Genomic DNA, 56669 nt, shown 5'->3' with positions numbered 1-56669 from the left:
CTGAACCCCGTTCCGCAGCAGCGTGGTCAGACCGGCCCGGTCGAGATCGGCCAGGCCGAGGTTCTCGAAAGTCCGCCCCTCGGCGTAGAAATCGCGGCCGGTGATGGCGGAACCGAGCGCGAGCAGGCCTTCCGCGACCGGCGTCGGGACCCCGGCCCACCGGCCCGCGGACACCAGCAGCGACAGCCCGAGCCGGGTGTCTTCCACCATGTAGCGGTGCGTGTGAAGGTCGATCTTCTCGCGCCAGTCGCCGCTGTCGGTCAGCCGCTCGTGCGCCGCGCGGCCGTACATCCACTCCTCGCCGTCGGTGGCGTAGTGGTCGGCCAGCGGGAAGTGCGGCGCGCCGTAGCCGAACGCTTCGCGCAGCGCGACCCGTTCGGCGTCGAGCGCGTCGGTGACCCGGCGGATCGACGGCTGCGTGCCCTCGTTGTGGATGTCCCAGGCGGCGAAATGCTCCAGCGGACCGGCGTTCATCGTGATCAACGGCGGATGGATGATCGGGCCCGCGTTCATCAGCGCCCCGCTGAGCCCGTCGCCCGCGTCCTCGACGCTCGGGTACGCCTCGCGCAGCGTCTTGAACGCGCTTTCGGCCAGCCGCAGCGGGAAAACCCCGGTCGGCAAGCGGGTCGCGTACCCGCTGATCACCACTTCCGCGTCGCCGTGCCGACGCGCCAGGTACGGCAGCGTCCCGGCTTCGGCGAAGGCGATCTCCGCGCTTCCGCCCGCCGCGGCGACGGCCTGGGCGAACACCAGCGAACCGAACGTGCCCGGCGGCAGGAACACCACCTGGCCCTCGGTCAGCAGCGGGGCGAGCCGGGGAGCCAGGTCGTCGTGGGTGGTCGAGGGCAGCGGGATCACGATCAGCGCCGTGTCGCGCACCGCTTCGGCGAGGTCGGCCACCGGGTTGATTTCCCCGGCGCCGTCGCCCAGCGGAACCGATCGGGTGCCCCGGTAGTCCCGGACGGCCACCGCCCCGGCCGCGCGAACCGCTTCCAGCGCCTCGGCGTTCCGCCGCCACCAGCGCACTTCGTGGCCGTGCTCGGCGAGTTCCGCCACCGTGGCCCAGGAACCGTGTCCGCCCCCGAGAACCGCGATCTTCACTTTCATGTGCTCCTGTCTCGTGCTGGTGTGCTGTCGCACTTTCTCACGGGTCGACCAGGTCGGTCTGCTCCCAAAGCCGATCTTGCTGCTCGCGCACGACCGCGCCGAACTCCGCGGGCACGATCGTCCGGTAGGACCCGGATCCGGCCGCCACCCGCGCGATCGTCTCGATCGCCGCCGACGGATCGCGCTGCATGGCGAGGAAATCCGAGAAGTCGTGGTCCGAGGCGGGAGCGTTCTCCACGAGTTTTTCGTTGAACCCGGTGGAAAACGGCCCGGGTTCGACGACCCGGACCTCGATCCCGTGCGGCCGCAATTCCTGCCGGACCGCCTGCGCCATGGCTTCGAGGGCGAACTTGCTGGCCCCGTACGCGCCCGCGCCGGGAGCGACGAACAACCCGGCCACCGACGTCACGAACACGATCCGCCCGCCGCGTCCGGCGGCGACGAGCCGGTCGGCGACCAGCCGCGTCAGCTCGAGCGTGCCGAAGACGTTGACCTCGAACGTCTTGCGAACCACTGCGGAATCCGTGCGCAACAACGGACCTTCGGCACCGAATCCGGCGTTGTTGAGCAGAACGGACGCGTCGAGCGCCGCGGCAGCCTCGCGATCAGCGGGGTCGAGCAGATCGAGCCGGGAAACCTCCGCGGCGAGCCCGCGCTCGGCGAACGCCGCCCGCGTCGGCTCGACCTGGTCGTCCCGTTCGACGGTGGCGAACACCCGGTGCCCCCGTGCCGCGAGCGTCAACCCCGCTCCCAGCCCGAGACCTGATCCGGCACCCGTGATCAAAACCGACTCGGTGTGTTTCTCGCTTGGCCGACCCACGCCCGCAGTGTGGCTTGCGCCGCCGCCCGGCCTCAATCAGACTTCCGCCACATGGAAGCCAGACCCACCGCGGCGGCGCGGCTGCTGTCGGTGCTGGACTGCTTCAGCGCACAGACGCCGGTCCTTTCCCTGACTGAAATCGCCCAGGCCGCGGACCTGCCATTGAGCACGGCGCACCGGCTGGTCGGCGAGCTGGCCGAATGGGGAGCGCTGACCCGCGACGAACACGGCGGCTATCACCTCGGCCTGAAACTGTGGGAACTGGGCTCGCTGTCGCTGGCCCGGGCGTCGATGCGCGAAATCGCCCTGCCGTACCTGGGCGATCTGTTCGACGCCACCGGCGAAAACGTGCACCTGGCCGTCCTGGACGGAACCGACGTGGTCTTCCTGGCCCGGCTGGCTGGACACCGCTCGGTCGGCATCCTGACCACGACCGGCAGCCGCCTGCCCGCGACCACCACCGCCACCGGCCGGGTGCTGCTCGCGCACGCCGCCGCTGACACCCGCGAATCCGCGTTGACCAGCCCGATCGCGGCGGAAACCCAGCACACGACGACCGACCCGGACACCCTGCGCGCCGAACTCGCCGACATCGCCCGCACCGGCTACTGCGTCGCCGACCGCCAGCTCGCCGACGACGCGGTCGCCGTCGCCGCTCCGATCCGCGACGCTTCCGCCCGCGTCACCGCAGCGGTCGCGGTCGTGGGCCGCCGGGAAACAACCTCGGTGGCCCACCTGGTGCCCGCGGTGGTCACGACGGCGACCGGCGTGGCGCGGTCGCTCGGCTATCGCCGCCCGGCTCGCCGCCGTTCCTGACGCGCGCGCGTAGGTCTAAACCTCACCTAGAGGTCTGAACCACCTGGCAAGCCTCAGGACGCCGTGCTGTGCAACGCCTTGCTCAGCGCCGCCGCGGTCAGCTCGACCTGCCACGGCCGCGCCCCGCCCGCGCGCAGCACATCCGCGACCGAATCCTCCGCGAGGTCGGCCGGCGGCCGCCAGCAGGTGCGCCGGACCAGGTCCGGCAGCAGCAGGTTCTCCACCGGCAGCTTGCGGTCCTCCGCGATCGCGGCCAACGCGGCACGCGCGGCGGCGAGCCGGGCGGCGGCGTCGGGGTCTTTGTCGGCCCAGCGGTTCACCGGCGGCGGACCGTCGGACGGCTGGCTCGGGCTGGGCAGTTCGCTCGCGGGCAGCGCTTTGGCCGCCTGCAGGTGCCGCAGCCAGCTCGCCGTGTATTTGCGCTGCACCCGCCCGCTGAACACCGGCAGTGCTTGCAGTTCCTCGACCGTCTTCGGGTCCGCGGTCACCGCGTTGACGATCGCGCTGTCCGGCAGGATCCGGCTCGGCGCCCGGTCGCGTTTGCGGGCCAGTTCGTCGCGGGCCTGCCACATCTCCCGGACCGCGGCGAGGCCGCGCGGGCTGCGGATCTTGTGCACGCCGGACGTCCGGCGCCACGGTTCCGCGCGCGGCGCGGGCGGGGGAGCGGTGCGGACGGCCTCGAACTCCTGCCGCGCCCACTCCAGCTTGCCCTGCGCCGCCAGCTCGGCCTCGAGCTTCGCGCGCAGCTCGTTGAGCAGTTCGACGTCGAGCGCGGCGTAGTTGAGCCAGTCGACCGGCAGCGGACGCTTCGACCAGTCCGCGGCGCTGTGCCCCTTTTCGAGGGTGTACCCGAGCAGCAGCTCCACGAGGGTGCCCAGCGCGACGCGCTCGTACCCGGCCAGCCTTCCGGCCAGCTCGGTGTCGAACAGCGACCGCGGGCGCAGGCCCAGTTCCGCCAGGCACGGCAGATCCTGGGACGCCGCGTGCAGCACCCATTCGGTGTCGTTGAGGACGTCCCGCAGCGGGGCGAGGTCGTCGGCGAGCGCGATCGGATCGATCAGCACCGTGCCGGAGCCTTCGCGGCGCAGCTGGACGAGATAGGCCTTGGGCCAGTACCGGTAGCCCGACGCCCGTTCGGTGTCGACAGCGACGGCGCCCGTGCCCGCGGCGAGCCGCGCGCACGCCTCGGCGAGCGCGGTCGGATCGGCCACCACCGGCGGGGTGCCCTCGGCGGGTTCGCGGAGCAGCACCGGCGTTCCGGAGGTCTCGGTGGTCTCGTCTCCGGTCCGTGCTCCGTCCGCCTGTGCAGTTCCCATGTCCGACGACCCTACGGGACGGGTGGACCGCGCCTGGTCCGCCCGCCCCGCAGGGACGTGGTTCGTCGTCGTCAGCGGATCACGCCGGCTCGCATCGCCAGCGCGACCATCTGCGCCCGGTCGCCCGTGCCGAGCTTGCGCCCGATGCGGGACAGGTGGGACTTGACGGTGAGCGCGGAGAGGGAAAGCTCCTCCCCGATCTCCTTGTTCGACTGCCCGTCCGCGACGAGCTGGAGCACCTCCACCTCGCGAGCCGACAGCTCGCGCGGGGTGTTGTCGGTGCCCGCCACTCGCGTGCCGGTCGCCAGGACCGGGGCCACGCTCGGGTCGGCGTAGACGCCGCCTTCGAGAACCCGGCGCACGCCGTCGGTGACCACCACCGGCGACGCCGACTTCAGCAGGTACGCCTGAGCTCCGGCCTGGAACGCGGAGCGCACCGCGTACGGGTCGTCGGAGGATGCCAGGACCACCACGCGCGGCCAGCCGTGGCTACGGAGTTCCGTAACCAGCTCGATGCCGCTGCCGTCCGGCAGTCCGAGATCGAGGATCGCCAGGTCGCACGGGCCGGTGGCCTGTGCTCGCGCCCTCGCCTCGGCCACCGTGGCGGCTTCGTGGACGGTGCCCGCACCCATCTGTGCGAGTCGTGCTGCGATTGCCTCCCTCAACAGCGGGTGGTCATCGACCACCAACACGGAAAAAAGCTCTTCCCGCGGGTGCGGAACCATGCTCGCCGGCAAAGCACCGGCTGGCGTGGATCGGACGGCCTGAGATAAGCCGACGGTAGCCACGTCACTACCTCCCTGGAGTCGGTCGTGCCCCCCGACCGGCACCGGGACCTTCGGCCGTTCAGCCGCGCCAGCTTTAGACCGAAAGTGGTGTCGTCCAAGGCACTGTAGCCGCCCGGACGCCGTCGCGGGGGGATCGAATGGGTATCTATCCGAAACAGTTCGTCACTCAGCGAGATCGTTGTAACACGATCGGACTAACGATTGGAGTTCTGTTAACGACTGGCGATCCGGCCGCGATGCACCTCAGTTACCGGCATCGAAACGAGCGTGCAGATGGCCCGTGCACCTGCGGGTGCTGCCGGAGCGGGGCCGCCGCCCCGGCGACCCGGGCGCGGAAATGCGCTCCGGCCGGGGCAAGATCATTTTCTTTCATGTTTCGCCGCGCGCTCCGCCCAGGCGCGCGGAGGGCGGCGCGGGCGGCGAAACGGGGCCGGGAACCGCGTCAGAGCTGGTGACCGGGGGTTCACTGGCTGTGATCACGCCCGGCCACGAACGTGCGGCATCCGGAGCAGCGGCCCCTGCGGTCCACAATGGACGGTCGGCCGAGGTCGGCCGGAAGCCCCGCCGAAGATCTTCGCGGAGCGCTCCGGGCGCGCGAAACCGCCCGCTAAGGCGCGTCCGTGCGCGTGCAAGCGCCGCCGAGACGCTGCCCGACCGGGTGAACTTGGGAAATCAGGAGCTCTGCCGCTGCTCGAACAGCGTGACGCCCACCGGCGGCAGCCCCACGACGCTCGCCATCACCTGGCAGAACGCGAGCCCGTGCGGGCCGAGCGCGGCGTCTGTCGGCGTCCAGGACGCCCGCAGTTCGAGGTCGTCGGTGCGGGCCGGGCCGGAGATGTCGCCGAACCGGGCCGAGGACGTCTCGGTGACGGTGCCGCCGAGCGCCTTCCACGAGGCGCCGGAGGCCTCCAGCGCGTCGGTGAGCCACGACCAGCCCACTGCGGGCAGGAACGGGTCCGTGGCCAGCTCGCGGTCGAGTTCGGCGCGCACGTACATGACCAGCCGCAGCACGCCGTCCCAGCCTTCCTGGCCGTCCGGATCGTGCAGCAGCACCAGCCTGCCGGACGCCAGCACGTCGGCAGGCCCGGAAACCTCGCAGCTCAACGCGTAGGACCATGGCGCGAGCCGCTGCGGCGCGCGCATGGTCTCCAGGCGGATCTCCGGACGCGGCCGGACGGCTTGCAGCGCCGCGACGGCTTCGCGGAAGAGATCGGGCACTGGCGTCATCGCGGTCACGCTCCGACTGTAGGGCGGCGGCGCCCGGTTCCGGACGCAGGCGCGCCGAGCGAGACCCAGCCGCGACCCGCGGAACCGCTCCGGCAGTCCTCCGCGTCGCCCGTCTCCTGCTGCTGAGTCTCCGGTGCGCGAGGGACAGCGGAGCCTGGGTCGGCTTCGAAGCCGCGTCGCGCGCCCCAAGGTCACGTTGGCTGGATTGCGCGCAACGAAAGCCGTGGACCGGGAGGTGCCAACCCGAGGCAGCTGAAATCCGCGTCAAGCACGCCGGAAGCAGCGAATACGGCAGTAGTACCGAGTGCTCGGTGCCGAATCCGGCGACGGAGGAGTGCGAAACGCCTCGCCAGCCGCGCCCGACGTGGCGGCATCCAGGCTCGTTGAGCCCGGGGCGGCCCGGGACTGTCGGACCCGCGTGGGACCATGGGGTTCGTGCCTCAGGTTTCGTCCGCGCCCGTCGGCGCCCCCTCCGCCTCGCCCCGTCGCGCTCTGCCCGGTTCGGCTTTCCTCGCCGCCGCGCGCGGGGAGCGGCCCGCGCACGTCCCGGTGTGGTTCATGCGCCAGGCCGGCCGTTCGCTGCCGGAGTACCGCGCGCTGCGCGAGGGCGTGCCGATGCTCGACGCGTGCTTCGACCCGGAGATGCTCGCCGAGATCACGATGCAGCCGGTCCGCAGGCTCGGCGTCGACGCGGCGATCTTGTTCAGCGACATCGTCGTCCCGCTCAAGGCGGCCGGTCTCGACATCGACATCGTGCCGGGCACCGGCCCTGTCGTGGCCTCGCCGGTGCGCGACGCAGAGGCGGTGCGTGCGCTGCCGAAGCTCGAACCGGAGCAGGTCGGGAAAGTCGCCGAGGGCGTCCGGCTGCTGGTGGAGCGGCTCGGCGAAACGCCGCTGATCGGGTTCGCCGGCGCACCGTTCACGCTGGCCAGCTACCTGATCGAGGGCGGCCCGAGCCGCAACCACGAGCACACCAAAGCCCTGATGCACTCGCAGCCAGAGGTCTGGCACGACCTCGCCGCGCGTCTCGCCGACATCGCCGCCACGTTCCTGCGCGCCCAGCTCGACGCGGGTGTCGACGCGGTGCAGCTGTTCGACTCGTGGGCCGGTGCGCTGTCCGAACGCGACTACCGCGAGTTCGTGCTGCCGCATTCGGCCCGGGTGCTGGCCGCGGCCGGGGAGTACGACGTGCCGCGGATCCACTTCGGCGTCGGCACCGGCGAGCTGCTCGGCGCGATGCGCGAGGCGGGCGCGGACGTGGTCGGCGTCGACTGGCGGATTCCGCTCGACGTCGCGGTCCACCGGCTCGGCGGCAAGGTGTCGGTGCAGGGAAACCTCGACCCGGCGCTGCTGTACGCCTCGTGGCCGGTCCTGGAAGCCGAGGTGCGCCGGATCGTCGAGGAGGGCCGCGCCGCGCGCGGGCACGTGTTCAACCTCGGCCACGGCGTGCTGCCGGGAGTGGACCCGGAGGTGCTCAAGCGCGTCGTCGACCTGGTGCACTCGCTGTGAAGCACGTCGCGGTCGTCGGCGGCGGGATCTCCGGGCTGGCCGCGGCGTACCGGCTGCGCCGGCTGCTCGGCGACCGGGCGACGATCACCGTTTTCGAGAGCACGGCGGCGATCGGCGGGAAGCTGCGCACGGCGGAGGTCGGCGGAGTCGGCTACGACGTCGGAGCCGAAGCGTTCCTCGCCCGGCGGCCCGAGATGCTTTCGCTGGTCGAGGAGGTCGGCCTCGGCGATCGGCTGGTGCATCCGACGAAGGCCCGCGCCACGATCCACGCCGGCGGTTCGGTGCAGAGCCTGCCGCCCGGCACGGTGATGGGAGTCCCGGCGTCCGCGGAATCGGTCGCGGGCGTGCTGTCCGAAGACGGGCGGCGCGCGGTCGAGAAGGAACGCTCGCTCGGCCCGGTCGACCTTGGCGAGGGCGACGTCCCGCTCGGGCCGTTGCTGCGCACGCGCTTCGGAGACGAGCTGGTGGACCGCCTGGTCGATCCGCTGCTGGGCGGCGTTTACGCGGGCGGAGCCGACGGCTTGGGCCTTCGCGCGACGATGCCCGGCCTGGCCAACGCGATCGAAGGCGGAGCGGGTTCGCTCACCGAGGCCGCTTCCTCGCTGCTGCCGAAAACACCAGGCACCGCACCGGTTTTCGGCAGTCTCACCGGCGGCTTTCGGGGATTGCTCGACCGGCTGCTGGAGCTGTCCGGTGCCGAGCTGCGCACCGCGTCGACCGTCCGTGCCCTGACCCGGACATCCACCGGCTGGCGGCTCGAATTCGGTGCTGCCGCGCCAGCGCACGCGCCTGCCGACAGTCCGGTGGACGCTGACGCAGTGCTGCTCGCGGTGCCCGCACCGGCCGCCCGGAAGCTGCTCGAAGGCGTGGCCCCGGCGGCTTCGACCGCGTTCGGCGAGGTCGAACTGGCGTCGATGGCAGTCGTCGCGTTCGCGTTCCCGCCGGGCACTGAGCTGCCCGACGCGTCCGGAATCCTCATCGGTGCGGGGGAGCGGGACGCGGAAGGCGTGCCGTACGCGTCCAAGGCGTTCACGTTCTCGTCGAACAAATGGGCGCACCTGGGCGGTTCCGGCCCGGTGCTGGTGCGCGGTTCGGTCGGCCGGTTCGGCGAACCCGGCGCGCTGAACGGCGACGACGATTCGCTGGTCGCGGCAGTCCGAGCGGACCTGGCCCAGCTCGCTGGTGTCACCGCGGAGCCGATCGACACCTTGGTGACGCGGTGGGGCGGCGGCCTTCCGCAATACGGCACTGGGCACCTGGAGCGAGTGACGCGGATCGAAACGGCCGTGGCGGACGTCCCGGGGCTGGCCGTGGCGGGCGCCACACTGCACGGCGTCGGACTGCCTGCCTGTGTGGCCACGGCCGATGCCGCCGCCCGGCGGATCGCGGAGCAGCTCTTCGGGTGACGGAAGCCCCGTGGCGATCGCTCGGCGGGCAGTGCCAGGATGGAGTCATGGCGCGGCTGAATTACAACGAACTCAACGACACGATCCGCTACACCATGTGGTCGGTCTTCCGGATCGAACCGGGGAAGTTGGGGGAGGACCGCGGCGCCGCGGGCCGCGAGACGGCCGAGTATCTCGACGGGCTCGAGGCCAAGGGCGTCGTCGTCCGGGGCGTGTACGACGTGTCCGGCCTCCGCGCCGACGCGGACTACATGATCTGGTGGCACGCCGAGGAGATCGAACAGGTCCAGGCCGCCTACACCGGGTTCCGGCACACGCCGCTGGGCCGCGCGTCCACGCCGGTCTGGAGCCAGACCGCGCTGCACCGGCCCGCCGAGTTCAACAAGAGCCACGTGCCCGCGTTCCTGGCCGGCGAGGAAGCGCGCAAGTACGTCTGCGTGTACCCGTTCGTCCGGTCCTACGACTGGTACCTGCTGCCCGACGAGGAACGCCGCAAGATGCTGGCCGACCACGGCAAGGAGGCGCGGGACTACCCGGACGTGCGCGCCAACACCGTCGCGTCGTTCGCGCTCGGCGACTACGAGTGGATCCTCGCCTTCGAGGCCGACGAACTGCACCGGATCGTCGACCTGATGCGCCACCTGCGCAACACCGAGGCCCGTCGCCACGTGCGCGTCGAGATCCCGTTCTACACCGGCACGAAGGTGCCGCCCGCCGAACTCGTCGCGGCTCTGCCGTAACCGCCGGTGCAGGACGTACTCGCCGGGGCCTGGCAGTCGCTCGCCGGGGAACCGCTGCCCGCCGTGTCCTTGACCGGCGACGAATCCGTGCTGCCCGGGCACTTCCGGGTCCCCGCGATGGCGACCGCGAGCATCGCCGCGGCCACCCTCTCCGCCGGTGAACTGCTGCGGCTGCGCGGCATCGAACCCGGCACGGTGTCGGTCGACACCCGGCACGCCGCCGCCGCGTTCCGCAGCGAGCATTTGCTGCGCATCGACGGCGAACCCGGGCCGAGCCCGTGGGGCCGCATCGCGGGCGACTACCGCGCCGCCGACGGCTGGATCAAGCTGCACTGCAACACCACCCGGCACGAGGCCGCGGTCTGCTGGGCGCTCGGCGTTCCGGCGACCCGCGAAGCGGTGACCAAGGCCGTGGCCGGGAAAACCACGGCGGAAGTCGAATCCGCCGTGGTGACCGCGGGCGGCGCGGCAGCGTTGATGCGCTCGCGCGAGGACTGGCTGGCGCATCCGCAAGGCCGGGCCGTCGCGGAACTGCCGCTGGTCGAGCTGAACCGGATCGGTGAAGCGCCCAAGCGCGCCCTGTTCGACTCGGACCGCCCGCTGGGCGGCGTCCGCGTGCTGGAACTGACGCACGTGCTCGCCGGACCGGTCGCGGGCCGCGTACTGGCCGCGCACGGCGCGAACGTGCTGCACGTCGGCGCCGCGCACCTGCCGCGGATTCCCGTGCTGACCATGGACACCGGCCAGGGCAAGCGCTCCGCGTTCATCGCACTCGACACCGAGGGCGGCCGCGCGAAGCTGAAGAAGCTCATCGCCCGCGCGGACGTCCTGCTCCAGACCTTCCGACCCGGCGCACTCGCCCGGATCGGCTTCGGCCCGGAACAACTCGCCGAACTACGCCCCGGCCTCGTAGTGGCGGACGTGTCGGCCTACGGCTGGACCGGCCCGTGGTCCCGCCGCCGCGGCTTCGACAGCCTCGTGCAGATGTCGTCCGGCATCGCCGAGGAGTACGCCACCGACGCCCCGGCTCCGCTGCCCGCGCAAGCGCTCGACCACGCCACCGGCTGGCTGACCGCCGCCGCCATCATGACGGCCCTGCGCCACACCGTCACCGACGGCGGCACCTGGCACGCCCGGCTCTCCCTGGCCGGTACCGGACGGTGGCTGGATTCCTTGGGCCGCAAGGATCCCGAACCGTCCGAAGTGGACTACACGGACCTCCTGGAAACGGTCGACAGCGACTTCGGCCGGATGACTCGCGTCCGGATGGCCGGAGAGCTGCCAGGCTCGCCGCCGCACTGGGACCACCCGTCACACCGGCCCGGCACGGACACCGCGGTGTGGTCCACGGTCGTGCCTCAGCCGGTCTCGTAAGCGCCGTCCGGGCTGGTGGCGTTCGCGAGTGCCGCGCTGATCGAGTCGGGACTCGCCGTGACGCACTTCGCGGGTGCCGCGCCAGTCTCGTGCGGGTGCCACCAGTCCCGTGAACGCTGCCGGTTTGTGCGCATGTCCGGCCGCAGGCACCGCAGTACTCCACCGGCCTCCGGAGTGCCGTGGGCCTCGCGAGCACCGTGAGGTTATCGTGCGGGCACCGACAGGCCTGCGAACGCAGCCGGTCGCTGCGCACCTCCGGCTTGCGGGTGGCGCACCAGTTCTCGCGAGCGCTGCCAGTCCCGGGCGTGCCGCGACGGCCTCGTGTGGATGCCGCCCCGCCGCCGCGAGCCTCGGGTCGGTCTCCTGCGTGTGCCGTCGGCTTCGCGAGCGCAACCGGCCCACGGGTGCGGGCTGGCGCACCAGCCTCGTGAGCGCTGCGTGCGTGCCGCGACGGCCTCGTGGAGCTGCCGCCCCGCCGTCGCGAGCCTCGCGTCGGTCTCCTGCGAGCGCCGCCAGCCCCGCAAACACCGCCGGATGCCGTGCCGAGTCACCCTCGTGAGCGCCACTCGCGACGCAGCGGCTAAATCGGCATAAGCCCTCCCGTGATCCGCTTGTCCGGATAAGCCACCAGCCCGCCCAGCGCGACGAGTTCAGCCGGGCCTGTCCCACCGCCGCCAGCGGCCTGCTGTCCGGCCTGGGCGAGCACTGTCGCCCCGGCAGTCGTCGGCGGCAGAGAGCTGACCTTCCGTTCGGCGAACTTCTTGGTGATCCGCTGACTGCCGACGAGACAGAGCCAGAACGTCAGCCCGGCCTCGGCGAAGGCGATCAGCACCATGGCGTTCAGATGACCCCGGCCGAGGTCGTAGACCAACCGGCCCACCCCGCCCGCCACGACGAGCACGCCGACCGCGACCAGCGTGTACCCGAGGCCCGTCAACGGTCGTCGCCGACTGACCAGTCGCCGCTGGACCAAATCGCTTTCGAGTGCCCGTATCGCGGGCTTGACCGCAGGCGAACGCGCGACCCACGACGCCAGGCGGCCGCGTCCGGCCGCCTGGTGCACGGCTTGCTCAAGCTGCGGCGACGCCGGCGGCGGACCGGCCGCGATGACCTCACCCCGCTCGCCGACCCGCAGCTGGCCCCGCGCGAGCAGCGCCGCGATCGCGGTCTCGACCACCCGAGGCCGCCCGTCGGCCAGGTACGCGACGTCGTACACATCGCGCGGCACGGCAGCGGACTCCGGCACGGACGCCTGCTTGGCCAGCTTGTCCTTGCCGGTGGCCAGAATGCTCACCATGCCCACGGCGGTGGCCGCGTAGACGAGATACATCGGGGCCAAGGCCGCCCAGAATCCGTTCACGACAGGTTCCCTCTCTCCCGGCTCGGCAGAGATCGGATAACACCGCCGTAACCAGACATGTCGCCAGCGTAGCCAGCACCACCGACAAAACCGGAACAGGCTCAGCGCCGAAACCACCTGCGGCGAGGTTTCGGCAGGTCACCGCGGGTGATGAGCCACTCCGCGAACGCGTCGGCGTACTCGCGCGCCCGGATCGAAGTCGTCTTAGGCCGCTCCGCGGCGTAGGCGTCGAACAACGGCCGATACCGCGCGCCCAGCGTCTCGGGCAGGTCCGGTCGCAGGTACGCCACCAGCCGTCGGCGCTTAGCCAGCAGGACGTCCGCCTCGACGCGCAACCGCGTGGCATCGAAGCCGGACGGCGCCTCGGCCCCGGTCAACAGGCTGTCCAACAGTGCAGCCTGCCGAGCAGCCAGTTCTTCACGGCTCACAGCATCACCGCGGTCCGCAGCGCGACCAGTTCGGCAGCGAGTTCGGAATCGGTGGGGTAGTCGTCGTCGCGCTCCAGGAGAACGCCCGGCGGATCCGTGCGTCGACGCAGTTCGGCCAGCAGCTCCAGCACCTCTGGCAGCACGGGATGCGCGTGCGTGTCGTGATAAACCCCGTCGCGCTCCACGCCGCCCGCCATATGCACGTAGGCGAGCCTTTCCCACGGAATCCCGTCCAGGAACGCCACCGGATCGGTGCCCACGTTGCGCGCGTTCGCGTACAGATTCGCGACGTCGATGATCAGCAGGCAGCCGGTCCGTTCGGTCAGCTCGGTGAGGAATTGTTCCTCGGTCAGCTCGCTTTCCGGCCACTCCAGCAACGCGGCGATGTTCTCCAGCGCCAACGGAACATCCACAATGGACTGCGCGAGCCGGACGTTGTCCACCAGCACGTCCAGCGCCTCGCGGGTGCGCGGCAGCGGCATCAGATGCCCGGAGTCGAGCCCGCCCGCGCGGACGAAACACACGTGGTCGCTGGCCAGCGGCGCGTCGAGGGCCCTCGCCAGCTCGGCGAGGTGCTCAACCCGTGCGGTGTCTAGCGGCTCAGCCCCGCCCAAGGACAGCGACACCGCGTGCGGCAGCACCGGCATCCCGCGGTCCTTCAACGCCAGCAAGCTTTCCGGCAGGTGCGGGGCGTGCAGGTTCTCCGCGACCACCTCGACCCAGTCGACGCCCGGCAGCCGCGCGACCGACAGGTCCAGTTCCGGCCGCCAGCCGATGCCGATCCCCAAGCGGTCAGCCACCGCACCCACCTCCGTCTCCGCCCGACGACGTTTCAACGCCAAGCTTGTCGCATAGTCCGCAGCTCGCCAGGCACTGCGGGCACGGCGTCTCCCACCTCGAACTGGACCGCGCCGCTATCCGCCGCAGCCGCCGCCCCCACCGCAACTGCTGCCTCCGCCGCACGAAGACCCGCTGCTGCACGAGGAACCACTGCTGCACGACGATCCGCCGCTCGAACCGCCGCCCCCGCCCCAGGTGCTCCCACCGCCGCTGATCAGGGCCGAACTCATCTCCTCGTCCGGATACAGCGCGATACCGCCGAGCGCGACCACCGCCGCGGCGCCGACGAGCATCGCTCCGCTGCCGCTCCGGTTCGGAGCGGCGAATTCCTCCGGCCGTTCCTCAGCGGCTTTCGCGTCCTCGCGGGCTCGCGCCACGATCGCGTGGCCCGCGTCGGTCGCATGGGTCGTCTTCGAGCCCTTTCGGACCACGTAAGCGATCAACGTCAAGGTCCCGGCGACGAAGAGCAGGCCGATCAGCCCGCCGATCGGCCTGCCCAGTTGCGCTCCGTTGACCGCGCGGACGATGCCGATCAGCAGCAGCACCGCGTACGCCGCCACGATGCCCAGGCGGAAGCCGCCCAGTCCGTCGCCGGCCGCGACCAGCCCGCGCCGTTCGAGGTCCTCGCGGATCTTCTCCACCTCCGGCTGGACCACCGGTGACCTGCGCACCATCGCCACGGTCGCCGTGCCGCTCTGCGCGACGTCGTGCACCGCGCGTTCCAGACCTTTCCGAGACGGTCGCTTGCCGATCGCGCTCAGCTTGCCCTTGCTGCTCACCCGCAGCAGTTCCTGTTCCAGCAAGGTCGCGATCGCGGTGTCGACCGTGCGGTCGGAGCCGCCGGCCAGGTAGGCGAGCTGGTAGACGTCCGGCCGCAGCGGCGCGTCGACGGTGGCGGGTGCGTTCCGCCGCCGGGACTGCGCGATCGCCGGCCAGCTCACCTGCACCAGCAGCACGACGGCCAGCGCCAGACCGAAGATCAGCAGGAATTGCGGGCCCGAAATGCCCCACGGTTCGTCCACGGTTTTCCCCCTCTTCTCAGCGTTGCCGGAACCCTAACCGGCCGATCGCCGGATGCTGTCGGCAGAACTGACGTGCCTGATGCACGATTCGTTCCCGATTCAGCTGTTCCCGCCGCCGCAGCCGCCTCCTCCGCACCCGCTGCCGCATCCGGAGCCGCACCCCGACCCGCAGCCGCCGCCGCAGCCCGCTCCGCCGCCGCATCCAGACCCGCAGCCCGCGCCGGCCGCCCAGTACCCCGCCGCCCCGGCGAACCCGCCTGCGGCACCGGCGCCCGCTATCGCCGCCCCGGTCCGCCGCGTCGCCGGAAGCCCGCGAAGCAGGGCGACCCGCAACTCGCGATCCGGATGATTCGCCAGCCCGCCCACCGCGACGCTGCCAGTCAGGCCGCTGAGCAGGCTCTCGTCCGGCCACGCCGCTTCGGCTGCCTGCCGGCCGGCGTCGGTCGGCCGGACCCTCCGAGCAGCCCGGCGGCGGGATACCGCGGCGAACGCGAACCATCCCGGCAGCAGAACCGAGAGCAGCGCGAAGCCGTTCAGCCAGCCGACGAACGCCGCCACCCCGGCCGCGGCCAGCACTGCTTCCCCGATCGCGGTCCACTTCCACGCATTCCGCAGCGCTTGGCCGTCCACGAGCAGGCCTCGCCTAGTCAGATCCTCGACCAGTTCGCGCACCGCTTCGCCCCAGACGAGGCCACGCAGCACGGTCGCGATCCCGATCCCCGTACCGGCCAGTTCGGCGGCCTCCCGGCTCAACGCGTCGGACGGTGCGGTCGGCGTGCGATACAGCCGTCCCACGGAATCCGCGCGAAGCTGCTCCCGCTCCAGCATCGAGGCGACCGTCGTCTCGGCTACCCGGATCGGACCGTTCGTCAGCAACGCGACCTGTGCCGCGGACGTCAGCCGGGTTTCGGGGTGTCTGCCCCGGTGCAATCGGGCCGCCGCCCGCCGTCCGAGCCACCAGCAGGCCAGCGCCAGCACCAGGATCAGCGCGGCCGGCATCGCGCGTTCGATCGTCCAGTCCATCACGGTCCCCCTCCGGATGAACAATCCACGCTACCCGCTCGCACGGGGTTGCCGCCGGACGAAAAACCGCCCTCCCCGGGACGGGAAGGGCGGTCTTGCGGGACTCAGGCGTCAGTCTGCGGAGTCCTCGACGAGCTTCAGGGAAATCGAGTTGATGCAGTACCGCTGGTCCGTCGGGGTCGCGTAGCCCTCGCCCTCGAACACGTGCCCGAGGTGGCTGTGGCAGGAGGCGCACAGCACCTCGATGCGCCGCATGCCCATGGTGCGGTCCTCGCGCAGCAGCACCGCGTCGGAATCCGCCGGGTCGTAGAACGACGGCCAGCCGCAGTGGCTTTCGAACTTCGTGTCGCTGCGGAACAGCTCCGCGCCGCAGGCCCGGCACTCGTACACGCCGGTGGTCTTGGTGTCGGTGTACTCGCCGGTGAACGGCCGTTCGGTGCCCGCCTGCCGGAGTACCGCGTACTCGTCGGGGGACAGTTGCTCCCGCCATTCCTGGTCGGACTTCACCACGCGCGGAGTGGTGCCGACGACGGGTTTCATACCTTTCACCCTTCCCACGTTACCTGGACAAAAAAGCGACCGTGTGCAGCGCGATGTCCCAGGCGGTGACCAGCAGCCCGAGCACGATCAGCACCACGACCAGCGCGGACACCCAGTAGCGGAGCCCGCCGGTGCGGGTGCTGGAATCGGCGAAGTCGGCGACCTGGTCCAGGCACGCCTCGACGGTGAAGGTCGGCCCGGTGCGCTCCATCCGGTCGAGATGGGCGGCGAACGCACGGGCCTCCGGGTCGTACGGATCCAGCCCGACCAGATCCTCGTGGAACCGAGGATTCCAGCCTGGCGGCAGAGCTCCGTTCTCGGCCATGCCTCAACGGTAGGCCATCCGCCCCGCTGGACCCACCTCTGCGGCGAGTGTCACTGCTGCCCGGGCGAAGCGAGAGGCGAGCGGACCAGGAGAGACGAACCGTTTTCGGCTACCGGAATCGCTCGCGTCGGCACCCTCGGTGAGGGGGGTGGGCGTGGACCGGAGCGCCGACGATCACACGCAGAGCGCGGCGGTGGAGAAGAGCTGGCCGGTGCTCGAATTCTTCAGCAACCCATAGTTGCATCCCGGACCGACCCAGGTGGGCCAGGTTTGCCCGTAAATATTGTGGTAGCTCATCGCGATATCAGGTGATCCGAACATCGTGCCGGCCGGATTCTTCCAGATGAGATGACCGACGAACGGGTTTCCGGCCCACTTTTCGTACGTTATTTCGATTTGCCCCTGTTGTCCTGCGGGGGAGATGTACAGGCAGATCTGCCCGTTCCCGATGTTTTTGCAGGTGCTGGAGCCGATCTTGGCGGCCGGGCTGGCGTACGCGCCAGCCGGGAAGATTGTCAGAAATCCGAGAAGGAGGCTTGCCAGGATGTACGCTTTCGCGCGTGGACGCATGCTCCAGGGCTCCCTGTGTCCGGATATTTTGATGTGCTCGTACGGTAGTCAATCGAGTTTTGTGCGAGCAATACGCCATCGGTGTTCTTCGCGATGTCCGGAATTCCGTCGAGCAGGGGCGCGAAAGTTCATTTCTGCTGCTCGGGCATGCGATTTCGCCGCGCGCGTCACTGCGCTGGCGTACCGGTCCCGAGGCGCGGATCGCTGTTGATCATCAAGGTGCCGTCGTCCGAGGCGATGACCTGGACGATTTTCTGCGCCGGCGCACCGCCTTCCGGAACGACGGTGATCTGAACGTCGACGGAGCCGTCCGGGTTGTTCTTGCGCTTGTATACGTTCGCGCCGCCATAGGACGACAGCTTGTTCTGTCCCCAGTACGAGGCGAACGCGGCCTGGTCGCCGAAGATTGCCTGTGCCGAGGGGGTCAACATCGCCCACCCGGTCGGCGACCCGACGTTCTGGTAGAAGTCGACGGCCAGCTTGCCCGCAGGACCCCACTGCACGTTGCCACTGGACTTGACCGGCGGAGCCGAAGAGCTCGGCGTGCTCGACGGAGTCGCCGGAGCGGACGAGCTCGACGCCGGCGGCTGCGCGTTCGTAGCCCCGCCCTTGTCCCGGGTGTTGCTCAACACCAGGAACACCACCAACGCCACCGCGACCACCGCCACGGCCCCGCCAGCGAGGAACGCCATCTTCTTCTTCCGCGCCGCCGCAGGAGAAACCCGCTCTCCCGACCCCGCGCCGGAGTAGTTCGGTGCAGCAGCCGTCGGCGTCGGCCGCACCGCGGGCTGCGGGCGCGCCGGAGTATTGGGCGGGGAAGCGGGACGCGAAGGCGCGCCCATCGGCATAAAGGCCGCAGTCGGCGTCCGCGGCGGGTTCGACGGGGCCTTGGGCGCGGCCGCGGCAGCAGCCGCCGGAGCAGCGTTGCGTGCCCACGGCGGGCGGGACCCGTTGCTCCCCGGACCGCGGTTGCCCGACAGCAACTGCTGCGGCGCGGCCGGCTCCCCGGACGCCAGCTGAGCCAGCCGTTCCCGCGCCTCGGCCATGCTCGGCCGCTCGGAAGCCTCGCTGCGCAGCAGGCTCATCAGCAACGCGGTCGCCGGACCGGCCTGCGTCGGCGGGTTGACCTGGCCGTTCGCCGCCGCGTACAGCAGCGCGAGCTGGTTCGTGGTGTTGCCGTACGGGGTCTGTCCCTCGATCGCCTGGTACAGCGTCGCGCCGAGGGCGAAGACGTCCGAGCTGGGCACCGGGTCGGCACCGCGGGCCAGTTCGGGCGCGAGATAGGCCGGGGTGCCGCCGATGAGGCCGGTCTGGGTGAGCGTCATGTCGCCGGCCGCGCGGGAAATGCCGAAGTCGGTGATCTTCGCGGTGCCGGTTTCGTCGATGAGGATGTTGCCGGGCTTGACGTCCCGGTGCACGATCCCGGCGCGGTGCGCGGCCACGAGCGCCGCGGCGACCTGCTCGCCGATCCGCGCGACCTGGCCGACCGGCAGCGTGCCCTTTTCGGCCAGCACCGCGGACAGGCTCGGGCCGTCGAGGTACTCCATCACCAGGCACGGGTCCCCGCCGTGCTCGGCGACGTCGAACACGACGATCGCGTTGGGGTGCTGGAAGCGGGCGGCGTTCTTCGCCTCGCGCATGGCGCGCTGGCGCATGTTGTCGCGTTCGGCCTCGGAGACGCCCGGCTGCGGCAGGATCTGCTTGATCGCCACGGACCGCTCCAGGCGCACGTCGACGGCACGCCACACCACGCCCATGGCACCGCTACCAATGTGCTCGACGAGGCGGTAGTGCCCCGCGATCAGCTGCCCGGTGTCGATGACGCCCGCTCCTGACAAATGTCCCGTGATCGTGGTCGTGCGCAGCGCGGATCCCCTCGCGCACCCGGACGAGTGTAGCGGTCGGAAGTACCTGCCCGCCGTCAGCCAGCCGGTGCGGACGGCACGGGAGCCTCCGGCTCGGCGACCGGGACGCGCTTCCGCAGCACCCGCACCAATCCTGCCGCGCCGAGCGCCGCGAAGACCGCGTAGCAAGCCAGCAAAGCGGGTGGCGTGTCGCCGGTGAGGGCGTCCGCGAAAACTACCACCGCGATGGTTCCGGGGACGCTCCCGAGTGCGGTTCCGGCAAGGTAGGGAACGAGTTTCACGGACGAAACGCCGCACAGGTAGTTCATCGCCGAAAACGGGACGACCGGGATCAACCGCAACGATGTGATGGCGAGCACGCCGCCGTCGGAGAGCCGGTCGTTGACGGCCCGCACCGGCGCGCGGTGCAGATGCCGCAGGATCAAGTCCCGGCCGAGCAGCCGGGCCAGCCCGTATGCCAGAGCGGCGGCGATCGTGGTGGCCGCCAAGGCGATGAACACTCCCGCGACGCTGCCGACGAGCAGCCCGGCGGCGAGGTTGAACACCGTCCGCGGAATTGGCGCGACGGTGAGCAAGGAGTAGGCCACGAGGAGCACGAGCGGAGTCATCGATCCGGTCGCCGCGGCCCAGGTGCGCAGCTGCGCGGGGCCGGGAATCGGCAGCCACAGCGCCGCGGCGCCGAGAAGAGCCAGCACGGCCAGGGCGACGATCAGCTTGGTTCTCCCGGACACCCCGCCACGGTACGGCACTCGCGGCTACGGTGGCCGCATGGCCAAAAACGGCGATCCGGTCGAGTACCAGGTGGGGGACCGCACCGTCCGGGTGTCGAGCCCGGACAAGGTCTATTTCCCCGAGCGCGGCATCACGAAGCGGCAGGTGGTCGAGTACTACCTCGCCGTGGCCGACCCGTTGCTGCGCGCGATCGGCGAACGGCCGACCACGTTGAAACGCTACGTCGACGGCGTCACCGGCGAGTGGTTCTACGCCAAACGCGTGCCCAAAGGCGCTCCGGACTGGCTCGAGACCGCGCGGATCACCTTCCCGTCCGGCCGGACCGCTGACGAGGTCTGCCCGACCGAACCCGCGGTGTTCGCCTGGGCGGCCAACCTCGGCACCTTCGACTTCCACCCGTGGCCGGTGCGCCGGCCCGACCTGGACCACCCGGACGAACTGCGGATCGACGTCGACCCGCCGGAACGCGCCGGGTTCGCCGACGCGGTCGAGGTCGCCGGCGTCGTCCGCGAGGTGCTCGCCGACGCCGGGCTCACCGGCTACCCCAAGACCTCCGGAGGCCGCGGCGTGCACGTTCTCGTGCGGATCCGCCCGGAATGGGACTTCATCGCGGTGCGGCACGCGGTGATCGCGCTCGGCCGCGAGGTCGAACGGCGGGTTCCGGACAAGGCGACGGTGTCCTGGTGGAAGGAGGAACGCGGCGGCCGCGTCTTCCTCGACTACAACCAGGCAGCACGAGACCGGACGGTCGCCTCCTCCTGGTCGGTGCGCGGCACCCCGCGCGCGACCGTGTCGACGCCGCTGACCTGGGATTTGCTCGCCGACGTCGACCCGGACGACTTCGACGTCCTGACCGTCCCCGATTTCCTCGCCGAGCACGGCGACCTGCACGCGCCGATGGACGAAAAGGCGTTCGGCCTGGAGACGCTGCTGGAGTGGTACGAGCGGGACGACCGGGACCTCGGCGGCGCGGAGCTTCCCTACCCGCCGGATTACCCGAAAATGCCCGGCGAACCGAAGCGGGTGCAACCGAGCAAGGCCCGTTCCGACCAGGCGTGATCGGCCGATTGCCGGGTGTGATCACTCTCGGTGATCAACAGTGCGGGCAATTTCGTGGACGTTTCCGCAGGTCGTCACCAGTTTTTCGACGTCGGTTACCCTGGGGAGTGCCGCTAGGTGGTAACGCGCCGGGGTCGAGGTGCGACTATTGCCGGAACCGGAGGGGGCCGGGACCGGAGGAGGGAGACGTCGTGGACGACCTGATCGCGTTCCTCGCCGCGCGCGTCGGACAGCGGCAGGCGCTGATCATGCAGGCGGTGCAGAAGGGCAAGGCCGGCGAACCGCTTACTCGCGGGGAGGCCAAGGTCGGGCTGGAGGAGCGGGTTCGGTCCCTTGGCGACCTTGAGCTTGACGTGGTCAACCAGATGATCAACGAGATCGAGGCGACGCGGCGGATCATGCTCGCGCATCGGACCACGGTGTCGGAGAAGGTGCCCGGGTTTCCGCTGTATGGCAGCGAGTATTGGTGCGAGACGTGTCACGTGCCCGCGGATGAGGCTGGGTCGAATTGGTGTTTGACGTTGCGGTTGCTGGCGTTGCCGTATGCGGATCATCCGGATTACAGCGAGCGGTGGAGGCCTTGATCCTGGGTCGGGGGTAGCTCGTCGCCCTGGCGGGCGACATTGCATGCGGGGGGTTGCGTGGGGCACCCCGAAGCTTGATTGTGCTGACGGTCTGGGGGTGCTTGTCAAGGCGGGAAAGATGCCTTGACAAGCACCCCCAGACCGCAGGGAAGGCTTCGTATCGGGGTGTGGGGGAGGGGCTGGGTGCCTCGATCGTTGGGTGTGGCGGCTGCGGTGTGGTTGGTGGGTCGTGAGGGAACCCGGGGGGAATCAGATTCCGTGGGGCTGGTCCCGCACGTACGGAGCTGTCAGGGTGGCTGCCTTCGTGGACTTCGGGGCGGGAATTCGGGCTAAGCGGATGGTGTTGGCCTGAGCGTGGACGTTCGGATTTCGGTGCTGGACCGGTCGCCTGTGCGGCGGGGGCGGGGGAGCGCGCAGGCTATCCGGGACACGGTCGCGTTCGCGCGGGACATCGAAGCGCTCGGCTATCACCGGTTTTGGGTTTCCGAGCACCACGGCGTGCCTGGGGTCGCTGGGTCCGCGCCTGCGGTGCTCGCGTCAGCCGTTGCGTCGGCGACGTCTCGGATTCGGGTTGGCTCTGGCGGGGTGATGCTGCCCAATCATCGGCCGCTGGTGGTTGCCGAGCAGTTCGGGATTCTCGAGTCCTTGTTCCCGGGGCGGATCGACCTCGGGATCGGGCGGTCGGTCGGGTTCATCGAGCCGGTTCGGCGGGCGCTCGGGCAGGGCAAGGACGCGGCAGACGGCTTCGACGGCCAGGTTCGCGAGCTTCTCGCCTTCTTCCGTGGCGAGCACGAAGGTGTGCACGCGATTCCGGCCGAAGGGCTGTCTGTGCCTCTGTTTCTGCTCGCGACAGGTGCGGGCGCGGATCTCGCCGCGGGCCTGGGGTTGCCGCTGGTGATCGCTCCGGCGCATGGCCAGCGTGCGATGGTGGAGGCGATTTCCCGCTATCGCGACACGTTCCGGTCCGATGTGGACGATCCCTATGTCGTCGTGTCGACAGCGGTCGCGGTAGCGGACACCGCGGAGGAAGCCCGGCGGCTGCTGGTTCCCGAGGCATGGTCCACTGTGTACTCGCGCAGCCATGGCGTGTTCCCGCCGCTTTCCCCGGCGGAAGAGATTCTGGCGCTGCCGATGACCGACCGGGAGCGTCGTCGTCTCGAGGACACGTTGGCCGGGCAGATCAGCGGCACTCCGGACGAGGTCGGGGAACGTCTCGCGGAGTTGGTCGCGTCGACTGGGGCGGACGAGTTGCTTGTCAGCACCAGTACTTACGACCCGGCCGCGCGGGTCGAATCGTTTGCCGCGCTTGCCGAGTTGACCGCTAGGGAACGGCTTTCGGTCTAGCCCAGGACGATCGGCAGCTTCTTCGCCAACGATCCCAGTGCCGCCTTTTCGCTGTCGGTCGCGGCGCGGCGGCCGGTCGCGATCAGGAGTGCGGACTGGTCGTCCAGCGCCGACGGCAGCGGCGCACCCAGCGCGGTCTCTACCGTCCGCCGGGTCGCTGCCAGGCAGTCCGGGTCTGGACCGTCCACTCCGGACAGATGCAGGACCAGGTCCAGGTGGTGCAGGGTGGCTTCCACGACGTAGGTCTCGAAATAGTCCGCGACCGTCAGCACGTAGTCGCGGGTTTCGACCTTCGACGTCGGGTCCGCGAGAGCCGCAGCGCGTCCGGCTGCCTGGGCCAGGTCGTCGAAGTGGTGCAGAAGCCCGGCTATGGTGCCGTAGCTGAGCGCCGCGCGGCGGGTGAACAGGCTTTCCGGCTCCAGGCCGGTCGGCAGGTCGGTGCTGAGTTCCCAGTACTGGGCGGCGGTGTGCGTCGGCTCTTCGTCCCTCGGGGTCGCGAGCGTGATCAGGATGTCTTGCGCGTCGATGACCAGGTGGAACACCAGGTCCTGCACCAGCCAGCCAGTGCAGCCCGACGGGGCCAGCCATTGCCCGCCTTCAAGCGATTTCACGGCGTTCTGCAGGGCGTTCCACGAGCGGAAGAAGAGATCCACGACGGCACTTTAGCGAGCACGAACCCCCACGGCATCCGATTTTACAGACGCAGCAACAATTCAGTGAGCAGCCGTTGAGCCGGATCGGTCAGGTCGATGCCGGAGACTTCCGACGCTCGTCGCACCCGGTAGCGGACGGTGTTCGGGTGGATGTTCAGCGAGCGGGCGGCCGTGCGGACGTCTCCGAAAGCGTTCAGGTACGCCAGCACCGCGGGCACCAGGATGTCGCCGTGATCGGCGTCGTGGGCGCGTAGTTCGGCTAGGCGAGGATCGCGCAACCGGGGCTGATCTCCCAGGTAGGCCAACACTTCCGACAGGAGGACGTCGGCGCGGACGTCGGCCAGCGACGCGACGTCGGACGGCCAATGGCCCCGCGACATCGCCATCAGGACCCGGTCGGCATCGCCGCGCGACAACGCGGCATCTGACAGTCTCGGCACAATGCCGCCTAGCGCGGCGCGGACTGGTGCGTCGAGGTGTTTTCGTGCTGCGCCAACGATTTCCTTCGCCAACGCCAGCACGGCGGCGTCCGAGTGTTCTGGCAGATCCGGCAGCAACGCGTACACCCGGCCGCTGAGCACGCTTACGAGCGCGGTTCGCCGATAGGCCGCGGTATGCACGGCGATCAGGTGCACCAGTTCGGCTCGGCGCAGCAAGCGGTCCGAAGCGGCGGTCGACTGCTGCCGAGAGAGCGTGAATGCCAATACTTGGGCTGGGCGCGCCGGATCGGCGCCGATGTCGTCCGCGACGGACTCCGCGTCGACCCGGCCTTCCAGCAACCCGGCCAGCAAATCCTCGCGCAGTCGAAGTTGCGGATCGGGCAGGGTTCGGGCGCGGATCAGTTGCGGGGCAAGCGTTCTGCTCGCGCCGAGAAGAGCGACCTCGGCTTGTTCGGTCAGCGGCTGCGCGCCTTCCTGCACCCAGATCGTGCCGAGCGGTTGCGATCCGGCGTGAATCCCGGCGGCGATGCGGCGGCGGATCCCCAGCTCCGGGCGTTCGTCCACGCGCACAATGCCTTCACCGGCCCGCAATCGCTGGTAGACGCCCCATTCGCGGAGGATCGCGAGGTACCGTTCCGGTCCTTCGCGGCCCAGAATCGACAACCGGCGCAGCTCGTCCACCTCGTCGCCTGCCCTTGAGTACGCCAGCACGCGGCTCGCGGTGTCCTCGATGCTGACCAGACCGCCGGTGAGTGTCGCGACTGTCTGGGCCAGTGCGAACAGGTCGCCGAGCACCTCGCCGGTTTCGGCTTCGCCGCCTGCTCGGGCCGCATCGACCACACCGCGTGCCAAGGCCTCGACCTGCTCCCACCGCGCCTCCGCACCGACGGTGAGCAGCGCGACGCCAGCGTCCGCAGCGACGTCTGTGCCGCCTTCGCCCTTCACTGCCACCGCAGCTGCCCCGGCGCGTCCGGCCGCCCGGATCGCCGCGGCTGCCGAGCGGCCCCGGGCTCCGATCACCAGGACCAGGTCGCCGGGGTGCGTTTCGGGCGGGTCCTCGGGGTCGAGGATCACCACGTCCTGCACGGGAACGCCCAGCCCGCGCGGCGCGACGAGCACCCGCACGAGCGGTTCGCCGAGCGTCGCGAGCACGTGCCGCAGCGAGGCGCCGGCGAACGGTTCGGCGGCTGTCATTGGATAGGCCGATCGGACAAAACCATATGGGCGATTCTAGCCGCTTGGACAAACCCCTGGACGTCTCGCGGCGTTATCTTTCGGGCAACCGACGAGTAAACCAACGAGGGAGCCGCCGTGGACGCCGTGACCCAGACCCCCGCCCCGAAGAACGAGCCGGTGCTGACGTACGCGCCGGGCAGCGCCGAGCGCGCCGAGCTGGAGGGTGCGCTGAAGAAACTGGGTCAGGCCGGTCCCGTCGACCTGACGGTTACCGTCGGCGGCGAGCAGCGCGCCGGTGGCGGCGAGAAGATCGACGTTGTCCAGCCGCACAACCACAGCCACGTCCTCGGCACCATCCACAGCGCCACGAAGCAGGACGCGACCGACGCGATCGCTGCTGCCGCGAAGGCCGCTCCGGAGTGGCGCGCGCTCTCCTACGACGACCGCGCGGCCATCCTGCTGCGCGCCGCCGACCTGCTGACCGGCCCGTGGCGCGCGACGCTGAACGCTGCCACCATGCTCGGCCAGTCGAAGACCGCGACGCAGGCCGAGATCGACTCCGCGTGCGAACTCGCCGACTTCTGGCGCTTCAACGTCGCGTTCGGCCGCAGCATCCTCGACCAGCAGCCGGTCAGCTCGCCGGGCGTGTGGAACCGGATGGAGCACCGTCCGCTCGAGGGCTTCGTGTACGCGATCACGCCCTTCAACTTCACCGCCATCGCCGGCAACCTGCCCACCGCGCCCGCCCTGATGGGCAACACCGTGCTGTGGAAGCCGTCGCCGACGCAGAGCTTCGCCGCGCACCTGACGATGCGGCTGCTCGAAGAGGCGGGCATGCCGCCGGGCGTGATCAACCTCCTGCCGGGCGACGGCAAGGCCGTTTCCGAGGTCGCACTGACGCACCGCGACCTGGCGGGCATTCACTTCACCGGCTCCACCGCGACCTTCCAGCACTTGTGGGGCACTGTCGGCGCGAACATCGCCGGCTACCGCAGCTACCCGCGTCTCGTCGGCGAGACCGGCGGCAAGGACTTCGTGCTCGCGCACCCGTCGGCCGACATCGACGTGCTTCGCACCGCGCTTGTCCGTGGCGCCTTCGAGTACCAGGGCCAGAAGTGCTCCGCCGCTTCGCGTGCGTACGTGCCGCGCAGCGTGTGGGAGCAGCTGAAGGACGGCCTTGCCTCCGAGACTGCCGCGCTCAGCTACGGCGACGTCACCGACTTGTCGCACTTCGGTGGTGCAGTGATCGATCGTCGCGCCTTCGACAAGCACGCCGCTCTCTTCGAGCGTGTTAAGAACGACAGCGAGGTCGAGATCCTCGTTGGCGGCACGGCGGACGACAGCGTCGGCTACTTCGTGCAGCCGACCGTGCTGGTGTCCACGAACCCGAAGCACGAGATCTTCAGCACCGAGTACTTCGGCCCGATCCTTTCGGTCTACGTGTACGAAGACGCTGACTTCGACTCCGTGCTGCAGCTGGTCGACGAGACCGCTTCGTACGCCCTGACCGGAGCCGTCATCGCGAACGACCGCACGGCCGTCGCGAAGGCTTCGCAGGCGCTGCGGTTCGCCGCGGGCAACTTCTACGTCAACGACAAGCCGACCGGCGCGGTCGTCGGCCAGCAGCCGTTCGGCGGGGCGCGCGCCTCGGGCACGAACGACAAGGCCGGTTCGGTCTTCAACCTGCTCCGCTGGACGAGCCCGCGCTCGATCAAGGAGACGTTCGTGCCGCCGACCTCCGTGCGCTACCCGCACCAGGGCTGAGAAGGAGACACCGTCATGCTGCGTGCCCCGTTGCTCGCCGCCGCTCGTTCGCAGCGGATGCGTGCGCTGATCGAAGCGGTACCGGTCACCCGGTCCGTAGTGCGCCGGTTCGTGTCCGGCTCGGCTACCGCCGACGCCGTGCGCGCCGCACGGGAACTGGCCGCCGACGGCCGGAAGATCACCATCGACCACCTCGGCGAGGACACCACCGACGCCGCACAGGCCACCGCCACCGTGCAGGCGTACGAGGAGTTGCTGACGGCGCTGTCCGAACAGGGTCTCGCCAAGGGCGCGGACGTTTCGGTGAAGCTGTCCGCCGTCGGGCAGTTCCTGCCGGGCGACGGCGAGGGCGTCGCGCTCGAGAACGCGCGCAAGATCTGTGCGGCGGCCGACGCGGTCGGCGCGACAGTGACGCTCGACATGGAGGACCACACCACCACGGACTCGACGCTCGGCATCCTGCGCGAGCTGCGCGCCGAGTACCCGTGGGTGGGCGCGGTGCTGCAGGCCTACCTGCACCGCACCGAGCAGGACTGCCGCGAGCTGTCCGGTCCCGGATCGCGCGTGCGGTTGTGCAAGGGCGCTTACGCGGAGCCGGAATCGGTGGCGTTCCAGGACAAGTCCGAAGTGGACAAGTCCTACGTGCGCTGCCTGCGCGTGCTGATGGCGGGCCAGGGCTACCCGATGGTGGCTTCGCACGACCCGCGGATGATCGCGATCGCCGGCAAGCTCGCCGCCGACGCCGGACGCACGACCGGCGACCACGAGTACCAGATGCTGTACGGCATCCGGCCCGAGGAACAGAAGCGGCTCGCCGCCGAAGGCGAGACGGTGCGCGTGTACGTGCCCTGCGGCGACGAGTGGTACGGCTACTTCATGCGCCGGCTGGCCGAACGGCCGGCGAACCTCGCGTTCTTCCTGCGCGGGCTCGTCACCCGGTCCTGAACCGCGACGAAGGCCCGGCACCCTGGTGGGTGCCGGGCCTTCGTGCTTCCCCGGTTGTGCGCCTGCGTGGGCTGGGCTCAGGCCTGCTCGGCTTCTTGCGCGGCCGCGGCCTTGCGCACCTCGTCCATGTCGACCTCGCGGGCCTGGCGGATGAGGTCCTCCAGCGCGGCTTCCGGAAGGGCGCCGGGCTGAGAGTAGATGAGGGTCTTGTCGCGGATCACCGCGAGCGTCGGGATCGAGCGGATGTTGAACGCCGCGGCGAGCTGCTGCTCGGCCTCGGTGTCCACCTTGGTGAAGGTGATGTCGCCGTGCTTTTCCGACGCCTTCTCGAACACCGGTGCGAACTGCCGGCACGGGCCGCACCAGCTCGCCCAGAAGTCGATCAGCACGAACTCGTTGTCGGTCACGGTCTGGTCGAAGTTGTCCGCGGTCAGTTCCACTGTGCTCATAGGTGGTCCAACGAACGAGCCGGGTGGGGAATTCCCCGCGACGGGGTAGCGTCCAGGTGAGTGTCCGACGTTTCCTTGGAGGTTGATGTGGCTGACGGGATCCTGGGGCGGATCGACGAACTGATCGCGGAGGAGAAACAGCTGCGGGACCGGGCGATCGGGACCGGGCTGTCCTCGGACGACCGGGAGCGGCTGCGCCGGGCCGAGGAGGAGCTCGACCAGTGCTGGGACCTGCTGCGGCAGCGCCGGGCCCGGGTCGAGTTCGACGACGATCCGGACGAGGCCGCGGTCCGGCCGGTGAGCGAGGTCGAGGGGTACCGGCAGTAGCCGCGGTTACCACAAGCTAACTGTTAGCTTGTGGTAACCGGCCAGCTTTTGTGGCTGATAGCATCCGCGGATGACTGAGCCGTCCGGGCGGCGCGAGCGCAAGAAGGCTGCGACCCGCCAGAAGATCGCCGACACCGCGCTCCGGCTGTTCCTCGAGCGCGGCTACGACGAGGTGGGCATCCGCGACATCGCGGCGGAGGCCGACGTCGCGGTGACCACGGTCTTTTCGCATTTCGCCTCGAAGGAAGCGCTGGTCTTCGAGCAGGATTCGAACTTCGAGGAAAGCCTTCGCGGAGCAGTCGAGGGGCGGGAGTCGGCCGAGGCGCTGATCCCGGCGTTGCGGGGGGAGATCCAGGCGCTGGTGCGGCATTGCACAGCGGACAGTGTCGCGCCGGTCTGGCGGATGATCGACGGGTCGCCCGCGCTGCGGGAGTACGAGGAATCGATGCGGCTGCGGCACGCGGAATCGCTCGCGGAGGCGATGGCGGCCGATCCCGGACTCGGCCGGACTCCGACCGCGTGCCGGGCGATCGCGCGGTTCGTGGTCGACGCTTATTCGGTGGCTCGCGAGTCGGCTGATCCGGAGGCGGCTGTGGACGAGGTGTTCCGGATGATCGAGGCGGCCTGGGCGGCTGCCAGTCCCGCTGTGTCCCGTTAGGACGGTCGTGTATCGGTTTGGGCTTGAGATCCTGGCTTGCCGTGCGCGGTTGCGTTCTTCCCTGCGAGCGGCGGAATTCGGTGCGCTGCCGGGGTTTCGGCGCTCGCGGCAAGATTTGCCGTGCGGGGTGTGACTGCCCAGGCCAGCTGTCACCGGCCCGCCGCGTGGCCGCTTTCGCCGATTTCATCTCGTCGTGGCATGACTACTGAGTTCAGTTCGCGGCGGAGCTGCTCGGGGGACCGAGGTCGTATCTGTTGCCGCACCACCGTTCCCAGCAGCCAGGACAGCACTGCGCTGGCCGTTTCGGCGGGGTGGTCGACCGGTAGCCGGGCGATGAGTTCGTCGAACAAAGCGCGCAGGTCGTCGACGGTGGCGGCGACGCCGTCGGTGGACTTCCGGCGGCCGGTGTCGATCCAGTACTCGAACCACAGGAACGCGGCGTCGGGCTGTGCCGCGAACGTGGCCAGATAGGTTTCCACGACCGCCCACAGTTTCTCCTCGGGGTCGGATTCGCCCTCGGCGGCCTGACGCAGCTTGACCGCTGTCGCCGCCACGTGTTCCCCCATCGCGATGTCCACGATCTGGTGGATGTCGTCGAAGTAGTAGTGCACCGCGCTCTTGGACAACGGGCTCGCGTCAGCGACTGCCCGTGCGGTGCAAGCGGCGAGCCCGTCCCGGGCCAGAACCTGTTTCGCGGCGTCGACGATCTGCTCGCGCTTGCCGCGCCGATTGGCTTCGATCACGGGCCTGTTCGTTGTCACGCCCTGAATCTACCGCCCGCGTTGCCGGAATGGGACAGGCGCCCTAAAGTTAGGACGCATGTCCCGAGAATTTGTGTTTCACGACGTCCGCACCACCGACCTGGCCGCCTCGCGCCGCTTCTACACCGAACTGTTCGGCTGGGTGGTCACCGATACGCCCGCCGGGCCGATGTTCGGCGACGACAGCGGTGTCTGGGGTGCGTTCACCGCGCTGCCTGACGGCGATTCCCGGCGCCCGCAATGGATCCCGTACGTCCCGGTGGCCGACGTGGACATCGCCGTACAGCGCGCGGTGGGTCTCGGGGCGCGGATCGTCAGATCTCGCACCGATCTGCCGCAGGGTTCCGTGGTGGTCATCGACGAGCCCGGCGGTGCCACGCTCGCGCTGTGGCAGTCGGCGGAGCGTCAGTGACGGGCGTGCGTCTGTCGTGCGCGTTGCCGCCCTCGGCCGAGATCGTCGGCCAGGCGCGGCACGCCGAGCGGCTCGGCTACCACCGGATATGGGTGTTCGATTCACCCGCGCTGCACGGAGATCTGTGGATCGCGCTGGCACAGATCGCGGCGGCGACCGAGCGAATCGGCTTGGGCAGCGGCGTCGCCGTCGCCGGACTGCGCCATCCGATGGTGACCGCGGCCGCTGCCGCGGCGGTGGCCGAGATCGCGCCCGGCCGGTTGACCCTGGCGTTCGGTACCGGACACACCGCTCGCCGCGCACTGGGCCGGCGACCGGTCCGCGTCGAAGACCTCGTCCGCGAGGTGAGGCAGGTGCGGTCGCTGCTCGCCGGCGACGTGACCGACATCGACGGGCGCCCCTGTCAGCTGCGACACCTGCCCGGTTTCGGCCCGCCCCGGCCGCTCGACGTCCCGGTGTGGCTGGCCGCCTCAGGCCCCCGGGCCACCGCGGCCGCCCGAGACCTGGCGGTGCCCGGCGTCCTGGTGACCGGCCTGCCCGACCAGAACTGGCCCGAATGCGCTCTGCTCCGGTTCGGGACCGTGCTGCGCCAAGGCGAGGACCACACCACCCCGCGCGTTGTCGACGCCATCGGGCCCGGCTGGGCCAGCATTGTCCACGCCGCATGGGAACGGAGCCCGAGTGCGGTCGACGCCCTGCCCGGCGGGAAACGCTGGCGTACCGACATCGAAGCCGCCCGCCCGCCTCGGGAACGGCATCTGGACGTCCACCAAGGCCACCTGACCGCATTGACCGAACGGGACCGCGACCTGGCCGTCGCGGCCGGGCCGGCGCTGCTGACTCCCGGCTGGACCGGCACGCCGGCGCAGTTGCGCGACATAGCGGCACACGCCGCCGCATCCGGTGTGACGGAGATCGTTTATGCCCCTGCCTGGCCCGACGTCACCGCCGAACTCACCGCCTACGCCCAAGCGCTGCTCCCGCTGCGCTAGAACCGCGGGACGGGTGCGGAATTAGTTCGCGTCGAAGCCGAGCACCGGTAAGGCGATGGGATTGATTCCCGACTTCCGTGTGCGGCAGCGTCTGCTCATGTCGCGTACCGCGCGTTCGGTGCGTCGTACGGTCGTGCCGATGAGGGAACGGTGTTGTTCGCCCCGTCCGCCGATGTGCCGGTGTTCGGCGGACAGCACGATTTTTGGGTGGAGAGCGGTCGCTGCTCGGCGGCCTTCTCTTCGTCCTCGAGTTCGTGGAACATCTCGCGCGACTTGGGCGGTGATCACGGTTGCTTCTTCGGTCCCCGGAGGCGGCCGCGGGCTGACTGCCGGAGCACGGATCCTCCGGTCGCGCTGGGTGAGCGGGTTCCGCCGGATCGAGTGATGCGATATCGAACACGCGTTCGAAATACTGGTGGAGTGTTCGAAACGACTTCGGCGGGGCAGCCCCGGACCCGCCACCTCAGACCACAGCGGGGCGAACGACGCGGCCGGACAGGACGGCTGGTGCGCGTTGGATGGCGGCGCTCTCTCGGGCAGCTGGCATCGCTCGTCGGCTGCGTTACCGCGGGAACCGCACGGTGCAGGAGGAAACGCGATCGATCTCTACGCCGGGCAGAGAGTCCCGTTGTCCGGGATCTTGCCGTCGATCAAGAAGGCCTGCGCGGCGGAGGTGACGCAGGGGGACTGGCCGACCGCGCCGTGCGCGACGCCTTGCCAGGTGACGGTCACGGCACTGGGCATCTGGTCCGCCGCGCGGGTGGTGCCGACCTGCGGCGTCACTGGGTCGGTGGCGGTGGCGGCCACCAGAATCGGCGGAGCGCCCGGCGCGCCGGCGGGAGGCAGCGCCTCGCGGCGGACCGGCCAAGCGCCGCACCAAGCGAGTTCCTGCGCGACCGCCGCGCCGAACTGCGGATACTTCGCGCGCATTCCCGCGGCGGCGCGGTCCAGCTGATCGGCGGGCAGCCGGGTGGTCGAGTCGTTGCACCGGGTCGCGATGGTGCCGCCGATGCGCGACGTGCGGCCGCGGATGTCCGCGACGATCGGATTCGCGAAGCCGGCCAGCGCGGTGACGTCGCCGTTCTTCGCGGCGTTCAGCGCGTCGGCGAGGACGGGCCAGTTCGCGCGGTCGGCGAGTCCTTGGTACACCGCGTAAGTCGCCACGCCCGGGCTCATCGTCACGCCGTCGTCAGTGTCCACAGGGGACGTGCGGAGTCGGTCGGTCACCGTTTTCAGCGCGGTCTTCGCATCGCCCATCGGGCAGTTGCGGGAAGCGCAGTCCGCGGAGAAAGCGTCGAACGTCGCCTGTGCTCCGGCGGCCACCGCGTCGAGAACGGCCGCGCGGTCGGCGCCCGGGTCCGGAATGCCGTCCAGCACCATGCGGCCGACCTGCGCCGGATAGCGCACCGCGTACTCCGAAAGCACCTTCGAGCCGTCACCGCGGCCGAGCGCGTTCAGCCGGTCCAGGCCGAGTTGCTTGCGCAGCTGGTCGAGGTCCCCGGCGGTGCGCCAGCTGTCCAGCGCCGTCTGCGCGGTGTCGAGATCGAGCGCGCACTGCTGGCCGGCCCGGCGCGCCGCGTCGAGCACCTCGCCGAGGCCGCCGTCGGCCGGATCCGCGCCCAGCAGGTCCGAACGCACCTCCAGCGGCACGCACTGCACTCCGCCGGACAGCCCGGTGCCGCGCCGGTCCACGCCGATCAGCGAAAACTTTTTGAGGAACTCCGGCGGCAGCTGGGTCGCCAGGCGCGCGGCGAACAGCGAGCCCGGCTCGCCGCTGACGTCGTTGACCACTACGAGCGGGATCGGTCCGTCGCCTGCTTTGAGCACGAGGATGCGGGCGAGCAGATGCTGCGTGTCCTCGGGCGCGTCGAGTGGGGACGTCATCCGCGCACAGCTGACGTGCAGCGAATCGGGCAGGGCCGGAGCGGCCATCCGCTGCCGGGTGTCCGCGTCGCAGTTGGCCCAGCGGAGAGCGGACTTCTTGGGCTCGGCCAGCGGCGGCAACGGCACCGCGGCACTGCTCGGGGGCGGCGCGGTGGTGGCGCGTCCGTCGTTGTCGATCACCGCCGGGCGAACGGAGGGGCCGCTGGTGCACCCCGCCAGCACGAGCACTCCCAGCGTCGCCGCCACCAGCCGGGCGCGCGTACGGAAACGGCTGGGGGAACGGCGGTGCACGGGCTGGTCCTCACGTCTGCTCGGCGGAACTCTCGGTCGAGCTTGGCACGCCTGGTGTGGGAAGCCAGTGAGCGGGTCCTGCGGCGGGTCAGCTCCGCACCGGCCCAGGCGGCCAGGGGCCGGTCAGCGGGTCCGCACGACCTCGCCCCGGAACACTGCCGACAGGTCGTACCGCGCCGGCTCGTCGAGCTGGGCGTAGCCGCACGACGACGGCTCCCGGTCCGGCCGCCAGCGCGCGAACTGAGCGGTGTGCCGGAAGCGCGACGGATAGCCGCCCTCCGTGTGCTCGTACGAGACCTCCACCACGCGCTCCAGCCGAAGCGGAACCCACGGCTGTTCCTTCGACCGCCAGCGCGTGATGCCGCCCGGGATTCGCTGACCCTCGCGGACCGCGTCGCCCAGCCACGGATGCCCTTCGCCGTCAGTGATCAACGGGGCCAGCTCCTGCGCCAGCTCGCGGCGGCGTGCGACCGGGAACGAACCGACCACCCCGACGTGATGCAGCAGTCCGTTCTCGTCGTACAGGCCCAGCAGGAACGAGCCGACCGCCTCGCCCGGCTCGCCGTCCACGTGCCAGCGCAGGCCCGCCAGCACGCAGTCCGCGGTGCGGGAATGCTTGTACTTGAGCAAAACCCGCTTGCCCGGTGCGTACGGCTCGTCCAGCGGCTTGCCGATCACGCCGTCCAAGCCGGCTCCCTCGAACAGCTCGAACCAGTGCCGCGCGGTCTCCGGGTCAGTCGTCGCCGGCGTCAGCGCGATGCCCGGCAGCGCTTCGAGCCGCTCGCGGCGCGCCGACGTCGGCTCGTCCACAAACGACTCGTCGCCCAGCGCGAGCACGTCGAAAGCCACGAACTGCGCTGGCGACTGCTCGGCGAGCAGCTGGACGCGGCTGTCGGCCGGGTGGATGCGCTCGGTCAGCGCGTCGAAATCGAGCTTGCCGTCGCGGGCCACCACCAGTTCACCGTCGAGCACGACCCGCTCCGGCAAGGATTCCCGCAGCGCGGCCAGAACCTCCGGGAAATACCGGTTCAGCGGCTTCTCCGCGCGCGACTGCAGGGTGATCTCGTCGCCGTCGCGGAAAACCAGGCAGCGGAAGCCGTCCCACTTGGGCTCGAACAGCAGGCCGCCGGAATCGGGAATGGCTTTCGCCGGCTTCGCCAGCATGGGCTTGATCGGTGCCTGCACAGGGAGGGCCATGCGGGCATTCTGGGCGAAAGGCGGGGTCAGCGCACGCGTGCCGAGCCGGTCGTGTCGAGTTCGAGCCGTACCGCGGTCGGCAGGGTCTCGACGCCGAGCGATTCCCTGGCCCGGGTAAGCACGTACGCGTCGAGGTCTTCCCACACCCGCCGGACTTCCGTGCCCTCGGCCAGCCAGAGCGTGATCCGCAACGCCGGTTCGGCCACCGTGCCCACCGACCGGACCCGAGCCCGGGTGACGCCGTCGACGCTCTCCGCGTCCGCCTGCACGGCATTGGCCAGCGCGCCGGCCGTGACAGTCAGCTCCGCGCCGATCGTCTCGTCGAGTTTCAGGTCCGGATGGCGTTCCGGGCGCAGCGAACGGAAAAACCACCACAGGCCGAACACGAGCAGCAGCACGCCGAGCACCACCGCGCCGATCCGCGCGTACAGCGTGTGGTCGCCGAGCCAGCCGATCGCGATCGGGTCGAGCACCGGCCGGTGCCCGCGAAACTGCCCGAGCCATCCCATGCCGACTACCAGGGCACCGGCGCCAGCTAGCAGTCCGAGCACGCCGACCAAGGAGGTCAGCGTGCGCTCGGCACCGTACGAACGGCCTTGCGCGCGACGCGCCGCGGAAGCGCTCATCACCGGTCCTTCGGAGAGTCGACGACTACGGACACCTTCGGACGACGCTGCAGCGGGAGGTCGTCCAGAACCCCCGCGACGGTTTCCAATAGCCGAGGCCGCAACTGTTCCTCGTTTTCCAACCGGCTTGTCGCACGCACGCGCACCCGGCGGGAGCTGGCGGTCACGGACGCGCCGCGCACGTTGTCCTCCGCGCGCACCGCCAGCCCGACCAGTCGCGCGAGCGCTCGCGGCGAGGTGTTCACCGTGATGCCGTCAGCGGGATCGGTCATCCGCACCGCACGGTCGCCCGCGCTGAGCGCCAGCACCAGGAGCACCAGCCCGGCGAGCACGGCAATTCCGGCGGCGATCCGCACTGGCGTGCTGGTCCAGTCCAGCTCGGCGATTTCGGACTTCCACCGCGGCCACGGCACGAGCAGCGGTTCCTTCTCCGGCTGCCACCATGCCCACCCGACCTCGAGAGCCAGCAACGCGCCGCCGGCCGCGACGGCCAGACCGAGCAGCGTGGAAAGGAGACGGACGAGGATGCGCATCATCGCACCCTCGGCGGCAGGTCCGGCAGCAGCGCGGTGACCGTCACCGCGACCGAACGCACGTGATAGGAGGTGATGCGTTCGACCTCTTCGACGACCTTCGCGCGAACCTGCCCGGTCACTTCCCGCACCGGCGCCGGATAGCGCAACGCGAGATCGAGGGACAGATCGACGTCGTTGTCCGAGCCGCCGACCTTCGCGGACGCACCGGACATGCCGGCGCTGACGCCGGCGACGCGGCGCTCGGTGCGCATCGTCCCGGGAACCTGGTCGGCGGCGTGCTGCGCGACCTTGCGCACCACGGCTTGCGCGATGGTCAGCGAGCCGCGCTCGGCGGGCTCCGGGAGGTCGGTGCGGGTCGGCCCTGCCTCGACCGTCCGGGTCACTTGTCCCGGCCCTTCCCGAATAGGTCGCCGAGGTCGAGCTCGCCGTCGAGGACCCGGCCGACCACGAGCCCGATGATGCCGACCGCGAAGGTCACCAGGAACGCGGTGAACCCTTGCGTGGCGGCCAGGCCGAGAATCAGCCCGGCGAGGATCCCGGTCTGCGTAGCGTTCAACGTGCGCCCTCCTGGGATTGCGTGCTGCGGTGGTTGAGGTGATGCCTGGTCTTGCGGTGCTGCTGCGTTCGGTTTGGCGTTCGTGCGGTGGCGGCCTGTGCTTCGGGACGGGTGGAGTCGCTGGGCGCTTCCGTGGGCTCGACTGCCTGGCTTGGCCGCCGCCGGTGCCTTGCGGTCCGAGCGGCTCGCCCGGAGCGCAGTGCGAGTCCTCGCGGCCGGGGCTCCGGACGGGTCAGCTGGTCACTCGACCCGGCTCGACTCGGGTTCGTCTTCCTCGCCGGGCAGGTGGACGTCGTTGACCGCGATGTTGACCTCGATCACCTCGAGTCCGGTGATCTGCTCGACCGAGGTGATGACGTTGCGCCGCACGTCGCGGGCGACCTCCGCGATGCGCGCGCCGTACTCGACCACGACGTCGAGGTCGATCGCGGCCTGCTTCTCGCCGACCTCGACCGAGACGCCCGCGGTGGAGGTCGCGCCCGAGCCCGGGATCCGGTCCCGGATCGCTCCGATCGCCCGCGACACCCCGCCGCCGAGCGCGTGCACGCCTGGAACCTCGCGCGTCGACAGCACCGCGATTTTCTGCACGACCAGCGACGAAATCGTGGTGCGCCCGGCGGTGTCCGTCTGCTCGGCCGCCGCCAGCGCGGCAGTCGGGACCGCGGTGGGCACATCGGGCCGGTTCGGGGTCGGCATGGTTCCTCGCTCCCTGTCTGCGGACATGGCGCGTCCAGTGTCGCCGCGAGCGGCCCGCGGCGCCGGGGACGGGCCCGTCCGAAAGACCTCCCGACCGGGCGAAAACTCACGCGGCATCCCTCGAATGGGTGAGTCGAGGAGCGGCCGCCGGACGTCCGGGCAGCAACGGCCTAGCCCACGTCGGGACGAACCGCACCGGCCCAGCCCGCCTCGGATGGCCGGGGTGGCGAGGAGACGTTCGGCGCCGCACGCAGCGGCTTTGGGCGAGTACGCCTTGGGCGCGGGCCCGGAGGCCACGAGCGAGCGGGGCGGCTGCGGGAGGACCGGCGGGTTCAGCGGGGCCGTCGGCGGCTGGCCGGTCGGCGCAGCTCGCGCCCCCGGTGACGCGAATATCGACCCAACACCGCTCCCGACCCAACGCCGCACCTGACCCAGCGGTGCGCTCGACCCGGTGCCGCACCTGACCCGGTGCCGCTCCCGACCCAAGTGCCGCTCTCGACCTAGTGGCGCGCTCGACCCAAGTGCTGCTTTCGCTCCGGTGGTGCGCTCGCCCCGATGCCGCTCCCGCTCCAGTGCTGCTCTCGCTCCGGTGGTGCGCCCGACCCAATGCCGCTCCAGCGCCGCTCCCGCCCCAGATCTGCGCTCGCTCCAGCGCCACCGTGCCTGGCCAGCGTCGCAGCCCGGTGACAGTCGCCACACGCGCCTGGCCCGGCTCGCTTCGCCGCCGTCGGAAGGGGGCTCCGACCGGGGGATTCGCCGTTCGCCACCAGGCTGAGGCGCGCCGAAGGAGCCGAGGCCGTCCGGATAGGCTCTCCGACCATGCCCACAGCTGCGCTGACCGACCGGTTTCCCGAGCTAGGGGCCGACGAGCTGATCGCGTCCCTCGTGCCGCCGCCGCGGTTTGGCGAGGCTCGGTTCTCCACCTACCTGCCCAATCCGGACGAGCCCAGCCAGGCGGCCGCGGTCGAGGCGTGTTCGGCGTTCGCTTCGCGGATCGGGGCGGCGAAAGCCAAGAAGTCGCGGCTGCGCTCCCTCTTCGGCGGAGGGGCGGCCATCCCGGACGGGCCGATGGGGCTCTACCTCGACGGAGGGTTCGGCGTCGGCAAGACCCACTTGCTCGCCTCGACTTGGCACGAGACTCCGGGGCCCAAGGCGTACGGGACGTTCGTCGAGCTGACGCACCTGGTCGGCGCGCTGGGGTTCGCCAACGCGGTCGCGCGGCTCTCAGAACACCGGCTGCTGGCGATCGACGAGTTCGAGCTCGACGATCCCGGCGACACCACGCTGGTCAGCCGGTTGCTGCAGGAACTCACCGACGCGGGCGTCTACATCGCGGCGACCTCCAACACCCTCCCGGACAAGCTCGGCGAGGGGCGGTTCGCCGCCGAGGACTTCCTGCGCGAGATCCAGGCGCTGTCCCGGCGGTTCGGAGTCGTCCGCGTCGACGGGCCGGACTACCGGCACCGCGGGCTGCCCGATGCGCCGCCGCCGGTCAGCGACGGCGAGATCGACGAGTCCGCTGCCACGCACGAAGGGTCCACTGTGGACGAATTCGGCGCGTTGACGAAACACCTCGAACGTTTGCATCCCTCGCGGTACGGGAAGCTGCTCGACGGGGTGCGGCGGGTGCACCTCAAGCACGTCGCGCCGGTGCCGGACCAGATGGTCGGGCTGCGGCTGGTCGCGTTGGCGGACCGGCTCTACGATCGGGCGATCCCGGTGGTCGTGTCCGGCGTGCCGCTGTCCGAGTTGTTCGGCGAGGAGATGCTGAACGGCGGTTACCGCAAGAAGTACTTGCGGGCGATCAGCCGGTTGACGGCTCTCGCGCGCGACGCGGTGACAGCGCCGCCCGCAGCGCGGTGACCACGGCGGGAGCGAAGCAGACGCCGCCGGCGATGTCGGTGAGGTAGTGGTAGCCGAGGCCGATCATGCCCACGGCCGCGCAGCAGACCAGGACTACGCCTGCCGCCACGGCGATCGCCTTGTACCGGACCAGCAGCACCACGACGGTGAGGACGGCGACCAGGCTGACGGTGTGGCCGCTCGGGTAGACGAGCGTGCCGTTCTTCCAGCGGTCGAAAGCGGGTTTCAGCGCCCAGCTGTTCAGCGCGATGGCGGCGAACGGGCCGGCGATGGCGAGCACCGCGTCGAGCCAGTTGCGCCGGTAGAGGCAGAGTCCGGCGATGACGACGACGGCCGGGATGAGCACGTACGGTTCGGTGGGCAGCACCAGCGTGGTGAGCAGGCTCGGACTCAGCGTCGAGGCGGACCTCGTGGCCCACTGGTCCAACACGCTGGGCGGGTAGGGCGCGACGAGCAGTCCCAAGCCAAGCGTGGCGAGCGCGCAAAGCGCGGCGAAGAGGGCGAGAGTCCGCCTGGCGATCACGGGATCGAAGCCTAGTCACATTCGCGATGGCGCGTGGGTCCTCCTTTCGACATGACGATCGGAGGGACAAATGGGGGACATCGCGATCCATGGGACTGTCGCGGACGGCTTCGAGGCGGTTCGCGACGAGTTCGCCGCGGCGGCGGAGGCGAGTGCGGGCGTGCAGCTGGCGGTCCGCGTGCGGAGGCGGCTGGTGGTCGATCTCTGGGCAGGCGACGCGACGGGCGAGACATTGACCGGCGTCTACTCGTCGACCAAGGGCGCGACCACGATGGTGGTGGCGTTGCTCGTGCAGGACGGCGTTCTGGATCTGGACGAGCCGGTCGCGCACCACTGGCCGGAGTTCGCCGCCGCGGGCAAGGGCGGGATCACGGTGCGCGACGTGCTCAGCCATCGCTCCGGCGTGATCGGGGCGGACGGCGGGCTGTCCGCCGAGGAACTCGCGGACGACCGGGCGATTGCTCGCCGGCTGGCCGGGCAGCGGCCGTTCTGGCGGCCGGGATCCGTTTACGGCTACAGCGGGTTCGCCGGGTTCTCGGTCGTAGCCGAGGTGGTCCGGCGGGTCACCGGGCGGACGGTGCAGGAGCACTTCGAGACGCGGATCCGCGCGCCGTACGAGCTTGATCTGTACCTGGGGCTGCCGGAACAGGAAGAGCACCGGTATCGCGACGTGCTGGCAGGGGAGGCGAGCGCGGAGGAACTCGCGGCGTTCCAGGCGTACGTTCCGAGCCCGCACAGCCTGGGCGGGATCGGCTACGGGCTCGATTCGACGCCGCCGCTTGACCAGGTGGCGTTCGCCAACACCCGGCGGGTGCGGGCGCTCGGGCAGGTTTCCGCAGGAGGAGTCGGCAGCGCGCGTGGTTTGGCTGGGCTGTACGCGGCCGCGGTGTCCGGTTTGGACGGACGGCCGCCGCTGCTCGAACCCGGCACGCTCGGCGAGTTCGCGATGCTCCATTCGACCGGCCGCGACCTGGTGACCGGGGACGCGGGCCAGTACGCGCTCGGGTTCCAGGCGAAGGGGCTGCGTTATCCGTTCCTCAGTGCGAACGCGTTCGGGCACAACGGGTCTGCTGGCTCCGAGTCCTTCGCGGACCCGCGCAGCGGTGTCGCATTCGGGTACACGCGGCGGCAGTTTTCCGCGACCTGGTCGTATCCGGAACACGACCGGCTGGCGGCGGTCGTCCACGCGGCGGTCAGCCGGTGAAAGCCGGGGGACCGCGGTGATGCGATGCTGGTCCCATGTCGCTGTTCTCGCGCCGTCCGGCCGAAACCCCGTCCGGCCCGTTCCGCTTCCGGATCTCCGAGATCTACCAGATCCCGCTGCGCGGAGTCGTCGTCACCGGCACGGTCACTGACGGCACCGTCCAGGTCGGCGCGAACGCGGTGGTGCGGCTGCCCGGCGGAGCCCGCCAGGTCGTGGTGACGAGGATCGAAACGGCGCGCCGCAAGCGGCAGTCCGCGGAAGCCGGTGCTGAGGCCGGGCTTTACCTGTCCGGCCTCAGCACCGGCGACATCCCCACCGTGCCGGGCGGAGACGGGCAGCAGCAGGACAACACCGCGCTGAGCGGCGTCGAGGTCACTTCCGCCTGAACGGACACGCACCCCCGCTGGTGTCCGCGCGCGGGGTGCAGTAAACAGGCGAACTGTGCCCAATCCACCCGAACCGCGGCGGTCTCCGGCGATCCGGCTGATCCGGTTCCTTCGGCTGGGGTACGCGCTGCTGCTCGGACTGGCGATCGCGGGCGTCGTCGGCGGATTCGTCCTCGGCCACGGCTGGTACGTCGCGGCTGGGTCGGTCGGCATCGGCCTGACCGTCATGGTGCTGATCCTTGGCGGCATCGCCCGGTCGTCGCGCGGTACGGCGTCTGCGCGAAGCACCCGTTTCGTCCAGCAGCACGGCGACCGCACGCCGGAACCCCAAGCGCGACAAGGGAATTCCGCTGGACGGCTTGCGATGACCGGGGTGAGCACGGTCGTCATCGCGGCGGCGTTGCTGCTGCCGATCCGCGACGACGTCCTCGGCCAGCTTGTCTTCCCGCCGAACTTGTTCACTGCGGACGATTTGCGTACTGGCGTGGCGAAACTGTCCGCCGAGAGCGAGCGTTTCGCGGATCTGACCGTGGAATCGGATCAGCTGCGCGCCACCATCCCCGGTGCTTATCTCAGCTACCGCGGCGGCACGGTCAAACGCGACTCGGCCAGCGTCGGTGCGTCGGACAAGCAGTTCGCTGCGAGCGAGATCAATTTCGCCGCGATACCCGGTCTCGTCGCAAGCTTCGGCGGAGACCCGGCGGACGCTCGCGTGATCATCCGTCGCGAAGACGTCGGAATCACGATGACGGTCAGGTCGACCAAGGCCAAGGACAGCAAGCGTCCGTTGGTCGCGGACGCGAAGGGCGTTCCAGCGCTCACCGCGGACGCGTTCACGGAGAAGGGTTTCCAGGATGTCGCGGCGCTGCTGATGAAGCTGAGCGGCCGGCCGGAAGTGTACGAAGCGATCATCCGAACCGACCACGTCGAGTTCCAGGTGCCCGGACCCAGCCCGGGAACTTCGGACGACTACGACTGGTACCGCGGACGTCTCGTCGAACACCGGCCCTCGCCGATCCAGCCGGAGCCGGGTGCGTCGTTGTTCGCGTTGTCGGAGCTGTCGCCGAAGGCGCTGCCCGCGATCCTCACGAAGGTGAACGAGCGCATGCCCGGCTTCCCTCGCGACAAGGTTTCGGTGGCGCTCCGGGAGAACGACGGAACGTGGAGCCTGACCACGTCCGTCGAGGACGAGTACGGCCGCGGCATCGCGGTGACCGCCTCGCCGGACGGATCGACGGTCGCCGTGATGCCCACTCGGTGACCGCCGCCCGGAAAACGGCGGCCACCGAGCGAGTCAGTCGCGTACGACCTGCGCGATGGCGTCGATGCCGCGGTCCAGTTCGGCTTCGGTGATCACCAGCGGCGGCGCGACGCGCAGGGTACGGTCGTGCGTTTCCTTGCACAGCACGCCCAACCCGGCCAGCGCCTCGGACGCCGCCCGTCCGGTCGGGCCGCCCGGCGCGATGTCGACGCCTGCCCACAGGCCGCGTCCGCGCACTTCCGAAACCCCGTCGCCGACCAGCTTCGCCAGGCGCTCGTGCAGGTGCGCGCCGAGTTCGGTGGACCGCTTCTGGTACTCGCCGGTCTGCAGCATCCGCACCACCGCACGGCCGACGGCGCAAGCCAGCGGGTTGCCGCCGAAGGTCGAGCCGTGTTCGCCCGGCTTCAGCACACCGAGCACCTCGCGGCTGCCGACCACTGCGGACACCGGGACGATGCCGCCGCCGAGGGCCTTGCCCAGCGTATACAGGTCCGCGCGAACGCCTTCGTGTTCCAGCGCCAGCACGGTGCCGGTGCGCGCGAGACCGGACTGGATCTCGTCGGCGATCATCAGCACGTTGTTCTCGTCGCACAGCCGTCGTACGGCGGCGAAGAACCCCGCGGGCGGCACGACGACGCCCGCCTCGCCCTGGATCGGCTCCATCAGCACGGCAGCGGTGCGCGGCGTGATAGCTGCCTTCAACGCTTCGGCGTCGCCGTAAGGCACCTGGACGAAGCCCGGCGTGAAGGGGCCGTAGTCGGCGCGCGCGGTTTCGTCGTCGGAGAACGAGACGATGGTGGTGGTGCGGCCGTGGAAGTTCGATCCCGCGACCACGATTTCCGCGGTGCCCGCTGGAACGCCCTTGACCTGGTACGCCCACTTGCGCGCGACCTTCACCGCGGATTCGACGGCCTCGGCCCCGGAGTTCATCGGCAGCACCATTTCGGTGCCGGTCAGCTCGGCCAGTTCGCGGCAGAACAGCCCTAGCTGGTCGTGATGGAACGCGCGGGAGGTGAGCGTGACGCGGCCCAGCTGCTCGGTGGCGGCGGCGATCAGCTCGGGGTTGCGGTGGCCGAAGTTGAGCGCGGAGTAGCCGGCCAGGAAGTCCAGATAGGACTTGCCGGCCACGTCGGTCACCGAAGCGCCCTCGGCTTCGGCGATCACGACCGGCAGCGGATGGTAGTTGTGCGTGCTCCATTGCTCGTCGAGCGCGATGAAGCCGTCGGGAGAGGTGGGACGCGCGGTGCCGGCAGGCTGGACGGACGCTGTCATGCGTTCAGGCTAGAGGCCGTTCGCGGGGAGTTCAGCCGCGAAACGTTGCTTTCCCCCGTCGTTCGTTGCGCAATCGAGGGGTGGGACCGGCGATTCGCTGCGCGGCTCGCTCGACCGGATGACACCCGGCCGGACGGACCGGGAAGTCCCCGGGTTTGCCCGCCGCCGCGGTTATCGTCCCGGGATGGCGAAGAAGCAGCAGAACGGAAACCGGGTCCGCGACGCGCTCCGGGCGGGCGACGAGCTGCCGGACCCGGCTTCGTCGCCCGTGGGGCCGGAGAAGAAGGCGAAAGGCGGCAAGAAACTGGAGTCGGTGGGGGAGCAGCTCGCCGGGTTGCAGGAAGCGCTGTACGCGGAGGGCATCGGCGGCGGCACCCGCAGTGTCCTGTTGGTGTTGCAGGGGATGGACACCTCCGGCAAGGGCGGCACTGTCGGGCACGTGCTCGGGTTGGTGAACCCGATGGGCGTGCAGTACGCCGGGTTCAAGAAGCCGACCGCCGCCGAACTGCGGCACGACTTCCTGTGGCGCATCCGCAAGAAGCTCCCGTCTCCGGGTCACCTCGGCGTGTTCGACCGCTCGCATTACGAGGACGTTCTCGTGCCGCGCGTGCTCGGCCAGCTTCCCGCGGCCGAACGACGGCAGCGTTACGCGCAGATCAACGCGTTCGAAAAGGAGCTGACCGACAACGGCACTGCCCTGGTGAAGGTGTTCCTGCACATCTCGCCGGAAGAGCAGCTCCGCCGGCTCACCGCGCGGCTGGACCGGCCGGAGAAGCGCTGGAAGTTCGACCCGTCGGACATCGAGGCGCGCCGGCAGTGGCCCGCCTACCAGAAGGCGTACGCCGACGTAATGAAGCGCACGTCGACCGAGCACGCCCCGTGGTACGTCGTGCCCGCGGACCGCAAGTGGTACCGCAACTGGGCGGTCGCCGAACTGCTCGTGGAGACCCTGACCGAGATGGACCCGCAGTTCCCGGAGCCGTCCTACGACGTCGCCGAGCAGTGGGCCGCGCTGCAGGGTGTTGGCGTGCCCGGCTGATCATCTGAAAGAGTGCTGGTCGTGACCGATCTTGCACTCGACGACGTCCCGTTCCTCCGCCGGCAGGCCCGCACCCAGCGGTTCACTCTCGGCGCGCCCAAGCAGTTCCGGGTCGCCCCGGACGGTTCGCGGGTGTTGTTCCTGCGCAGCGCCACCGGCACCGATCCGCGGCACAGCCTGTGGTCGTTCGACCTCGCCAGCGGCGAGGAGACGAAGCTGATCGACGCCGCCGAGCTGGTGTCCGGCGACGAGGACCTGCCGCCGGAGGAACGGGCGCGTCGCGAACGGGCCCGGGAGACCGGCGGCGGCGTGGTGGCCTTCGGCGTTGACGACGCGTTCACCGTCGTCACATTCACGCTGTCGGGCAAGCTGTACACGCTCGACCTCGCCACCGGCGAGACGCGCATCCTGGTCGACGGCTCCGTGATCGACCCGCGGCCGAACCCGACCGGCACCCACGTCGCGTACGTGCGCGAGCGTCGGCTGCACGTGATTGAACTGGCGACCGGCGAGGACCGCGTGCTCGTCGGCGAGGACAACGAGGACATCACCTGGGGCCTCGCGGAGTTCATCGCGGGCGAGGAAATGGACCGCACGCGCGGCTACTGGTGGGCGCCGGACGGACGCAGCGTGATCGTCGAGCGCGCGGACCGCGGCCCGGTGCCGCGCTGGACGATCGGCGACCCGGCGAACCCGCAGCAACCGGCGAATGTCGTGGCGTATCCGGCGGCCGGTTCGCCGAACGCCGAGGTGTCGCTGGCCGTGCTGGGCCTGGACGGCAGCCGGGTCGACGTGGCGCGAGGCGACTGGGAGTACCTGGTCACCGTGCACTGGTCGGCGGGCGGGCAGCCGCTGCTGGCCGTGCAGCCGCGGGACCAGAAGCGGATCACTGTGCTGGCGCTGGACCCGGCCGACGGCTCGGTCACCGAGGTGCACACCGAGACCGACGAGCACTGGGTCGAGATTTTCCAGGGTGTGCCCGCGTGGACCGCGGACGGCAAGCTGGTGGTGGAAAGCGCGGCTGACGGTGATCATCGCCTGCTGGTGGACGGCACGCCGGTCACTCCGCCGGGGATGCAGCTGCGGATGGTGCTGCACGTCGGCGAGGAAATTCTTTTTACCGCTTCGGAAGACGACCCGACGCAGGTGCACCTGTACCGCACCGAAGACGGCACGGTGCGCCGTCTGTCCGCAACGGACGGTGTGCACGTCGGTTCGGGAAGCGCGGCTCTCACGGTGCTTTCCTCGTGGAGTCTCGACCACAGCGGACCGAAGGTGACCGTGCTGCGGGACGGTGTCGAGATCGGCGAGATCGAATCGTCCACTGTGGACCCGGAGATCGTGCCGAACCTGACCTGGCTCACCCTCGGCGAACGCCAGTTGCGCGCGGCTTTGGTGCTGCCGCGCGGATACGAGCCGGACGAGGGCAAGCTGCCGGTGCTTCTCGACCCGTACGGCGGTCCGCACGCGCAGCGAGTTCTCCAGAGCCGCAACGCTTTCCTGACCCCGCAGTGGCTCGCCGACCAAGGTTTCGCCGTGCTGGTCGTGGACGGCCGCGGTTCGCCCGGCCGCGGACCGGCGTGGGAGAAGGAGATCGCGGGCAAGCTCGCCGACGTCACGCTGGCCGATCAGGTCGACGCCCTGCACGCGGCCGCGGCGGTGCGTCCCGAGCTGGACCTGGAGCGGGTCGCGATCCGCGGCTGGTCCTACGGCGGCTACCTGTCCGCGCTCGCCGTGCTGCGGCGGCCGGACGTGTTCCACGCGGCGGTCGCGGGCGCGCCGGTCACCGACTGGTCGCTGTACGACACCCACTACACCGAGCGCTACCTCGGCAAGCCGGAGGACGAACCGGAAAGCTACGAGCACAACTCGCTCATCGCGAGTGCCGGTTCGCTCGAGCGGGCGCTGCTGATCGTGCACGGCCTCGCCGACGACAACGTCTTCCCGGCGCACGCCCTCCGGCTTTCCTCGGCGCTGCTGGCAAAGGGCCGTCCGCACGGCTTCCTGCCGCTCGCGGGCGCGACGCACATGACGCCGCAGGCCGAAGAGGTCGCCGAGAACCTCATGCGCCTCCAGGTCGAATGGATCCACCGGGAACTGGCTGCGCTGGGGAAGGAGAGCTGATTTCCCGCTGACTCCGCCGCGCTCACCCTTTCCGGAACGGCCGGTGCTCCACTGCGGAGCACCGGCCGTTTTTCGTGCGGTGCCGCCCTGCTTACCGGCTGCCGTTGGGTATCCGTATTGTTGCGCAGGGTAAAGTAAGGCTAGCTTTCCCTAAGAAAGGCGGTTCCATGGCGGATGCGCCCTCAGCGCCGGAGATCTCCCCACCCGGTGTGGCTTCGGCGGAGTGGCTCGCGGGCGGTCCCGGCGGCGCGGACCGGCTGGCTCGGCTGATTCCCGTGGCGCTGCGCGGAATGGCGGCGGGCGCGGCCGAACGCGGAGGTCCGGTCCCGGCGGGCGGCCCGGCCGCGGTGGCGGCGGCACTCGCCCGCACCCAGCCCTCCGACGGGCTCCCGCGGCACGGAGTGGGCGCCGAACAAGCCCTGGAAGAGCTTTCCGCCCTGCTCGCCGCCGGATCCGCCGATCCCGCCGATCCGGCGTGCGCGGCGCACCTGCACTGCCCTCCGCTGGCCGTCTCCGTCGCGGCTGACGTCGTCGCCTCGGCGCTGAACCCGTCTCTGGACTCCTGGGACCAGGCCCCGGTCGCGAGCGAAATCGAGCGCGAGTTCACCACCGGCATCGCCCGGCTCTGCTATCCGGACGCCGTCCGCCCAGACGCGGTCGTCACCTCCGGCGGCACCGAATCCAATCTGCTCGGTCTGCTGCTGGCGCGGGAATCCGCTGTCACGCAACCGGTTTGCGGGGCGAATTCGCACCACAGTGTCGCTCGCGCGGCCTGGCTGCTCGGATTGCCCGCGCCGGTCGTAGTGCCGTGCGTGGACGACCGCATGGTCCCGTCCGCGCTGGCCAAGGCCTTGGCTCCGCTGGGTGCGCGGGCGATCGTCGTGGCGACCGCTGGCACCACCAACACCGGCCGGATCGACCCGTTGCCGGAGATCGCCGAAATCTGCCGCCGGACCGGCGCGCGGCTGCACGTCGACGGGGCGTACGGCGGCCTCGTGCTTTGCAGCGAGAGGCTTCGAGACCGGGTCGACGGGCTGGAATTAGCCGATTCGGTCGGGCTTGACCTGCACAAGTTCGGCTGGCAACCGGTTGCCGCCGGTGTCTTCGCCGCGCGCCGACAGTCCGATCTGCAGGCGCTCACCGTCCGTGCCGAGTACCTCAACGCCGACGACGACACCGAAGCCGGACTGCCCGATTTGCTCGGCCGTTCGCTCCGCACGTCCCGGCGCCCGGACGCGTTCCGGATGGCAGTCACGGTGCGTGCGCTAGGCACCGGCGGGCTCGGTGCGCTCGTGGAACGCTGTTGTGCCAACGCTTCCGGCGTGCACGCGATGGTCGAAGACCATCCAGCGCTGCGGTCGTGGGGTGCGCCTGAACTGTCCACAGTGGTCTTCCGCCCGACGGCGGCGGACGAGCTGCCGGGAACGGCCGGAGACGACCTGGTCGCGCAAGTACGCCGGAGGGTGCTGGAAGACGGCACTGCGGTGATCGGCCGCGGCACGCTGCCGACCGGTCCCGACGGCACGGCCCAGCTGTGGCTCAAACTGACCCTCCTGCATTCGCACACCAAACCCGCCGACTACCGCGCGCTGCTCGACGCGGTGGCGACGGTCGCGGCTGACCTTCGCGCGAGCGTCGCGTGGGAAAGTCCGGTCGCGTCGTGAGGCGCTACGACATCGCCGGAGTCGGCATCGGGCCGTTCAACCTGTCGCTGGCCGCCCTGGCGGATCCGCTCGACCAGCTGGAGGTCGTGCTGTTCGACGCGCGTCCCGAGTTCCGCTGGCACCCCGGGCTTCTCCTGGACGGCGCGACGCTGCAGGTGCCCTTCCTCGCAGACCTGGTGACGCTCGTCGACCCGACCAGCCGCCACTCGTTCCTCAACTACCTGCGCGAACGCGGACGGTTGCTGCCGTTCTACTTCGCCGAGCGATTCCACCTGCCGCGCGCCGAGTACGACGACTACGGCCGCTGGGCAGCGTCGCGGCTGCCGTCGTGCCGGTTCGGGCACGAGGTCACCGGTTTGCGCTGGATCGACCGCGAAGAGGCGTTCGAGCTGACCGTCACCGGTGCGGAATCAGTGCTCGCGACGGCGGTCGTGCTCGGAGTCGGTACCCAGCCGAGTGTTCCGGAACCGTTGCGGCCCTTGGTGTCTGCACCCGATGTGCTCGCCCTGCATTCCGCGGACTACCTCGCGCATCGACCGGAACTGATCGCCGCGGAATCGGTGACAGTCGTCGGTTCGGGGCAGTCGGGGGCGGAGGTGTTTCTCGATCTGCTGCGTACTCGATCCACTGTGGACGGTCTGCGTTGGCTGGCGAGGACGCCCGCGTTCGCGCCGATGGAGTACTCGAAGCTCGGTCTTGAGCAGTTCACGCCCGACTACACGGCGTACTTCCACCGCCTTCCCGAACCGGTCCGCGACCAGCTTCTTCCCGCGCAATGGCAGCTGTACCAAGGGATCGATGCCGAGACCATGGCCGAGATCCACGACGAGCTGTACCGGCGGAGCATCGGCGGCGGCTGGCCGGGCGCGGTGCTGACGCCCGGCGTCGAGGTGGTCTCCGCGACCGTCGGCGACGGGATCGAGCTGGGGCTGCGGCACGTCCAGCAGGGAACGACTGCCCGCCACCGCACGTCCGCCGTGGTGGCTGCGACCGGCTACGCGGAAACGCCGACCGGCCCGTTGCTGCAAGGGCTCGGCGACGCGGTCCGCCGCGATGCCCAAGGACGGCTCGTGATCGGTGCGGATTATCGCGTCGAACTCGACGTGCCCGGGCCGTTGTTCGTGCAGAACGCGGAACGGCACACGCACGGTCCCGGCGCACCGGATCTCGGCCTCGGCGCGTGGCGGGCGGCGGCGATTCTCAACGCGGTATGCGGAAAACCGGTGTACGACCTGCCCGAGCGGACGGCGTTCACCACGTTCGGCCTCGACCAGACGGAGGACCAGTGACCCTGACCGAAGACGCCGCTTGGCGGGCCGCGGGCTCGCTCGTCACGCACAAAATGCTCGGCGAACTGTCCTACGAAGCGATGCTGGTGCCGGAGCCCGGCGAGCCGACTCAGGCCGGACACCGCAGCTGGCAACTCGACCTGCCCGCTGGTGTTTCCTACCGCTTCGAAGCACGTCGAGGCGCGTTCGAATCGTGGACAGTCTTGCCCGGCAGCGCGATCCGGCTCGCCGATGGCGCGGAAGCCCCGGCGGACGACCCGCGCACGTTGATCGTCGACGCGCGCGACCGGCTTGGTCTCACCGGTCTGAGGCTGGCTGACGTCCTCGCCGAGCTGACCGCGACCGTAGCCAACGAGGCGACCCGATTGCGGCGCGCGCCGACCGCCGCCGAACTGTCCACGATGGACTACGACCTCGCCGACGGACACCTCACCGGCCATCCCCGGCTGGTGCTCAACAAGGGCCGGGTCGGGTTTTCCGCCCGCGACCGCGCGCGTTACGCGCCCGAGTCCGGTGCCGACATCCGGCTGCGCTGGTATGCAGTACACCGCGACCTCGCGCAGTTCCGCAGCGTGGCCGGGCTCGACGCGGAGAGCCTGCTGCGCGAGGAATTGGACGACCAGACCCGCGCCGAGTTCACCGCGCGTACGGTCCAGCTCGGCGCGCTCGCCGACTACCTCTGGGTACCGGTGCATCCGTGGCAGGCCGACGAAATCATCGGCACGCTCTACGCGGCCGAGCTGGCCACGGGCCGGATGGCCGAGCTGGGGGAGAGCAGCGACGTCTACCGTCCACATCAGACGGTCCGGACTCTGGCCAACCGTTCCCGGCCGGACCGGCGCGACGTGAAAACCGCGGTTTCCGTGCGCAACACGCTCGTCTACCGCGGCCTGAACTCCGCGGCGACGCTTGCCGGTCCGTCGGTCACCGAATGGCTGCGCCGGATCGACGCGGCCGACCCGCTGCTGTCCGAGAAGTACCGCTTCGAGCTGCTCGGCGAGATCGCGAGCGTTTCGGTCCGGCATCCGCTGTTCGGCTCGCTGGAGGAACTGCCGTACCGGTTCCACGAAACGCTCGGTGCGCTGTGGCGCGAGCCGTTGGCCACCCGGCTCGCTGAGGGAGAGCAGGCGATCTCGTTCGCCGCGCTGCCGTACCGCGACGCCGGCGGCGAGACCGTGCTGACCAGGCTGATCACCCAGTCCGGCGAGAGCGCGGAGGCCTGGCTGTCGCGGCTGTTCGACCTGCTGCTCACGCCGTTGCTGCACTGGCTGCTCCAGTACGGCGTCGGATTCTGCCCGCATGGCCAGAATCTCGTGCTCGTGGTGGACACGAACGGTCTCCCGCTGCGAGTCGCGATCAAGGATTTCGCCCAGGGCGTCGACCTGCTGGACGAGGAATTGCCCTGCTACGCGGACCTTCCGCCGGACGCCGCCGCCGACATGCTGCGCTGGCCCGCGCACCTGCTCGCGCAGTCCTTATTCAGCTCGGTTTTCTCCGGGCAGCTGCGGTTCTGGGCGGAACTGCTGCTGGACGATCTCGGCCTGCCGCGCGGCAAGTTTTGGGCGTTGGTGCGCGGGGTCGTCGGCCGCTACCGCGCCGAAAACCCCGACGTGGCCGAGCGATTCGACGCCTGCCTGCTGTTCGCGCCGGACGTCGAACGGGTCACGCTCAACCGCGAGCACTTCGCCGGGCAAGGCTTCGACAAGGTGGAACGAGACGACGAGTTCGACGTCCGCTGGGGCCGCGTGCCGAACCCCTTGCACGCTCCCGATCCAGACGGTGCCTGGTGAACCCGTTCGACCGTCCGGCCGGGCCGCGATCGCTGGCCGTGCGCGCGGAAACGGGCACGGCCGCCGCGGAAATACTGCGTCGGGTGCTGGCCGAGGACGGTGCTCGGCTGCTGCTTCTGGTGCCCGATCCGCACGCGCGGTTCGCGGCGGTCGAGCTGGCCGCACCGTTCGCCGCCGAGGTTCTGGACAGCGGATATGGCGTGTGCAGCTACGTCTTCGCCTGGACGCCGGAGCGGGAACCACTGCCGGAGACCGGTCCGTTGACGCCGTACCTCGGCGGGTTTGGCGACCTGCGCGTGCGGCTCGACGCGGCGACGGCGTTTCCGCTCGGCGACCGGACCTGGGCGGTGGTCGGGGACGCGGAGTTTCCGTCCGACGAACCGGCTGGGCTCGCGCCGCGGACAGTGTTGCGGACGCAGCTGGCACGGTTGGAGGAACACGGCCTGGTTCCGTCGATCGGAATCGAGCACGAGGTCGTTTTCCGCACCATGGAAGGAGATCCGCTCACCGGACACGGGGTGGACTACGCCCTCGGCGGCACCGAACGTCTCGCGCCGCTGCTGGCGGAGCTGCGTTCCGCGACGACGGGCCTCGGTGTGGAATCGGCGCGCGCGGAGTGTCATCCGGGGCAGTACGAGGTCGTCCTGCGGCATCGGGACGCGCTCGCGGCCTGTGACGACGCGTTGCTGCTGCAGATGGTGACCCGGCAGGTCGCTGCCCGGCACGGTGCGCAAGCGGATTATCTGGCCGCGCCGGAATCCGGTCAGGGGAACTCGTGCCACGTCCATCTGTCACTGTCCACTCCGGACGGTCCAGCCGGGTTCCCGTTCGCGCTGGGCTCTTTTCTGGCCGGAGTGCTCCGGGACGCGCGGGCGCTGTCCGCGGTGTGGGCTCCGACGTGGAACAGCTACGTCCGGCTGCGCACCGCGCCGTTCTCGCCACGCGAACTGCGGTGGGGGCCGGACGACCGGACGGCCTCGATCCGGTTGTGCGGGACGTCCTCCGCGCCGCGGCTGGAATTCCGCTTCGCGGGCGCGGACGCCCAGCCACACCTTGTCGTGGCCGCGTTGCTCGCCGCCGGTACCGCTGGTCTGGCCGAACAGCTGTCGCCGCCGGACGCGGGAGCTCCGCACGGGCAGCTGGCGGCGTCGCCGTGGGAGGCGCTGGCGTTGCTGGAAGAGGGACGGGTCGCCGCCTTGCTGGGGGAGGACGTCGCCGCGCAGCAGGCCGCGTTGCTGCGCGAAGAACTCGACATCGCGCTCGGATCGGTCACTGACCTGCACCGCCGCCGGGGCGCCTTGCGCTCGTGAGGGCTTGTGCTGACTTGCGCTGACCGGCGCGGCTGCGCAGGCTCAGGGCCGTGAGCGAATACGAGTACGACCTCATCGTCATCGGCTCGGGCCCGGGAGGGCAGAAGGCCGCCATCGCGGCGGCGAAACTGGGGAAGAAAGTCGCCGTCGTCGACCGGCAGGACATGGTCGGCGGCGTGTGCGTCAACACGGGAACCATCCCGTCCAAGACGCTGCGCGAAGCCGTGCTGTACCTGACCGGGATGAACCAGCGCGAGTTGTACGGCGCCAGCTACCGGGTGAAACAGGACATCACCATCGCGGATCTGATGGCGCGCACCCAGCACGTCATCGGGCGCGAGGTCCAGGTGGTGCGCGCGCAGCTGCTGCGCAACCACGTCGATCTGATCGGCGGCATCGGCTCGTTCGCCGATCCGCACACTGTCCTGGTCGACGGCAAACACCGCGGCGACCGGCGCACGATCACCGGCGAGTACGTCGTGATCGCGACCGGCACCCGTCCCGCGCGGCCGGACCACGTCGATTTCGACGCCGCGCGCGTGCTCGACTCCGACGAGATCCTGGCGCTGGAGGCGATCCCGTCGTCGCTGGTCGTGGTCGGCGCGGGCGTGATCGGGATCGAGTACGCGTCGATGTTCGCCGCGCTCGGCTCGCGGGTGACCGTGGTCGAACAGCGCGACCACATGCTGGACTTCTGCGATCCGGAGATCGTGGAATCGCTGAAATTCCAGCTGCGCGACCTCGGCGTCACGTTCCGGTTCGGGGAGAAGGTCGCGAACGTCGCGGTCTCCGCCGACGCCACCGTGACGACGCTGGTCAGCGGCAAGCGGATCCCGGCGGACGCGGTGATGTACTCGGCGGGCAGGCAGGGCATGACCGGCGCGCTGGCGCTGGAGAACGCGGGCCTCAGCGCGGACCGGCGCGGCCGGCTGGAGGTCGACGAGCACTACCGGACCTCCGTCGAGCATGTGTACGCGGTCGGCGACGTGATCGGGTTCCCGGCGCTGGCGGCGACGTCCATGGACCAGGGCAGGCTCGCGGCGTACCACGCGTTCGGCGAACCGGCCCGCGACATCGGAGCGCTGCAGCCGATCGGGATCTACACGATCCCGGAGATCTCGTACGTCGGCGCGACCGAGGCGCAGCTGACGTCCTCTTCGGTGCCGTACGAGGTCGGCATCGCGCGCTACCGGGAGCTGGCGCGCGGCCAGATTTCCGGGGACAGCTACGGGATGTTGAAGCTGCTGGTGTCGACGGCGGACCGGAAGCTGCTGGGAGTGCATGTCTTCGGCACCGGCGCGACCGATCTCGTGCACATCGGACAGGCGGTGATGGGCTGCGGCGGAACGGTGGACTACCTGGTGGACGCGGTCTTCAACTATCCGACGCTGTCCGAGGCGTACAAGGTCGCCGCCCTCGACGCGACGAACAAGATCCGCGCGCTGGAGCGGTTCTCCGGCTGACCCCGGCCTCCGCTCGCCCTCGCTCGTTCGAGGGGTGTTCGAACATATGTTTGACAGCGCTTTAGAACATGTGTTCGACTGTGGAGGTGCGTTGGGAACAGTTGCGAGCGGGGAAGGAGGAGCCGGCGCTCCCCGGTCTCGGTGCTTTCGGGGAAGTCGTGCGCTCGGTGCGGGCGCCGGAATTCGGCGGCGTCACCTTTCACGAGGTGCGCGCCCGGTCCGTGCTGAACCGGGTGCCCGAATCGTCGGCGGTGCCGTTCCGGTGGTCGGTCAATCCTTATCGCGGGTGTTCGCACGCGTGCACGTACTGCCTCGAAGGCGACACGCCGGTGCTGATGGCCGACGGCCGGGCGAAACCGATCGCCGAACTGCGCGTGGGCGACCGGATCATGGGCACGCGCGGACACGGCGTCGCGCGCAGGCTCGTGCCTACCGAGGTGCTCGCGCACTGGACCACGGTGCGCCCGGCCTATCGCGTCACGCTCGACGACGGCACGCGGATCGTCGCCGGGCCGGACCACCGCTTCCTCAGCGCCCGCGGCTGGAAGTACGTCACCGGCAGCAAACTCGGCACCGCGCAACGGCCGCACCTGGAACCCGGAACGGAACTGGTCGGAACCGGCCGTTTCACGCGCACGCCGGACGACACGCTCGGCTACCGCGCCGGATACCTGTGCGGAATGCTGCGCTCCGGCGGGTTCGCCGCGGAATCCGACGCCGCCGCACGAGCGCTGGCGTATTTGCCGGATTTCGGTTCCTCGGTGGGTTTCATGCGCATCCCGAGGGAACCGGACGCCCATTGGGCGCGCGGATTCCTGGCCGGGCTGTTCGACCTGGCGGGCGGCTACCGGCGCGGAACGCTTTCCATCGCGCACGACGAAAACGAAGTGGTGGACATGCTGTTCGCCGCACTGGACCGGTTCTCGTTCAGCTACGACACCGTCGGCCACCGCCAGCACCCCGGCCGCAGGCAGGCCCGGCTCACCGGCGGCACCGGCGAGCTGCTGCGGTTCCTGCACCTGGTCGACCCGGCGGTCGAATGGAAACGCTCCTTGGACGGCACCGTGATCGGCGGCGTCCGGCGCACGGTCACGAGCGTCGCGCCGACGGGGCTGGACCTGCCGCTGTTCGACATCACAACAGGCACCAGTGATTTCATCGCCGACGGGATGGTGTCGCACAACTGCTTCGCCCGGAACACCCACACCTATCTGGACTTCGACGCGGGCCGCGATTTCGACACCCAGGTCGTGGTCAAGGTCAACGCCCCGGAAGTGCTTGCCGCGCAACTGAAACGGCCGAGCTGGCAACGCGAACCCGTGGCGATGGGCACGAACACCGACCCGTACCAGCGCGTCGAGGGAAGGTACCGGCTGATGCCCGGGATCATCCGCGCGCTCGCGGATTCCGGTACTCCGCTGTCGATCCTCACCAAGGGCACCATGCTGAGCCGGGACCTGCCGTTGCTGGAGTCGGCGGCACACGACGTCCCGGTGAGCCTGGCCGTGTCGCTGGCCCTGCTGGACGGCGACCTGCAACACCGGCTGGAACCCGGCACCCCGACGCCGCGAGCCCGCCTGGACCTGATCCGCAAAGCCGCCGCGGCCGGTCTGCCGTGCTCAGTGATGGTCGCCCCGGTGCTGCCGTACCTGACGGATTCGCCCGAAGCGCTGGATCCGCTTCTCGCCCAGCTGGCCGAAGCCGGAGCGACCAGGGTGACGGTGTTGCCGCTGCACCTGCGACCAGGCGCGCGGGAGTGGTTCGCCTCCTGGCTGAAACGGGAGTACCCGGAGCTGGCTCCGCGCTACCGCCGCCTGTACGCGAAAGGAAGCTACGTCGACCGCGGCTACCGAGAACGCCTGGCGACGGTGGTCGGCCCGTTGCTGCGACGGCACGGGCTCGACCCGCGGGCGCCTCGAGCGCATGCGGAAACCCGGACGGAACCGGAGCAGCCGGAGGTCCCGGAGCAACGAGCGGGGGAGGCGGAACAGTTGCGCCTGTTGTGACCTTGCCGGGCTTGGCGAAACGCAGCCGATCGCGCCGAGCGGGGCGGTTTTCGCGGTGGAGCAGGGCCGCCCGGCCGTGCGGCCCCACGGTGGTTCCGTGGCCGGGCGAACCGGAGCCTCGCGATCGACGATGGTGAGAAGGTTGAGACCGGACGAACCTGCTCAGCGCGGGCGGGCGGACCTGGGGGCTGCCCGCCCGCTGGCAGCGGCCCTCCCGCTTTAACCCGGCAGCCCGGCTCGCGCCATTTGCCTCCGGTCCGGCTGTCTGGCTGGTGCCCAGTCCGCCTCCGGTCTGGCGGTCTGGTTGGTGCCTGGCG

General features: G+C 70.3%; 54 protein-coding genes (1 of these 54 only partly in view). 26 read left to right on the top strand and 28 right to left on the bottom strand.

The window, feature by feature from the left end; all coding sequences use genetic code 11:
- Window positions 1-1107 carry the 5' portion of an NAD/NADP octopine/nopaline dehydrogenase family protein gene (locus ACZ63D_RS06730; RefSeq protein ID WP_465353299.1) on the bottom strand. 6 nt of this gene lie to the left of the window's left edge, so only the first 1107 of its 1113 coding nucleotides appear in the window; it begins with the start codon at window positions 1105-1107; the stop codon falls past the left edge of the window.
- 37 nt (window positions 1108-1144) lie between these two features.
- Entirely contained in the window at window positions 1145-1927 is a 783-nt protein-coding gene (locus ACZ63D_RS06725; RefSeq protein ID WP_465353298.1) for an SDR family NAD(P)-dependent oxidoreductase, read from the bottom strand.
- A 51-nt stretch (window positions 1928-1978) separates the two neighbouring features.
- On the opposite strand from ACZ63D_RS06725, the gene ACZ63D_RS06720 reads away from it, so the two are divergent.
- Window positions 1979-2743, top strand: a complete 765-nt coding sequence (locus tag ACZ63D_RS06720; RefSeq protein WP_465353297.1) for an IclR family transcriptional regulator — start codon at window positions 1979-1981, stop codon at window positions 2741-2743.
- A gap of 53 nt (window positions 2744-2796) precedes the next feature.
- Here the strand turns inward: ACZ63D_RS06720 and ACZ63D_RS06715 are convergent, their stop codons facing one another.
- From ACZ63D_RS06715 to ACZ63D_RS06705, 3 genes are all read right to left on the bottom strand, one after another.
- Window positions 2797-4059, bottom strand: coding sequence for an HRDC domain-containing protein (locus ACZ63D_RS06715; RefSeq protein WP_465353296.1), 1263 nt, complete (start codon window positions 4057-4059; stop codon window positions 2797-2799).
- 71 nt (window positions 4060-4130) lie between these two features.
- Window positions 4131-4847 (bottom strand): response regulator transcription factor, encoded by a 717-nt coding sequence (locus ACZ63D_RS06710; protein WP_033291604.1) that lies wholly within the window; start codon window positions 4845-4847, stop codon window positions 4131-4133.
- Between the two features lie 672 nt (window positions 4848-5519).
- Complete coding sequence (locus tag ACZ63D_RS06705) at window positions 5520-6083, bottom strand: DUF3000 domain-containing protein (RefSeq protein WP_452079220.1); 564 nt, start codon at window positions 6081-6083, stop codon at window positions 5520-5522.
- 417 nt (window positions 6084-6500) lie between these two features.
- Between ACZ63D_RS06705 and hemE the strand changes: the two genes are divergently transcribed.
- From hemE to ACZ63D_RS06685, 4 genes are read left to right on the top strand one after another with little or no spacing between them, the layout of a single operon-like run.
- Entirely contained in the window at window positions 6501-7583 is a 1083-nt protein-coding gene (gene hemE, locus ACZ63D_RS06700; RefSeq protein WP_465353295.1) for a uroporphyrinogen decarboxylase, read from the top strand.
- Complete coding sequence (hemG, locus tag ACZ63D_RS06695) at window positions 7580-8989, top strand: protoporphyrinogen oxidase (RefSeq protein WP_465353294.1); 1410 nt, start codon at window positions 7580-7582, stop codon at window positions 8987-8989. The genes hemE and hemG overlap by 4 nt, the downstream gene beginning before the upstream one ends.
- Window positions 8990-9036: 47 nt before the next feature.
- The gene (gene hemQ / locus ACZ63D_RS06690) at window positions 9037-9729 is read left to right on the top strand and encodes a hydrogen peroxide-dependent heme synthase (RefSeq protein WP_465353293.1); all 693 of its coding nucleotides are present in this window, start codon (window positions 9037-9039) and stop codon (window positions 9727-9729) included.
- Between the two features lie 6 nt (window positions 9730-9735).
- Window positions 9736-11103: a CoA transferase gene (locus ACZ63D_RS06685; RefSeq protein WP_465353292.1), complete on the top strand. Its 1368-nt coding sequence runs from the start codon at window positions 9736-9738 to the stop codon at window positions 11101-11103.
- A gap of 580 nt (window positions 11104-11683) precedes the next feature.
- Here ACZ63D_RS06685 and ACZ63D_RS06680 read toward each other — a convergent pair.
- The 10 genes from ACZ63D_RS06680 to ACZ63D_RS06635 all read right to left on the bottom strand — a co-directional run bounded on the left by ACZ63D_RS06680 (window position 11684) and on the right by ACZ63D_RS06635 (window position 19807).
- Window positions 11684-12463, bottom strand: a complete 780-nt coding sequence (locus ACZ63D_RS06680; RefSeq protein WP_465353291.1) for a TIGR04222 domain-containing membrane protein — start codon at window positions 12461-12463, stop codon at window positions 11684-11686.
- Window positions 12464-12564: 101 nt separating this feature from the next.
- Entirely contained in the window at window positions 12565-12891 is a 327-nt protein-coding gene (locus ACZ63D_RS06675; protein ID WP_465353290.1) for an SCO6045 C-terminal-like domain-containing protein, read from the bottom strand.
- On the bottom strand, window positions 12888-13691 hold the full coding sequence (locus ACZ63D_RS06670) for an MbnB/TglH/ChrH family RiPP precursor modification enzyme (protein ID WP_465353289.1): 804 nt from the start codon (window positions 13689-13691) through the stop codon (window positions 12888-12890). The genes ACZ63D_RS06675 and ACZ63D_RS06670 overlap by 4 nt, the downstream gene beginning before the upstream one ends.
- Window positions 13692-13805: 114 nt before the next feature.
- On the bottom strand, window positions 13806-14753 hold the full coding sequence (locus ACZ63D_RS06665; protein WP_465353288.1) for a TIGR04222 domain-containing membrane protein: 948 nt from the start codon (window positions 14751-14753) through the stop codon (window positions 13806-13808).
- 99 nt (window positions 14754-14852) lie between these two features.
- Window positions 14853-15776, bottom strand: coding sequence for a TIGR04222 domain-containing membrane protein (locus ACZ63D_RS06660; RefSeq protein WP_465353287.1), 924 nt, complete (start codon window positions 15774-15776; stop codon window positions 14853-14855).
- Window positions 15777-15887: 111 nt separating this feature from the next.
- Window positions 15888-16316: a peptide-methionine (R)-S-oxide reductase MsrB gene (gene msrB, locus ACZ63D_RS06655; protein WP_465353286.1), complete on the bottom strand. Its 429-nt coding sequence runs from the start codon at window positions 16314-16316 to the stop codon at window positions 15888-15890.
- Between the two features lie 19 nt (window positions 16317-16335).
- Window positions 16336-16641 carry a hypothetical protein gene (locus tag ACZ63D_RS06650; RefSeq protein WP_116206679.1) on the bottom strand — a complete coding sequence of 102 codons (306 nt, stop codon included), beginning with the start codon at window positions 16639-16641 and terminating at the stop codon, window positions 16336-16338.
- 174 nt (window positions 16642-16815) lie between these two features.
- Entirely contained in the window at window positions 16816-17211 is a 396-nt protein-coding gene (locus ACZ63D_RS06645) for a hypothetical protein (protein ID WP_465353285.1), read from the bottom strand.
- A 167-nt stretch (window positions 17212-17378) separates the two neighbouring features.
- Window positions 17379-19016, bottom strand: coding sequence for a serine/threonine-protein kinase (locus ACZ63D_RS06640; RefSeq protein ID WP_465353707.1), 1638 nt, complete (start codon window positions 19014-19016; stop codon window positions 17379-17381).
- Between the two features lie 116 nt (window positions 19017-19132).
- On the bottom strand, window positions 19133-19807 hold the full coding sequence (locus ACZ63D_RS06635; RefSeq protein ID WP_465353284.1) for a TVP38/TMEM64 family protein: 675 nt from the start codon (window positions 19805-19807) through the stop codon (window positions 19133-19135).
- A 37-nt stretch (window positions 19808-19844) separates the two neighbouring features.
- Here ACZ63D_RS06635 and ACZ63D_RS06630 point away from each other — a divergent pair, with 37 nt between their 5' ends.
- From ACZ63D_RS06630 to ACZ63D_RS06620, 3 genes are all read left to right on the top strand, one after another.
- Window positions 19845-20867, top strand: coding sequence for a DNA polymerase domain-containing protein (locus tag ACZ63D_RS06630; RefSeq protein ID WP_465353283.1), 1023 nt, complete (start codon window positions 19845-19847; stop codon window positions 20865-20867).
- A 191-nt stretch (window positions 20868-21058) separates the two neighbouring features.
- A complete protein-coding gene (locus ACZ63D_RS06625; RefSeq protein WP_037713305.1) occupies window positions 21059-21451 on the top strand; it encodes a DUF6221 family protein in 393 nt (130 codons plus the stop codon).
- 348 nt (window positions 21452-21799) lie between these two features.
- Complete coding sequence (locus ACZ63D_RS06620) at window positions 21800-22795, top strand: LLM class flavin-dependent oxidoreductase (protein WP_465353706.1); 996 nt, start codon at window positions 21800-21802, stop codon at window positions 22793-22795.
- Here ACZ63D_RS06620 and ACZ63D_RS06615 read toward each other — a convergent pair.
- Window positions 22792-23448, bottom strand: a complete 657-nt coding sequence (locus ACZ63D_RS06615) for a maleylpyruvate isomerase N-terminal domain-containing protein (RefSeq protein ID WP_465353282.1) — start codon at window positions 23446-23448, stop codon at window positions 22792-22794. The genes ACZ63D_RS06620 and ACZ63D_RS06615 overlap by 4 nt on opposite strands.
- Before the next feature lie 41 nt (window positions 23449-23489).
- The gene (locus ACZ63D_RS06610) at window positions 23490-25082 is read right to left on the bottom strand and encodes a PucR family transcriptional regulator (RefSeq protein ID WP_465353281.1); all 1593 of its coding nucleotides are present in this window, start codon (window positions 25080-25082) and stop codon (window positions 23490-23492) included.
- Between the two features lie 117 nt (window positions 25083-25199).
- Between ACZ63D_RS06610 and pruA the strand changes: the two genes are divergently transcribed.
- Both pruA and ACZ63D_RS06600 read left to right on the top strand, forming a co-directional pair.
- Complete coding sequence (gene pruA / locus ACZ63D_RS06605; RefSeq protein WP_465353280.1) at window positions 25200-26828, top strand: L-glutamate gamma-semialdehyde dehydrogenase; 1629 nt, start codon at window positions 25200-25202, stop codon at window positions 26826-26828.
- A gap of 15 nt (window positions 26829-26843) precedes the next feature.
- A complete protein-coding gene (locus tag ACZ63D_RS06600) occupies window positions 26844-27773 on the top strand; it encodes a proline dehydrogenase family protein (protein WP_465353279.1) in 930 nt (309 codons plus the stop codon).
- 77 nt (window positions 27774-27850) lie between these two features.
- On the opposite strand, the gene trxA is transcribed toward ACZ63D_RS06600, so the two are convergent.
- Complete coding sequence (gene trxA, locus ACZ63D_RS06595; RefSeq protein WP_344267449.1) at window positions 27851-28222, bottom strand: thioredoxin; 372 nt, start codon at window positions 28220-28222, stop codon at window positions 27851-27853.
- A gap of 87 nt (window positions 28223-28309) precedes the next feature.
- Between trxA and ACZ63D_RS06590 the strand changes: the two genes are divergently transcribed.
- A complete protein-coding gene (locus tag ACZ63D_RS06590; protein WP_465353705.1) occupies window positions 28310-28549 on the top strand; it encodes a DUF2630 family protein in 240 nt (79 codons plus the stop codon).
- 70 nt (window positions 28550-28619) lie between these two features.
- The gene (locus ACZ63D_RS06585; protein ID WP_465353278.1) at window positions 28620-29207 is read left to right on the top strand and encodes a TetR/AcrR family transcriptional regulator; all 588 of its coding nucleotides are present in this window, start codon (window positions 28620-28622) and stop codon (window positions 29205-29207) included.
- Between the two features lie 149 nt (window positions 29208-29356).
- Here the strand turns inward: ACZ63D_RS06585 and ACZ63D_RS06580 are convergent, their stop codons facing one another.
- The gene (locus tag ACZ63D_RS06580) at window positions 29357-29968 is read right to left on the bottom strand and encodes a TetR/AcrR family transcriptional regulator (RefSeq protein WP_465353277.1); all 612 of its coding nucleotides are present in this window, start codon (window positions 29966-29968) and stop codon (window positions 29357-29359) included.
- A gap of 58 nt (window positions 29969-30026) precedes the next feature.
- Here ACZ63D_RS06580 and ACZ63D_RS06575 point away from each other — a divergent pair, with 58 nt between their 5' ends.
- Entirely contained in the window at window positions 30027-30380 is a 354-nt protein-coding gene (locus tag ACZ63D_RS06575) for a VOC family protein (protein WP_465353276.1), read from the top strand.
- Window positions 30377-31372, top strand: coding sequence for an LLM class flavin-dependent oxidoreductase (locus ACZ63D_RS06570; RefSeq protein WP_465353275.1), 996 nt, complete (start codon window positions 30377-30379; stop codon window positions 31370-31372). Before ACZ63D_RS06575 ends, ACZ63D_RS06570 begins: the two co-directional genes overlap by 4 nt.
- A gap of 606 nt (window positions 31373-31978) precedes the next feature.
- On the opposite strand, the gene ACZ63D_RS06565 is transcribed toward ACZ63D_RS06570, so the two are convergent.
- The 7 genes from ACZ63D_RS06565 to ACZ63D_RS06535 form a co-directional block, all read right to left on the bottom strand.
- A complete protein-coding gene (locus tag ACZ63D_RS06565; RefSeq protein WP_465353274.1) occupies window positions 31979-33547 on the bottom strand; it encodes an alpha/beta hydrolase in 1569 nt (522 codons plus the stop codon).
- A 123-nt stretch (window positions 33548-33670) separates the two neighbouring features.
- Window positions 33671-34744, bottom strand: a complete 1074-nt coding sequence (locus tag ACZ63D_RS06560) for an ATP-dependent DNA ligase (protein ID WP_465353273.1) — start codon at window positions 34742-34744, stop codon at window positions 33671-33673.
- Window positions 34745-34770: 26 nt separating this feature from the next.
- Window positions 34771-35370: an alkaline shock response membrane anchor protein AmaP gene (locus tag ACZ63D_RS06555; protein ID WP_465353272.1), complete on the bottom strand. Its 600-nt coding sequence runs from the start codon at window positions 35368-35370 to the stop codon at window positions 34771-34773.
- On the bottom strand, window positions 35370-35903 hold the full coding sequence (locus ACZ63D_RS06550) for a DUF6286 domain-containing protein (protein ID WP_465353271.1): 534 nt from the start codon (window positions 35901-35903) through the stop codon (window positions 35370-35372). Before ACZ63D_RS06550 ends, ACZ63D_RS06555 begins: the two co-directional genes overlap by 1 nt.
- A complete protein-coding gene (locus tag ACZ63D_RS06545) occupies window positions 35903-36289 on the bottom strand; it encodes an Asp23/Gls24 family envelope stress response protein (RefSeq protein WP_465353270.1) in 387 nt (128 codons plus the stop codon). The genes ACZ63D_RS06550 and ACZ63D_RS06545 overlap by 1 nt, the downstream gene beginning before the upstream one ends.
- The gene (locus ACZ63D_RS06540; RefSeq protein ID WP_009075692.1) at window positions 36286-36462 is read right to left on the bottom strand and encodes a hypothetical protein; all 177 of its coding nucleotides are present in this window, start codon (window positions 36460-36462) and stop codon (window positions 36286-36288) included. Before ACZ63D_RS06540 ends, ACZ63D_RS06545 begins: the two co-directional genes overlap by 4 nt.
- A 240-nt stretch (window positions 36463-36702) precedes the next feature.
- On the bottom strand, window positions 36703-37158 hold the full coding sequence (locus ACZ63D_RS06535; RefSeq protein WP_465353269.1) for an Asp23/Gls24 family envelope stress response protein: 456 nt from the start codon (window positions 37156-37158) through the stop codon (window positions 36703-36705).
- A gap of 819 nt (window positions 37159-37977) precedes the next feature.
- On the opposite strand from ACZ63D_RS06535, the gene zapE reads away from it, so the two are divergent.
- Window positions 37978-39021, top strand: coding sequence for a cell division protein ZapE (gene zapE / locus ACZ63D_RS06530; RefSeq protein ID WP_465353268.1), 1044 nt, complete (start codon window positions 37978-37980; stop codon window positions 39019-39021).
- Here zapE and ACZ63D_RS06525 read toward each other — a convergent pair.
- A complete protein-coding gene (locus tag ACZ63D_RS06525; protein ID WP_465353267.1) occupies window positions 38963-39544 on the bottom strand; it encodes a phosphatase PAP2 family protein in 582 nt (193 codons plus the stop codon). The two genes, zapE and ACZ63D_RS06525, sit on opposite strands and share 59 nt — an antisense overlap.
- Window positions 39545-39614: 70 nt before the next feature.
- On the opposite strand from ACZ63D_RS06525, the gene ACZ63D_RS06520 reads away from it, so the two are divergent.
- From ACZ63D_RS06520 to ACZ63D_RS06510, 3 genes are read left to right on the top strand one after another with little or no spacing between them, the layout of a single operon-like run.
- A complete protein-coding gene (locus ACZ63D_RS06520) occupies window positions 39615-40748 on the top strand; it encodes a serine hydrolase domain-containing protein (protein ID WP_465353266.1) in 1134 nt (377 codons plus the stop codon).
- 35 nt (window positions 40749-40783) lie between these two features.
- Window positions 40784-41134, top strand: coding sequence for a hypothetical protein (locus ACZ63D_RS06515; protein WP_465353265.1), 351 nt, complete (start codon window positions 40784-40786; stop codon window positions 41132-41134).
- A gap of 55 nt (window positions 41135-41189) precedes the next feature.
- Window positions 41190-42395, top strand: a complete 1206-nt coding sequence (locus ACZ63D_RS06510; RefSeq protein ID WP_465353264.1) for a hypothetical protein — start codon at window positions 41190-41192, stop codon at window positions 42393-42395.
- A gap of 33 nt (window positions 42396-42428) precedes the next feature.
- Here ACZ63D_RS06510 and rocD read toward each other — a convergent pair whose 3' ends face one another.
- Window positions 42429-43667, bottom strand: coding sequence for an ornithine--oxo-acid transaminase (gene rocD, locus ACZ63D_RS06505; RefSeq protein ID WP_465353263.1), 1239 nt, complete (start codon window positions 43665-43667; stop codon window positions 42429-42431).
- Between the two features lie 184 nt (window positions 43668-43851).
- On the opposite strand from rocD, the gene ACZ63D_RS06500 reads away from it, so the two are divergent.
- The 8 genes from ACZ63D_RS06500 (at window position 43852) to ACZ63D_RS06465 (ending at window position 56352) form a co-directional block, all read left to right on the top strand.
- Window positions 43852-44706 carry a PPK2 family polyphosphate kinase gene (locus ACZ63D_RS06500; protein ID WP_465353262.1) on the top strand — a complete coding sequence of 285 codons (855 nt, stop codon included), beginning with the start codon at window positions 43852-43854 and terminating at the stop codon, window positions 44704-44706.
- Window positions 44707-44727: 21 nt separating this feature from the next.
- Complete coding sequence (locus tag ACZ63D_RS06495; RefSeq protein WP_465353261.1) at window positions 44728-46830, top strand: S9 family peptidase; 2103 nt, start codon at window positions 44728-44730, stop codon at window positions 46828-46830.
- Between the two features lie 167 nt (window positions 46831-46997).
- A complete protein-coding gene (locus ACZ63D_RS06490; RefSeq protein WP_465353260.1) occupies window positions 46998-48494 on the top strand; it encodes a pyridoxal phosphate-dependent decarboxylase family protein in 1497 nt (498 codons plus the stop codon).
- Entirely contained in the window at window positions 48491-49783 is a 1293-nt protein-coding gene (locus ACZ63D_RS06485; RefSeq protein WP_465353259.1) for a lysine N(6)-hydroxylase/L-ornithine N(5)-oxygenase family protein, read from the top strand. Before ACZ63D_RS06490 ends, ACZ63D_RS06485 begins: the two co-directional genes overlap by 4 nt.
- A complete protein-coding gene (locus tag ACZ63D_RS06480) occupies window positions 49780-51573 on the top strand; it encodes an IucA/IucC family protein (RefSeq protein WP_465353258.1) in 1794 nt (597 codons plus the stop codon). Before ACZ63D_RS06485 ends, ACZ63D_RS06480 begins: the two co-directional genes overlap by 4 nt.
- Complete coding sequence (locus ACZ63D_RS06475; protein ID WP_465353257.1) at window positions 51570-52883, top strand: type I glutamate--ammonia ligase; 1314 nt, start codon at window positions 51570-51572, stop codon at window positions 52881-52883. The genes ACZ63D_RS06480 and ACZ63D_RS06475 overlap by 4 nt, the downstream gene beginning before the upstream one ends.
- A gap of 50 nt (window positions 52884-52933) precedes the next feature.
- On the top strand, window positions 52934-54346 hold the full coding sequence (gene sthA / locus ACZ63D_RS06470) for a Si-specific NAD(P)(+) transhydrogenase (RefSeq protein WP_465353256.1): 1413 nt from the start codon (window positions 52934-52936) through the stop codon (window positions 54344-54346).
- An 86-nt stretch (window positions 54347-54432) separates the two neighbouring features.
- The gene (locus ACZ63D_RS06465) at window positions 54433-56352 is read left to right on the top strand and encodes an intein-containing Rv2578c family radical SAM protein (RefSeq protein WP_465353255.1); all 1920 of its coding nucleotides are present in this window, start codon (window positions 54433-54435) and stop codon (window positions 56350-56352) included.
- Window positions 56353-56669 lie beyond the last annotated feature (317 nt).

This window comes from Amycolatopsis sp. NPDC104775, from assembly GCF_055583325.1.
This window is presented reverse-complemented; position numbering and strand designations above follow the sequence as displayed.

Excerpts from the sequence above, each read along its gene's own strand:
- ACZ63D_RS06630 (WP_465353283.1), top strand. The coding sequence starts at position 19,845 with ATGGCCAAAAACGGCGATCCGGTCGAGTACCAGGTGGGGGACCGCACC.
- ACZ63D_RS06720 (WP_465353297.1), top strand. The coding sequence starts at position 1,979 with ATGGAAGCCAGACCCACCGCGGCGGCGCGGCTGCTGTCGGTGCTGGAC.
- trxA (WP_344267449.1), bottom strand. The coding sequence starts at position 28,222 with ATGAGCACAGTGGAACTGACCGCGGACAACTTCGACCAGACCGTGACC.
- ACZ63D_RS06550 (WP_465353271.1), bottom strand. The coding sequence starts at position 35,903 with ATGCGCATCCTCGTCCGTCTCCTTTCCACGCTGCTCGGTCTGGCCGTC.
- ACZ63D_RS06555 (WP_465353272.1), bottom strand. The coding sequence starts at position 35,370 with ATGAGCGCTTCCGCGGCGCGTCGCGCGCAAGGCCGTTCGTACGGTGCC.
- hemE (WP_465353295.1), top strand. The coding sequence starts at position 6,501 with ATGGGGTTCGTGCCTCAGGTTTCGTCCGCGCCCGTCGGCGCCCCCTCC.
- zapE (WP_465353268.1), top strand. The coding sequence starts at position 37,978 with ATGCCCACAGCTGCGCTGACCGACCGGTTTCCCGAGCTAGGGGCCGAC.
- ACZ63D_RS06490 (WP_465353260.1), top strand. The coding sequence starts at position 46,998 with ATGGCGGATGCGCCCTCAGCGCCGGAGATCTCCCCACCCGGTGTGGCT.
- ACZ63D_RS06500 (WP_465353262.1), top strand. The coding sequence starts at position 43,852 with ATGGCGAAGAAGCAGCAGAACGGAAACCGGGTCCGCGACGCGCTCCGG.
- ACZ63D_RS06520 (WP_465353266.1), top strand. The coding sequence starts at position 39,615 with ATGGGGGACATCGCGATCCATGGGACTGTCGCGGACGGCTTCGAGGCG.
- ACZ63D_RS06575 (WP_465353276.1), top strand. The coding sequence starts at position 30,027 with ATGTCCCGAGAATTTGTGTTTCACGACGTCCGCACCACCGACCTGGCC.
- ACZ63D_RS06535 (WP_465353269.1), bottom strand. The coding sequence starts at position 37,158 with ATGCCGACCCCGAACCGGCCCGATGTGCCCACCGCGGTCCCGACTGCC.
- msrB (WP_465353286.1), bottom strand. The coding sequence starts at position 16,316 with ATGAAACCCGTCGTCGGCACCACTCCGCGCGTGGTGAAGTCCGACCAG.
- ACZ63D_RS06515 (WP_465353265.1), top strand. The coding sequence starts at position 40,784 with ATGTCGCTGTTCTCGCGCCGTCCGGCCGAAACCCCGTCCGGCCCGTTC.
- ACZ63D_RS06585 (WP_465353278.1), top strand. The coding sequence starts at position 28,620 with ATGACTGAGCCGTCCGGGCGGCGCGAGCGCAAGAAGGCTGCGACCCGC.
- hemQ (WP_465353293.1), top strand. The coding sequence starts at position 9,037 with ATGGCGCGGCTGAATTACAACGAACTCAACGACACGATCCGCTACACC.
- ACZ63D_RS06650 (WP_116206679.1), bottom strand. The coding sequence starts at position 16,641 with ATGGCCGAGAACGGAGCTCTGCCGCCAGGCTGGAATCCTCGGTTCCAC.
- ACZ63D_RS06660 (WP_465353287.1), bottom strand. The coding sequence starts at position 15,776 with ATGGACTGGACGATCGAACGCGCGATGCCGGCCGCGCTGATCCTGGTG.
- rocD (WP_465353263.1), bottom strand. The coding sequence starts at position 43,667 with ATGACAGCGTCCGTCCAGCCTGCCGGCACCGCGCGTCCCACCTCTCCC.
- ACZ63D_RS06645 (WP_465353285.1), bottom strand. The coding sequence starts at position 17,211 with ATGCGTCCACGCGCGAAAGCGTACATCCTGGCAAGCCTCCTTCTCGGA.
- ACZ63D_RS06560 (WP_465353273.1), bottom strand. The coding sequence starts at position 34,744 with ATGGCCCTCCCTGTGCAGGCACCGATCAAGCCCATGCTGGCGAAGCCG.
- ACZ63D_RS06600 (WP_465353279.1), top strand. The coding sequence starts at position 26,844 with ATGCTGCGTGCCCCGTTGCTCGCCGCCGCTCGTTCGCAGCGGATGCGT.
- ACZ63D_RS06610 (WP_465353281.1), bottom strand. The coding sequence starts at position 25,082 with ATGACAGCCGCCGAACCGTTCGCCGGCGCCTCGCTGCGGCACGTGCTC.
- ACZ63D_RS06715 (WP_465353296.1), bottom strand. The coding sequence starts at position 4,059 with ATGGGAACTGCACAGGCGGACGGAGCACGGACCGGAGACGAGACCACC.